The organism is Sedimenticola selenatireducens DSM 17993, assembly GCF_000428045.1.
Lineage (GTDB): Bacteria > Pseudomonadota > Gammaproteobacteria > Chromatiales > Chromatiaceae > Sedimenticola > Sedimenticola selenatireducens.
On record NZ_ATZE01000029.1, the window covers coordinates 1 to 43,941 of the forward strand.

At 57.5% G+C, this 43,941-nt stretch carries 39 protein-coding genes and 1 pseudogene; 34 read left to right on the forward strand and 6 right to left on the reverse strand.

Going from position 1 to position 43,941, the window contains the following annotated elements; genetic code table 11:
* Window positions 1–564 precede the first annotated feature (564 nt).
* Window positions 565–1,437 (forward strand): UTP--glucose-1-phosphate uridylyltransferase GalU, encoded by an 873-nt coding sequence (galU, locus tag A3GO_RS0117355; protein ID WP_037375850.1) that lies wholly within the window; start codon window positions 565–567, stop codon window positions 1,435–1,437.
* A gap of 174 nt (window positions 1,438–1,611) precedes the next feature.
* Here galU and A3GO_RS0117360 read toward each other — a convergent pair whose 3' ends face one another.
* Window positions 1,612–2,268: a hypothetical protein gene (locus A3GO_RS0117360; protein ID WP_029134482.1), complete on the reverse strand. Its 657-nt coding sequence runs from the start codon at window positions 2,266–2,268 to the stop codon at window positions 1,612–1,614.
* Window positions 2,269–2,326: 58 nt separating this feature from the next.
* Window positions 2,327–2,719 (reverse strand): hypothetical protein, encoded by a 393-nt coding sequence (locus A3GO_RS0117365; protein WP_029134483.1) that lies wholly within the window; start codon window positions 2,717–2,719, stop codon window positions 2,327–2,329.
* A gap of 574 nt (window positions 2,720–3,293) precedes the next feature.
* Between A3GO_RS0117365 and A3GO_RS0117370 the strand changes: the two genes are divergently transcribed.
* The 23 genes from A3GO_RS0117370 to A3GO_RS0117485 all read left to right on the forward strand — a co-directional run bounded on the left by A3GO_RS0117370 (window position 3,294) and on the right by A3GO_RS0117485 (window position 28,489).
* A complete protein-coding gene (locus A3GO_RS0117370; protein WP_029134484.1) occupies window positions 3,294–4,460 on the forward strand; it encodes a helix-turn-helix transcriptional regulator in 1,167 nt (388 codons plus the stop codon).
* Between the two features lie 265 nt (window positions 4,461–4,725).
* Entirely contained in the window at window positions 4,726–5,634 is a 909-nt protein-coding gene (locus tag A3GO_RS0117375; RefSeq protein ID WP_037375853.1) for a glycosyltransferase family 2 protein, read from the forward strand.
* A 39-nt stretch (window positions 5,635–5,673) separates the two neighbouring features.
* Complete coding sequence (gspE, locus tag A3GO_RS0117380) at window positions 5,674–7,404, forward strand: type II secretion system ATPase GspE (protein ID WP_037375855.1); 1,731 nt, start codon at window positions 5,674–5,676, stop codon at window positions 7,402–7,404.
* Window positions 7,405–7,408: 4 nt separating this feature from the next.
* Window positions 7,409–8,626: a type II secretion system F family protein gene (locus tag A3GO_RS0117385; protein WP_029134487.1), complete on the forward strand. Its 1,218-nt coding sequence runs from the start codon at window positions 7,409–7,411 to the stop codon at window positions 8,624–8,626.
* A 20-nt stretch (window positions 8,627–8,646) separates the two neighbouring features.
* Entirely contained in the window at window positions 8,647–9,078 is a 432-nt protein-coding gene (gene gspG / locus A3GO_RS0117390) for a type II secretion system major pseudopilin GspG (protein WP_029134488.1), read from the forward strand.
* On the forward strand, window positions 9,029–9,541 hold the full coding sequence (locus tag A3GO_RS0117395) for a GspH/FimT family pseudopilin (protein ID WP_169720419.1): 513 nt from the start codon (window positions 9,029–9,031) through the stop codon (window positions 9,539–9,541). Before gspG ends, A3GO_RS0117395 begins: the two co-directional genes overlap by 50 nt.
* Window positions 9,528–9,932, forward strand: coding sequence for a type IV pilus modification PilV family protein (locus A3GO_RS0117400; protein ID WP_029134490.1), 405 nt, complete (start codon window positions 9,528–9,530; stop codon window positions 9,930–9,932). Before A3GO_RS0117395 ends, A3GO_RS0117400 begins: the two co-directional genes overlap by 14 nt.
* Window positions 9,932–10,654 carry a prepilin-type N-terminal cleavage/methylation domain-containing protein gene (locus A3GO_RS24355; protein WP_051302547.1) on the forward strand — a complete coding sequence of 241 codons (723 nt, stop codon included), beginning with the start codon at window positions 9,932–9,934 and terminating at the stop codon, window positions 10,652–10,654. The genes A3GO_RS0117400 and A3GO_RS24355 overlap by 1 nt, the downstream gene beginning before the upstream one ends.
* 4 nt (window positions 10,655–10,658) lie before the next feature.
* Complete coding sequence (locus tag A3GO_RS24360; protein ID WP_084610201.1) at window positions 10,659–11,558, forward strand: type II secretion system minor pseudopilin; 900 nt, start codon at window positions 10,659–10,661, stop codon at window positions 11,556–11,558.
* A gap of 6 nt (window positions 11,559–11,564) precedes the next feature.
* Window positions 11,565–12,650 (forward strand): PilN domain-containing protein, encoded by a 1,086-nt coding sequence (locus A3GO_RS24365; protein WP_157606856.1) that lies wholly within the window; start codon window positions 11,565–11,567, stop codon window positions 12,648–12,650.
* Window positions 12,647–13,222, forward strand: a complete 576-nt coding sequence (gspM, locus tag A3GO_RS24370; protein ID WP_051302553.1) for a type II secretion system protein GspM — start codon at window positions 12,647–12,649, stop codon at window positions 13,220–13,222. Before A3GO_RS24365 ends, gspM begins: the two co-directional genes overlap by 4 nt.
* Window positions 13,219–13,782: a hypothetical protein gene (locus A3GO_RS0117425; RefSeq protein ID WP_029134491.1), complete on the forward strand. Its 564-nt coding sequence runs from the start codon at window positions 13,219–13,221 to the stop codon at window positions 13,780–13,782. The genes gspM and A3GO_RS0117425 overlap by 4 nt, the downstream gene beginning before the upstream one ends.
* A 100-nt stretch (window positions 13,783–13,882) precedes the next feature.
* Window positions 13,883–16,045, forward strand: coding sequence for a type II secretion system secretin GspD (gene gspD, locus A3GO_RS0117430; protein WP_029134492.1), 2,163 nt, complete (start codon window positions 13,883–13,885; stop codon window positions 16,043–16,045).
* 666 nt (window positions 16,046–16,711) lie between these two features.
* Window positions 16,712–18,229 (forward strand): hypothetical protein, encoded by a 1,518-nt coding sequence (locus tag A3GO_RS0117440; protein WP_029134493.1) that lies wholly within the window; start codon window positions 16,712–16,714, stop codon window positions 18,227–18,229.
* 264 nt (window positions 18,230–18,493) lie between these two features.
* The gene (locus A3GO_RS0117445) at window positions 18,494–18,922 is read left to right on the forward strand and encodes a hypothetical protein (protein WP_029134494.1); all 429 of its coding nucleotides are present in this window, start codon (window positions 18,494–18,496) and stop codon (window positions 18,920–18,922) included.
* A gap of 75 nt (window positions 18,923–18,997) precedes the next feature.
* Window positions 18,998–19,897, forward strand: coding sequence for a foldase protein PrsA (locus A3GO_RS0117450; RefSeq protein ID WP_029134495.1), 900 nt, complete (start codon window positions 18,998–19,000; stop codon window positions 19,895–19,897).
* A 45-nt stretch (window positions 19,898–19,942) separates the two neighbouring features.
* Window positions 19,943–20,743, forward strand: coding sequence for an ABC transporter permease (locus A3GO_RS0117455; protein ID WP_051302554.1), 801 nt, complete (start codon window positions 19,943–19,945; stop codon window positions 20,741–20,743).
* The gene (locus tag A3GO_RS0117460) at window positions 20,740–21,963 is read left to right on the forward strand and encodes an ABC transporter ATP-binding protein (protein WP_029134497.1); all 1,224 of its coding nucleotides are present in this window, start codon (window positions 20,740–20,742) and stop codon (window positions 21,961–21,963) included. Before A3GO_RS0117455 ends, A3GO_RS0117460 begins: the two co-directional genes overlap by 4 nt.
* A complete protein-coding gene (locus A3GO_RS26220; protein ID WP_051302556.1) occupies window positions 21,960–22,874 on the forward strand; it encodes a lysophospholipid acyltransferase family protein in 915 nt (304 codons plus the stop codon). The genes A3GO_RS0117460 and A3GO_RS26220 overlap by 4 nt, the downstream gene beginning before the upstream one ends.
* A 5-nt stretch (window positions 22,875–22,879) precedes the next feature.
* Window positions 22,880–24,304, forward strand: coding sequence for a class I SAM-dependent methyltransferase (locus A3GO_RS0117470; protein ID WP_169720420.1), 1,425 nt, complete (start codon window positions 22,880–22,882; stop codon window positions 24,302–24,304).
* Window positions 24,305–24,416: 112 nt separating this feature from the next.
* Entirely contained in the window at window positions 24,417–24,692 is a 276-nt protein-coding gene (locus A3GO_RS0117475) for a DUF3144 domain-containing protein (RefSeq protein ID WP_245621773.1), read from the forward strand.
* Between the two features lie 66 nt (window positions 24,693–24,758).
* Window positions 24,759–27,488: a glycosyltransferase gene (locus A3GO_RS25475; RefSeq protein ID WP_051302558.1), complete on the forward strand. Its 2,730-nt coding sequence runs from the start codon at window positions 24,759–24,761 to the stop codon at window positions 27,486–27,488.
* The gene (locus A3GO_RS0117485; protein WP_029134501.1) at window positions 27,485–28,489 is read left to right on the forward strand and encodes a sulfotransferase family 2 domain-containing protein; all 1,005 of its coding nucleotides are present in this window, start codon (window positions 27,485–27,487) and stop codon (window positions 28,487–28,489) included. Before A3GO_RS25475 ends, A3GO_RS0117485 begins: the two co-directional genes overlap by 4 nt.
* 62 nt (window positions 28,490–28,551) lie before the next feature.
* Here the strand turns inward: A3GO_RS0117485 and A3GO_RS0117490 are convergent, their stop codons facing one another.
* From A3GO_RS0117490 to A3GO_RS24380, 3 genes are all read right to left on the reverse strand, one after another.
* Entirely contained in the window at window positions 28,552–30,591 is a 2,040-nt protein-coding gene (locus A3GO_RS0117490; RefSeq protein ID WP_029134502.1) for a hypothetical protein, read from the reverse strand.
* Window positions 30,588–31,784 (reverse strand): rhamnosyltransferase WsaF family glycosyltransferase, encoded by a 1,197-nt coding sequence (locus A3GO_RS0117495; RefSeq protein WP_029134503.1) that lies wholly within the window; start codon window positions 31,782–31,784, stop codon window positions 30,588–30,590. Before A3GO_RS0117495 ends, A3GO_RS0117490 begins: the two co-directional genes overlap by 4 nt.
* 68 nt (window positions 31,785–31,852) lie before the next feature.
* Window positions 31,853–33,160, reverse strand: a complete 1,308-nt coding sequence (locus tag A3GO_RS24380) for a glycosyltransferase family 2 protein (RefSeq protein ID WP_169720421.1) — start codon at window positions 33,158–33,160, stop codon at window positions 31,853–31,855.
* 482 nt (window positions 33,161–33,642) lie between these two features.
* Between A3GO_RS24380 and A3GO_RS0117505 the strand changes: the two genes are divergently transcribed.
* The 10 genes from A3GO_RS0117505 to A3GO_RS0117540 all read left to right on the forward strand — a co-directional run bounded on the left by A3GO_RS0117505 (window position 33,643) and on the right by A3GO_RS0117540 (window position 43,472).
* Window positions 33,643–34,557: a glycosyltransferase family 2 protein gene (locus tag A3GO_RS0117505; RefSeq protein ID WP_051302563.1), complete on the forward strand. Its 915-nt coding sequence runs from the start codon at window positions 33,643–33,645 to the stop codon at window positions 34,555–34,557.
* A gap of 233 nt (window positions 34,558–34,790) precedes the next feature.
* Window positions 34,791–35,456, forward strand: a complete 666-nt coding sequence (locus tag A3GO_RS0117510) for an NAD-dependent epimerase/dehydratase family protein (RefSeq protein ID WP_245621774.1) — start codon at window positions 34,791–34,793, stop codon at window positions 35,454–35,456.
* Window positions 35,457–35,602: 146 nt separating this feature from the next.
* Window positions 35,603–37,294, forward strand: coding sequence for a glucose-6-phosphate isomerase (gene pgi / locus A3GO_RS0117515; RefSeq protein WP_245621775.1), 1,692 nt, complete (start codon window positions 35,603–35,605; stop codon window positions 37,292–37,294).
* Between the two features lie 108 nt (window positions 37,295–37,402).
* Window positions 37,403–37,981 (forward strand): sugar transferase, encoded by a 579-nt coding sequence (locus A3GO_RS0117520; RefSeq protein WP_029134507.1) that lies wholly within the window; start codon window positions 37,403–37,405, stop codon window positions 37,979–37,981.
* Between the two features lie 198 nt (window positions 37,982–38,179).
* The gene (locus tag A3GO_RS26605) at window positions 38,180–38,374 is read left to right on the forward strand and encodes a hypothetical protein (protein WP_245621776.1); all 195 of its coding nucleotides are present in this window, start codon (window positions 38,180–38,182) and stop codon (window positions 38,372–38,374) included.
* Between the two features lie 45 nt (window positions 38,375–38,419).
* A complete protein-coding gene (locus A3GO_RS26775; RefSeq protein WP_335340059.1) occupies window positions 38,420–39,259 on the forward strand; it encodes an MBL fold metallo-hydrolase in 840 nt (279 codons plus the stop codon).
* Window positions 39,256–39,630, forward strand: coding sequence for an MBL fold metallo-hydrolase RNA specificity domain-containing protein (locus A3GO_RS26780; RefSeq protein WP_335340060.1), 375 nt, complete (start codon window positions 39,256–39,258; stop codon window positions 39,628–39,630). Before A3GO_RS26775 ends, A3GO_RS26780 begins: the two co-directional genes overlap by 4 nt.
* 181 nt (window positions 39,631–39,811) lie before the next feature.
* Window positions 39,812–41,773, forward strand: a complete 1,962-nt coding sequence (locus A3GO_RS0117530) for a polysaccharide biosynthesis protein (RefSeq protein ID WP_029134508.1) — start codon at window positions 39,812–39,814, stop codon at window positions 41,771–41,773.
* A 23-nt stretch (window positions 41,774–41,796) separates the two neighbouring features.
* The gene (waaA, locus tag A3GO_RS0117535; protein ID WP_029134509.1) at window positions 41,797–43,062 is read left to right on the forward strand and encodes a lipid IV(A) 3-deoxy-D-manno-octulosonic acid transferase; all 1,266 of its coding nucleotides are present in this window, start codon (window positions 41,797–41,799) and stop codon (window positions 43,060–43,062) included.
* 137 nt (window positions 43,063–43,199) lie between these two features.
* Window positions 43,200–43,472 (forward strand): ComEA family DNA-binding protein, encoded by a 273-nt coding sequence (locus A3GO_RS0117540; RefSeq protein ID WP_029134510.1) that lies wholly within the window; start codon window positions 43,200–43,202, stop codon window positions 43,470–43,472.
* A gap of 308 nt (window positions 43,473–43,780) precedes the next feature.
* Here A3GO_RS0117540 and A3GO_RS26230 read toward each other — a convergent pair.
* A pseudogene (locus A3GO_RS26230) lies at window positions 43,781–43,941 on the reverse strand (IS5-like element ISCARN85 family transposase); the annotation flags it as partial.

Consider the following 43,941-nt stretch of genomic DNA (forward strand, 5'->3'; position numbering starts at 1 on the left):
CAACCGGAGGAGATGACAAACCTACCCAGAGTTGCGAAGGCAAGAGACCCTCGATGACAACACAGGTCAGACCGGCATACCGAAAACCTGGCGTGCCCACAGTTTACGAGAACGATAGGGTGATAAGGACGGTATGTGCGCATGCTCATCAAGGCCAGAAGCCAAGAGTCGCTTCGATAACAGGCCGGATATATGGTAGCAACTTGTCCCTGCCATCGAGATCTAATGCCTTGCAAATGGGGAGGAGACCATATATGGGCACGTTTTTTGTGCTCACACTGCACTCCATCTGACTTCGATCACACCCCTGCGGAGTCACACGGACAGATCATATTTTTCATGGCATAATCGCGCACCCGAAGTCGTTGGATAGGCGGCTGGTTGACTCCGTGGAGAATTAATAGGCGTTACAAGGCCAATTGCAGCTACAGCTAGACCTGTTGCAATACGTTAACCGTCTCTTGGCGCCAGCTTATTGCTCACCATATTCATCCTGACGACAACAGTATCCACAGTGTGCCTTGACCGTAACAAAAGTGGAGGTGCCGAATAAGGAGCGAATTTATGAAGGTGAAAAAAGCCGTATTTCCTGTGGCGGGCATGGGAACGCGTTTTTTGCCGGCCACCAAGGCCAACCCAAAAGAGATGCTGCCGATCGTCGATAAGCCGCTGATTCAATATGCGGTCGAGGAGGCAGTGGCGGCGGGGATCAACGAACTGATTTTTGTCACGAACAGCAGCAAGCGCGCTATTGAGGATCACTTCGACAAGAATTATGAGATGGAGGCCGAGCTTGACAAGCGGGGCAAGCATGACCTGCTCAGTCAACTCAGACGTATCGTCCCCGAAGGTGTCTCCTGTGTCTATGTACGTCAGCCGGAGGCACTGGGGCTGGGGCATGCCGTACTGTGCGCCAGGCGAGTGGTTGGTGATGAACCGTTTGCGGTGATTCTGGCTGATGACTTGATCAGTGGACATGGAATGTCCTGCCTGGGCCAGATGATGCAGGCTTTCGATGAGAGTCAGGTATCTGTACTTGGCGTGGAACGAGTCGATCCAAAAATGACCGAGAAGTACGGCATCGTGAAAATCGATGAAGAGGGCGCGCGTTTATCCCGGGTCAGTGCAATTGTTGAGAAGCCCCGAATGGAGGACGCGCCCTCAAATCTTGCCGTGGTTGGTCGCTATCTGTTGAGACCTGAGATTTTCAACCTGCTTGAGAATACCGGGCGGGGTTCGGGCGGGGAGATTCAACTGACCGATGCGATTGCCCAGTTACTCCGCCAACAGGCGGTGATGGCCTACGAATTTGCCGGCAAACGCTATGATTGCGGCAGCAAGCTCGGCTACCTGCAGGCGACGGTAGAATATGCGCTTGAGCACAATGAAGTGGGTGATGCGTTTCGTCGTTATCTGCAGGACTTTAGAGAAAAGTGATATCTTGCGGTCTCTTTAAATGCCTCAAGTTTCGGAGTTCAGATTCACCGTCCGTCGGCGGAATTTGCCGATGTCGATGGAAGATATTTCCTCTCGCCAGGCACACCAAGAGCGCATAGCATAACCGCGTGGGCACAAGCGGCGTGTCATCCCTATTGGATTTTGGCGCCTGATTTACTCAACAGCAACATCCAGAAAATCCTCAAAGGTGGCTGAAATACTATCCCCGTCCGTATTGGTGTAGACGAATAGTCCATAGGGTTTCGGGGCGTCATAGAGATCTACCTGGCCGAGGAGATCCACGCTTATTATGTGTCCACGCGTGTCACTGTAAAAAATCACGTCGTCCCCTTCAAGGCCAATGCCAACTCCAATCTTTTCATCAATATTCCATTCACTGCCATCTGAGTTCCCAAAAAATCCTCGGGAAATCTGTTCCGTGTATGTGCCGAGGTCAGAATCCCAGACCCGGATTCGGTATTCGGCCGCTTTGACCCCGCCGTCCCAACTGCTGATACGCACTTCTGCTCTAACATCCTTTCCGTTAATGGTGCCAATCCAGCGGTCCAGTCTGACCATGCAGTAATCAGGGCAGTTTGCAGTGTTGATAGTCACATTGGCCGTAAATGCATCCGCTGTACTGTCGGTGACGACCGTCTCGGAATCGCCAGCGCCCGATGCGGACAGAGTAATCATGCCGCCAATTGGCATGGTATCCCAGCCCGAGAAATCGCTAATCGGTGAAACAGCTATGTCGATCGCCAGGGATTGTCCGGTGAAGGCTATCAGCCCTGAGGTAATGATTCCCTTAATAGTGCTTTTTGTATTCATTGTTCATCCTCGCTAAAGACAAGATCAAATTCTGAAGGGTACGTCTGGGTGCCGCCGGCTAGTTGAGGATTCTGTAGTTAAAGCGCATACCAGATCCACGGTTTCGGATAACGCGCAACGAGTCTCGGTTGTTCGATAATTCGAATTGTTGGCAGTCCTCCGATTTTCCGGTATTAATCGTGCGGCAGAAGGCGCCGTCGACCCACTTCCAGCCCCCATGAATAACATCTCCACCCCAGTCGCCGCGCCATGTCCCGTTGGGGGAGATGGTGACAACATGGTCAGTTTTGTATTCAAGTTTTTTTCCCACAACGGTTTCATTAAAAACGGCAATGCTATCGATTCTTGTGTAGTCTGTGTCCGCAGTCTTTGTACCGCTGGATGTTTGGCATGCCGATACGAATAACGGAATCATTATGACTGCAGGTAGGATTCGCAGATTCTGATACATAGGTCTCTCCATTTTTTAACTTATGATTAAGTAATGCCGGCTGTGCGTATGGCTGGATATGAGCCAAGCGGTTTGTGTCCATCCATTGCCGTTTGCTGGATCGGTTATGACCTGAATCTGATATCAGCAGGAACCATGCCAGATGTCTCGAATGGCTGTTCGATAGTATCTTCTCAGGGTTAAAATTATTCGTATGTTAAATTGAAAGAATCCCCCGAATGGGGGATATTTGAATATAACTCATTGAATTTTTTATCTGGTTGCTTTACCAGTGTCGTGTTTTTTCTGTCTCAGGGTGTAAAATTCATTGACAAGTACATACAGAAAGCGGTGTTGCTGATTCGTCCCGCTGTGTGTGGCGGAGACCAAAATTAAGCTTGGGCCGTTGCCGGGTGACGTGTACCTGCTTGAGTGAATGATATTGCCGAATGTGGCTCCCGGTGAACAAGCAAGTATCTTGGGAGCATGTGTGGTTTCTCATATATGCAACCGGTTGGCGATCCCTGACGTTTACACTGAGTGAAGTCTTGATTCTCGTTTGGCAGGGATAGGTGGAAAATCCAGGAGGGTTGTTATGGATGATACGCAACAGTATCTGCCGCTGCTTCTGAAAGCGCTCTATCAGGCGCCTGGAAATAAAGCGGCATGGAGCGATTTCATAGCGCTGTTGACCGGAATCTTTGCTGCCGAGCAGGGACTTTTTGTCCATCATGATCAGGAACATCAGCAGACGGGATTGGCCAATACCTACAACTTTGAACAGGAGTTCATTGACTCCTATGAAGAGTACTATCAGTTCATCAACCCCTATCTGGCCTTACCCTCTTCGCCCTTGCCTGCACAGGGAAGCTTTGGCCTGCTGAATCAAACCCTGCCTGACCACGTGGTTAAAAAAACAGAATTTTTCAACGACTATGTCGTACCGCAGGGATTAACGGTGGAAAATGCTGTTCGTCTGACACCTCTTCAGGCTGATGGGGTTCACACCTCTATCGCTTTGCACTACCCCATCAATAATGACGGATCGCACGTTACACGGGCGTTGGCATTGTGCGCGCATATCATGCCGCATCTGCAAACCGCCCTTGGCCTGCACAAAAGAATTTGTGGACTGGAGGTGCAATTCTCTGCACTTAGAAAGTCCATTGATAAAGTCCCGTTCGGGATGGTCATGCTGGATCGATCTGGTAATGTGCTTGTGATGAACGATCCGGCGAGTAAGATTCTGTTACAGAACGATGGTCTCAGAGTATGTAACAATAAACTCCAGACCATGGTCGCCAGGAACACTGAAAAGTTGAATATTCTGGTTGCATCGGTACAGCAGGCGGCCAGCGGCAAGCCGGAGGGAAGGCGTGGCGTGTTCCGGGTATTTCGCAGATCGGGTAAGCGTCCGTATGAGTTACTTGTTATTCCGGTCTATGAGCAGGAGGAGGAAGGTAATGACAAGGACTGTGCGGTGGCGATTTTTATCCAGGATCCGGATTTTCAGCCGCTGTCTCTCGGCGCCATGATTCAGCATATGTATGGACTGACAAGGGCGGAAGTGAGCGTGACGCTGCTTCTGATTCAGGGCTGTGATTGCAGGACAATCGGAGAGCATCTCAATATCAGCAGGGAGACAATGAAAACCCATTTAAGCCATATTTTTCGAAAAACCCAAACCCGACGACAGGGTGAGTTGATAGCAATGATCCTGAGAGGTCCGGTCCTCATGTGTGGTAGTCGTGTCACTGTTTGATTGGGTTCAGGCGGCACTGTAGGATCGGCAATTACCCGTAGGAGCGGCTTCAGCCGCGAAGGATTCTCCAGCGGCACATCGATCGCAGCTAAAACAGCTCCTCCGACCGGGGGTTTTCGGGCGGTTGGTTATCTCGCAGAACTTCCACGCGTGCTATAGTCCTTTTCGTCGTGGAGGGCGGGGGTTGTTGCAAGAGTCAATTGCCGCGCTCTATTTTTTTCATTACTTCAATGAGTTGTGAAGCGAAACCAGTCGTGCTATCGGGATGAATACTGTCGCTGTAATTGTTACTTATGGCCCGGATCTAAAGGCACTGGATGGTCTTGTCAGGACGCTGCAGTCTGAGGTGAGCGCCGTGATTGTAGTGGACAATGGGTCCGGCGTTTCGGTCCGGCAGTGGCTGGAGCGTATTGATAATCCCGCAGTCATGGTTCATGCTCTCCCGGGCAATACGGGCGTGGCGAGTGCCCAGAATACGGGTATTCAGCGAGCCCGCAAGCTGGGCGCCGACTACGTGGCCCTGTTTGACCAGGATAGTCGTCCGCAGCCCGGCATGATCGATGCCCTGGCCTCGGCGGCTGAGCGATTGACTGCAGAGGGTTGCAAGGTGGCCGTGGTCGGGCCGCGTATTATCGATCTCCGCAATGATCAGCATCATGCATTCCTGCGTGCCCATCTCTTCCACGTTGAGAAGATCCCCTGCGCTATGTCGGGGGGGGTCGTGGTGTCGGATGTGATCATCGCTTCCGGTTCTCTGATCCCCCTGTCGACCCTGGACCAGGTGGGCGACATGATGGAAGCCCTGTTCATCGACCAAGTGGATGTGGAGTGGTGCCTGCGCGCCCGGTCCAGGGGTTACCTGTCGTACGGTCTTTGCGATGTGCAGATGGAGCACTCCCTGGGAGAGGCCCCGGTACGGGTTTTCGGGTGCGCCTTCACCCGCCATCGACCGTTCCGATACTACTATATCTTCCGCAATTCACTCTGGCTGGTTGGTAGGAGATATGTCACTTTAGCCTGGAAACTGCGTTTTCTTCGTGCTCTCTGTGTCCGCATGCTCTTCTTTCCCCTGTTTGTCACGCCGCGGGTCGAATACTTGAAGATGATGGGTTTGGGAGGCTGGCATGGTATTATTGGGCGTTTAGGTCGTCTGCACCGAACCGAGGTGCGATGACCCCCGACAACTGCCGTTGGCGGCTGGATGAACAGGATCATGCCTTACGAAACACACCACCATCTCACCCCCGGGATCGACTACGGATCGGAGGTCGCCCAATGTCTGCAGGAGAACGGAAAGCTCACGCCGTCTGATCTGCAGCGTGTGACCCGTTTGGCCGAGGAGTCCGGGGAAGCGTTTTCCTCCATTTTGAATAAGCTGGGCCTGGTTTCAGAGCGAGACATGGCCGATGCGCTGAGCAAGGTGTATGACCTGCCGTCTGTTGCCGAGGACGAGTACCCTGATGTGCTGGTTCTGGATGAGATGCTGTCGCTGCGTTTTATGCGCGAGAATCATGTTGTGCCGCTCTACCTGCAGGATGATCGGGTGATTCTGGCGGTGGCTGACCCCGGAACCGGGTATCTGCAGAGTGCGGTCACTATGGCCACCGGTCATGGCGTAGGATATAAAATCGGTACGCCGTCGGCAATTGAGTCGGCGATAGAGCGTCTCTACGGTTCAGGACGCACCGCCATGGGCGAAATTGTCGATACCCTGGGTGATGAGGGCGATGGTGATCATGGTGATGATGTTGAGCATTTGAAGGACATGGCCAGCGAGGCGCCGGTGATCCGTCTGGTGAACCTGATCATGCAGCGCTCCCTCGAGTTGCGGGCTTCCGATATTCATCTTGAACCGTTTGAAGGGCGTCTCAAGGTCCGTTGCCGTATTGATGGCGTGCTGCAAGAGGTCGAAGCGCCTCCGGCCCACTCCACCGCCGCGGTTATATCGCGGATCAAGATCATGGCCAATCTCAATATTGCGGAACGGCGTATCCCCCAGGATGGGCGCATCACCCTGCGTATCCAGGGAAAAGAGCTGGATATGCGGGTATCCACTGTGCCCACGCTGTATGGGGAGAGCGTGGTGATCCGGCTGCTGAACAAGGAGAGCGTCTTGTTGGATTTCACGGCGCTGGGGTTTGAGGGGGAAGCGCTAAGGCGGGTCAACCAGATGCTTGACTTGCCCCACGGCGTGATACTGGTCACAGGACCGACTGGAAGTGGCAAAAGTACAACGCTGTATACCGCGTTGCACCGGCTCAACAAGCCGCAGCGAAAAATCATCACGGTGGAAGATCCGGTAGAGTACCAGTTGGAAGGGGTCAATCAGATCCAGGTCAAAACCCAGGTGGGTCTCAATTTTTCCAGCGCCCTGAGAGCGATTGTGCGGCAGGACCCTGACGTGATCATGGTCGGTGAGATGCGTGATACGGAAACCGCGCGCATCGCTGTGCAGTCGGCGTTGACCGGGCACCTGGTGTTGTCCACACTGCATACCAATGATGCCGCCGGTGCTGTCGCGCGCCTGATGGACATGGGTGTGGAGGAGTTTCTTCTCACCTCCACCATCAACGGTATTGTGGCCCAGCGGCTGGTGCGTCGCCTGTGTCAGGATTGTCGCGAGACGGGCACTATCACGCCGGAGATCGAAAAGGAGTTTGCCTTCTCCCGTTTTTTGCCGAACGGTCAGCCGGGGCGTATCTACCATGCCAAGGGGTGTTCGCAGTGTGGCGGTACCGGTTACCACGGACGCCTCTCCATTGTTGAGGTGATGCTGATGACCGATCCGCTGCGCCAGTTGGTTATGCAGCATGCGGACGCCTCAAAGATCAACCAGCTGGCGCTGGCGGAAGGCATGCAGAGTATGTACCAGGATGGCATCAAAAAAGTGCTGGCCGGCCTGACCACGCTGGAAGAGGTGATGCGCGTATGCGAGGAAGATTAGGCGCATGACAGTTTATCTCTACAAGGCGGTTCGGCCGAGTGGCGAGATGCTGGAGGGGGAGATGGAGGCCGCTGATGAGATGGAGCTGGCGCGCATCCTCCAGCAACAGGGCGCGATCCCGGTCAAGGTGACACGGCCGGGCGGGTTGGCCGCTATCCTTCGCCGCGTCGGGCGTTTCCGGAGTGACAGGCTGCCGCCGAAGCAGCTGGCGTTGTTGACACGGGAGCTTGCGACCCTGCTTGAGGCAGGAATGACCCTCGACCGATCGTTGCAGATTCTCACTGATCTTACCCCCGAAGGGCCGATCCGGGAACTGCTTGGTTCACTGAAAGAGTCGGTTCGTGGCGGCTCAACCTTTGCCGCTGCCCTGGAAACAGAAGGCAGGCACTTCTCGCGTCTTTATATCAACATGGTAAAGGCCGGCGAGGCTGCCGGCGCCCTGCAGGCGGTACTCTCCCGCCTGGCTGACTATCTCGAAAGCACGGAAGAACTAAAAGAGAGTGTCCGTTCGGCGCTGGTCTATCCGACCATTCTGCTGACGGTTTCCGGTCTCTCTGTGATACTGTTGCTGATGTTTGTGGTGCCGCAGTTCAGCCAGATGTTCGAAGACATGGGGCAGACGCTGCCGTTGCCGACCCAGATCGTGATCGCCCTGGGTGACCTGTTGCGTGGTTACTGGTGGGTACTGTTTTCCTGCGTGTTGCTGTTGATCGCTTTCATCCAGTCAAGGCTGGCGCTGCCGGAAGTGCGTTATCGCTGGGACAAGCGATTGCTTGCAACACCGTTACTCGGAGACTTGATTGCCAAGATCGAAACCGCCCGCTTCTCGCGCACACTGTCAACGCTGTTGGCCAATGGGCTGACACTGCTTGCTGCCCTGAACTTGGTGAAGGATGTAATATCCAACCGGATCATTGCAGAGGGGGTAGAGGAGGCCGCGCTCAGTCTGAAACGGGGCAAGGGATTTGCCGACCCATTGGCCCAGAACAAAGTTCTGCCGCCGCTGGCGCTGCAGATGATCAAGGTGGGTGAGGAGTCAGGCAGCCTTGAATCCATGTTGACCAGGGTCGCGGATACCTATGACAAGGAGGTTCGGGTTACGGTAAAAAGGATGCTGACGCTGCTGGAACCGGCCCTGATTGTGGGGTTGGGAGTGATCGTGGCGGGCATCATTGTCTCCATACTGCTCGCCATCCTGAAGGCGAATCAATTGGTTTTTTAATAGCTCAATCTGGACAGGATATGAACAAGTGGTTTAATTCAAGGCGTGATCGGGGCTTTACCCTGATCGAGTTACTGGTGGTTCTGGCCATCCTCGGGTTGCTGGTGGGTCTGGTTGGTCCGCAGGTTATGGATCAGCTGGGTGGTTCAAAAACAAAGGCAGCCCGGGTGCAGGTGGCTGACCTGGGTGCTGCACTGGACCTGTATCGGCTGGACGTGGGTCACTACCCGAACAGTGCCGAAGGGCTGGAGGCACTGGTTAGCAAACCTTCCGGTCAAAGCAAATGGAATGGCCCTTACCTGAAAAAGAGCAAAGTCCCGACCGATCCCTGGGGCAACGAGTATAGCTATCGCTTCCCGGGTGAACACGGCGCCTATGACATTATTTCACTCGGTGCGGACAATGCCGAGGGTGGCGACGGCGAGGACCAGGACGTGGTCAGTTGGGAGTGACCCGCTGAACGGTACGCGCATCCGGGGGTTTACCCTGCTGGAAATACTGGTCGTGCTCTCCCTGGCGGCCCTATTACTGGCTATTGTCGCACCGGTGGTTAGCAATATGTTGCCGGGGGTAAAGTACCGGGGGGCTGCCCAGGAGCTGGCGGCGGCCTTGCGCTACAGCCGCAATCGGGCCATTGTCAGCGGGCAGTCAAGCCGGGTGTCCATTGACCTGGACAGCAAGCAGTATCAAGTCAGTGGCCGGGAAAAACGCTCCTCGCTGCCGCAGGCTGTGCGGGTCGATGTTGTGGTTGCCGAATCCGAGGTAGAGCAAGGTGCGGCCAGGTTGGCATCGATCCGTTTTTTCCCCGATGGGAGCTCGACCGGTGGCTTGGTCAAACTGGCCCACGAGGGGTCTATGTATACAATCGCGGTTGATTGGTTGACAGGACAGGTCAGGTCCCATGACGGGGAGTAGGTTTTCACGGCTCGCCGAGCAAGGCTTCTCCCTGCTTGAGGTTCTGGTTGCGTTTGCCATTCTCGCCATCTCGATGGGGATACTGTTTCAGAGTTATTCAACCGGTGTCAGGGGCGTCACCCTTAGCCGGGAGTATGCCAAGGCGACTGAACTGGCGCAGTCGCAGCTGGCACAGGTGGGTAGCGCCATCCCGCTGCAGGACGGCACGCTGTCTGGCGAATGGGCTGATCAATACCAGTGGATGGTCGCCATCAGGCGTGCCAGCGAACTGCAGCGGCCTGACTCGGTCTATGTCCTGTATTCGGTCGATATCCGGGTAGGCTGGCTCGAAGGTGAGCGTCAGCGCAGTGTCAATCTGTCGACCCTGAAGCTGGCCTCGGGGCCGTCCTGATGTACCGCCGGGAGCATGGTTTTACCCTGATCGAATTTTTGATCGCACTGGTTCTCATCAGCCTGATCAGCAGCCTGCTGTTTGCCGGTGTCAGGCTGGGCGGGCGAAGCTGGGAATCGGTTGAATCGACCGCCGCCGGGCTGGATGAGATGCGCCTGGCGCGGGACTTTCTCCGCCGTACGCTTAGCCGGGCTCAGGCCATCAGGCTGACCGATAAGCAGGGTTCCCGGCTGCTGTTCCAGGGCGATCAACAGATACTGGAGTGGGTCGCCCCCCTGCCCGAGCAGAGCGGCCAAGGCGGACTGGCCCTGTTCCGGCTCTCCCGAATGACTGATACCACCGGTTCACGGCTGCTCCTCGATCGCTGGCTTTATCACCCGGACATCATCCGGGAAGGCCAGCTCATGGATGGGGTGCCGCTCTGGCAGCCGCTGACCCCAGTGGCTATACGCAAGGATCAGCCGCTGCAGGCGAGCCCGCTGTACGGGCAACATCTCCTGCTGCAATCAATCGGTGACTTCTCGCTCGCCTACTACGGCCAGCGGGCCGGGGAGAACGGGGCGTCATGGGGCGATCAGTGGTTGCAGCAGGAGACGTTTCCCGACCTGCTTCGAATCAGGATGCGTAGCGCGGACGATGACTGGCCCGACATGTTGATTGCCTTGCATCAGTTGGGTGGGGAGAGTGCGGCCGGTGGTGGATTTGTCAGTGGGCCGAGGTAGTTCCATGAGCGCCGCCCCCGGTCCGACAACAGGAGCCCAGCAGGGTATGGTGCTGGTCATTGTCCTCTGGATGTTGGTGCTGATGACGGTCATTGCCGCCACCATCGCCACAACCCAGAAGGCGCAGGTGCGATTGACCAGCAGCCAGGTTTCAAGGACCGAAGGGCGGGCCCTGGCGCTGGCGGGCATTCACTACGCGGTGACGCGCCTGGCTGATTCCGATCGGGAGTTGGCCTGGTTGGCCGATGGCGTGACCCGAACCTGGCGCTACCGGGAGCAGCCAATTGACATCACCGTTACAGAAGAGAGCGGGCGGGTCGATATCAATGCAGCCGACCGGCTTCTGTTGATCCGGTTGCTGGCGGCTATTGGGCTCGATTCCAGTCGCCAGCAACAGCTGGCGGGGGCGATCATCGACTGGCGTGACCCGGACGGCAACAGTCTGCCGGGTGGTGCCGAAGATGTCGCCTATCAGCAGGCTGGGCTCGACTACGGGGCCAAGGACGACCGCTTTGATGATGTGTCTGAATTGCGCCTGGTTATGGGCATGGACCCGACAGTATATAATCGGCTGCGACCGGCGGTGACCGTTGACACCGGCCGTGCGGCCCCCGACCCGGCCTACGCCACGCCACTGGTGCGGGCCGCCCTGGCCGGCGAAGTATGGGAAACCGGGGGAACGGCGGCGCTGCAGATAGGCAACCGGGATGGCAGCGGAGCGGGGTCAGCAGCCTCGGCGGATGGGTTTTTGCTCGGTGTGGTGCGTATCCGTTGTCGGCTGACGCTACCCAATGGCGAGGAGTATTCCGCCGAGGCCGTCGTCAGCGCAGACCGGCAGGCCAAAAGCGGGATCAGCATCGGCCGTTGGAGAGAAAATGTACACAGTGAAGAGACAGGGGAGTGATCGAGATTGAGTTCGTGGCTGACTGATTTGCCTGTATGGGGTTTACGCTTCAACCGGCCTGACCAGGGGTGGTTCGGCTGGTGGCTGGAGGGGCTGCTGCGCTGCTTGCCGGGCAAGCTGAAGCCGGCCCGGGCCGGGGACAATGCCCTGCTTCTGGATATTGAAGACCAGCGCGCGGTGTTCCTGCGACGCACGGCGGGTGAGGCGCAAAGGCTTGGCGCACTGCCGCTGGATGGCGATGCCAGTCTGCTGCGCGAGCAGGCCCGGGGGCAGTCGATAAACCTGCGCTTGCCGCCCGAAGCGGTATTCACGCGAACCGTCAGGCTGCCGTTGGCAGTGGAAGGGAACCTGGGTCAGGCGCTCAAATTTGAAATGGATCGCCTGACCCCGTTTGCCGCTGACCAGGTCTATTATGATTACCGGGTGTTGTCGCGTGATCCGCAACGGCAAACCATCGCCGCTGAACTGGCGGTCATCAGGCAGGACCAGGTCGAGCCGTGGCTCGAATTCCTCAAGCTCAACCATGTTCCGGTAGCCCGGGTTACCAGCCGGGAGCTGTGGCCAAAAGCCAACCTCCTGCCGGGGCCGCTCAAGGGTAGGGTCCGAACCCGTGGTCGCCATCAGCTGTGGCTGCTGCTGTTGCTGGTGATTTTACTCACCGCCGCGGCCGCGCTGGGGCCCCTGCTGCAGAAGAGAGCGGCGGTGCTAGCGCTGGGCGAACAGATCAACCAGGTGAGACAGGAGGCTGGGGTGGTACTCGAACTGAGAGAGCGGCTGGATCAGCGCCGCCTCCTTTCTGGTCATGTGCGCAAACTGCGCGCTGATTACCTGCCCGTGGTCGACGTGTTGCGCGAACTGACCGGCAAGCTGCCCGATGACACCTGGCTGCAACAGTTCGACCTGCGTGGTGGAAAGGTTGAGATTCGCGGCCAATCCCGACGTTCCACCGAACTCATCGCCATTCTTGAAGATTCGCAGCTCTTTCAATCGGTCGCTTTTCGTTCGCCCGTGGTGCAACGACCGGCGACCGGCGACGAAGTGTTCCATATCGGGATGGATTTGGCCGTCAGGCCGCTGGGTGGTGAGCAATGAGCGGACTCTCCCCTGGCCGTCACTGTCTGCTTTCATGGTCCCTGCTACTGCTCGTTCTGCTGCTGCTGTTTCTGTTGGTCGTACTGCCCTGGCAGCGGCAAAATGCCACCTATGACGAGACCCTGCGTGACTGGCAGGTGCGGCTGCAGCAGTTTCGCGAGAAAACGGAAGATCGCGCCGCCCTGGAGGCGCAGCTCAACGATCCCGGGCATGACGCCAGTGTACGCACCGATTATCTGCGCGGGAGTACCCCCGCCCTGACCGGGGCAGAGCTCCAGCAAAAGATAAAGACCATGGTGGAAGCGACCGGTGGGCAACTGCTCAGTACCCAGCTGGTCCTGCCGTCCGGGGAGGAGGCGCGGGTCCCCAAAGTCTCGGTCAAGGTGCGCATGATAGGCGATACCGCCGATCTCCTGAAAACCCTGTATGCGATCGAGTCGAGCCGGCCGATACTGTTCGTCGAGGATGTAGCGGTGCGCAGCGCCAGAAAAAGACCCTCGGAGCTGTCGGAAATGCTCAATATCAACCTGACTGTGGTCGGCTACATGCACCAGGGGGAGGCGGCACAATGAGACACCTGTTGCTGTTGATCGCCGCCGCACTGGGCCTGCTGGTCGCCTACCAATGGTATGCGCCCGGGGTGGGCGTGGCGCCGTTGCCCCTTGTTGCTGCCAGCAAGGACCAGCCGCAGCGGCCACTGAATCGGCCGCAGGCCAGTCTGCAGACGCTGCCGGCCATGGCTTTCTACCAGCCGGTTATCGATCGTCCCCTGTTCAACCCCACTCGCACTCCCGCTCAGCCACCGCAGGAGGAGGGCGTGTCCGGTGAGGTCGAAACCGATCACGCGCTTGAACTAAAGGGTGTCGTGCTTACCTCTGAGGGACGTGTTGCCTTGGTCGAGGGGCCTGGCGGACGCGTGGAACGCCTCCGGGAGCAGGATACCTGGCGCGGCTGGCGTGTTGATCACATCGGGCCGCAGGCGCTTGTGCTGAGCCAGGGTGCAGAAAAAAGAGAGCTGCCGTTAAGGGTGTATGCCAAGGTGCCGATCACCGGGCCACCACCGAAACGGCGACCACAAACGGCCCGCCCCAAGCCTGTCCCGTCACACGGCCGGCCGGCGGGCAAGGAGTGATCCTTCCTCCACCGTTCCTCGATCTACCGCCGTGGCAATGGAGTTGTGGAGGATTTTAATGGACAATATGCCAATTACCCTATTGCGAAGAAATGACCCGATGACGCCGCGTTTAAACAAGATCAAAAAACAGCTTCTACTGCTTCCGTTTATCCTGGCCCTGGCCGGATGCGCCGGGTTTTATGAGCGGACTGCACCGCAGTCGAACGTGCCATCCCCGCTGGCCCGGGAAGGCGCGCCCTTGCAACACCAGTTGCCGCCGGTGCCCGAAACTCTGCAGGCTGGGCTGTCTGAGGTAGAGAACAGAAAGCCGGCAGAGGCAAAGATCTTTCCCGGTAACGGACGCTTTATCGATACCACCCCCCGGCCCGCCACCAGTCCGTCAGGCGAGGGGAGTATCACCCTCAATTTCGAGAACACCGATATACGGGAAGTGATCAAGGTTATCCTCAATGACCAGTTGGGGGTCGGCTACGTGATCGATCCGGCGGTACAGGGTGGGGTGACCTTTCAGACTGGCAGGCCGCTGCGGCTGGAGGATCTCCTGCCGACCCTGGAGATGCTGCTAAGAATGCGCGGTGCCGCCATGATCAATGATCACGGCCTGTACCGTATTGTCCCAATGCAGGGCGTGTTGAACGGCAATCTCTCGGCCCAGTTGGGAGACTCGACCGCGCCGTTACCGGATGGCTACTCGGTAAGAGTGGTTCCGCTGCGCTACATTGCCGCCGCCGAGATGTCCAATATCCTCATGCCGATGGTCTCGGAAGGCAGCGTGGTGCGTACCGACTCGCTGCGCAACCTGCTGATCCTGGCTGGCAGCGCCAGCGAACTCTCCAGCATGCTGGAGACTATCCGGGTCTTTGATGTGGACTGGATGAGCGGCCTCTCGGTGGGCTTCTTTCCGTTGGCTCACGCCAGCAGTGAGCAGGTTGCTGAACAGATCCAAACCATTATCGGCAGTGAAGAGGGCGGGCCGGTACAGGGCCTGATAAAGGTTATGCCCATGCAGTCGACCAATGGCCTGCTGGTGGTCACGCCGCAGAAAGAGTACCTGCACAAAATCCAGTTGTGGATAGAGCGTTTTGACCGGCTCGAAGTGCTCGGAGGTGGTGGCGCCGGACAGCAGTTCCATGTCTATAAGATCAAAAACGGCCAGGCCGCCGAATTGTCGGAGCTGCTGGGTCAGCTTTTCGGCGATCAGCCGGCGGCGGAAAAATCCACCGGCGCGGCTATTGCGCCCGGGCAGAAGGCGGTCAGCCTCTCCTCGGAGCGGGAGACGGGTACGCAATCCTCGGCGGCTGGCTCATCTGTCGGCACCCTGTCGCTTGGTTCGCCAGGCTCGGACAGTAGCGCCACACCGGTCCGGGTGGTTGCCGACGAAACTCGCAACCTGTTGCTGGTCAACGCCTCGTCGCAACAGTATGCGAAAATAGAGCGGGTGCTGCAGCAGGTCGATATCACCCCGCTGCAGGTGCTGATTGAGGCGCGGATTATCGAGGTGACCCTGCAGGGTGACCTCAAGTATGGACTGCAGTGGTTCTTCAAGGGGGCGGGCATCAACGGCACCTCCGGTAGGGGGTCGCTGGACGGTACCCTGGACTCGGCCACCAGTGCTGGCCTAGGTGGTATCTTCCCCGGCTTCAACTACTCACTGGTGAGTACCGCCGGCCAAGTGCGGGCGCTGTTCAGCGCGCTCGCCGAGGACACCTCGGTCAAGGTGCTCTCATCCCCCTCGGTCATGGTGTTGGACAATCACGAGGCCCGAATCCAGGTTGGTGATCAGGTGCCGATTGCCACCCAGCAGCAGCAGGCCACCGGAACCGACAGCACCATCATCAACTCGATCGAGTACCGCGATACCGGCATCGTCCTCGAAGTCAAGCCGCGCGTCACCCCCGGCGGTCTGGTCACCCTGGATGTGGAGCAGGAGGTGAGCGATGTCTCGGCCACCCAAACCTCCACTCTCGATTCGCCCACCATCTCGACCCGCAAGATCACCAGCTCCATCGCGGTGCAGAACGGCCATGCCATTATCATGGGCGGCCTGATCAGGGATCGTGATGAAAACGGCAGCGGTGGCGTGCCGGGGCTGCACAATCTGCCGCTGGTGGGCTGGCTGTTTGGCCAGAAGAGCCGTGTAAACAACCGCACTGAGCTGGTGGTCATGTTGGTGCCGCGGGTGATTGGCAACAGTGCCGATGCCGCCCGGCTGGTCGAGGATTATCGGCTAAAACTGAAAGGGCTTGAGGGCGAGTTTTAATTAATCTGGCCGGGGATCGGGTAGGGTGGGTTTACGCTCGGGTCGGATTCAGCCGCGAATTTTGTGCCCACGCGGTTATGCTGACCGCTGGGGATGGATGCGATCTGTAAGCGGTTCGCCCGGGACCGAGTTCGCGGCGGGGCACGTGCCTGCCGCTACGCGTTGGCCGCCAGCGGGCATTGATCTGCCATCTTTACATGCAGGGGAGTCTGAATGATGATAGCTCAGACTCTGACGAGTCCCCCGATTGTATTGGGCGCGCCCCTCCAGAGAACTATTTTTGTTGCAAAAATGAAACATTTTTTCCGGTTGTATGCGAAAAAACGAATACTCCTGGAAAAAATATAAAAAAAGTAGCCTAATCGCTTGCGGTGCTTTAAAAATATGTGCTATGTTCGCCTCTGCAAGCGATTGCGGAAGTCATGTTAAATGTTTATCGCAACGAGGCTGTCACGGGCTCTGCGTAGTAAACGAGCAACATGCAGCAACAGGGGGAGTGCCGCTGTCGAGACAGAACCACATACCTGCAGGTGCGTAGCTTCGTGTCAGCCTGTTGTTGAAACGATTCGGGGATGTGGTAGCCTATGCGCCGCAGACCCGAAAAATAAACTTTGAAGATCGGTTAAGATCTACATTTGTAGCAAACCATATGGAGTGAATAAATTGATGAACAAGAAGCTTCTCGTAGCGAGCGTGGCCGGTGTGCTGGGTGGTATGGTTCTTAATGCCGCCAACGCCGCGACCGTTGTCTCCCCGTCGGGCATTGGCCAGACCGTGCTGGTGCCTTACTTTACCGCACAGGGCGGCAACGCCACCCTGATTAATATCGTCAACACCGACAGCACCAACGCCAAGATCGTGAAGGTTCGCTTCCGTGGCGCCGAGTTCTCGGATGACGTGTTCGACTTCACCCTGTTCCTGTCGCCGAACGACGTCTTTACCGGCGCGGTGAGCCAGAACGCCGGCGGCGGCGCCACCTTCTCCACCAGTGACAAGTCGTGCACCCTGCCCGCCAGTGTCAGCCAGGACTTCGTGACCAGCCGTGTTGCCAGTGGCGCCGCCGGCACCCTGGAGGGCTATGTCGAGATCTTTATCATGGCCGACCTGGTGAACGGCGCTGCTCCGCCACCCGCGGTCGATATCTGGGACAAGGTGCTGCACAGCGCCGGTGTTGCCCCCTGTGGCATCACCAACGCCGATATCACTGCACTCGGTCTGGACCCCTCGGTCGGCTGGCCGGGTGATGCTCCTGGTCCATATGACACTGCCGTCGCTGCTGCCGCCCCGCTGGGTATCGCGGCTCCGACCCCGACCCTGATGGCCAACAGCTTCATCGTCGACGGCCCCCGTGCCGCCGGTTATGGTGTTGAAGCCACGGCACTGGTAGAAGCCTTAGGTGGTCCCTACCACGTCACCTTCAGCCCGCAGCTGGCCACCCAGGTGCCCGCCGGTCGCTGGGATGACTGGTCGTCCGATCAGGGCCTGGCTGATACCCCGGCCGCCGTCGGCGGTGATGTGGCTCGCGCCGCCTACTACGATCTGCCGGATCTCTCCACCCAGGCGAATGCTGTTGTTAACGGAGCGCCTGTCGCGGCTAACCATGGCACTACCAACACGGCCATTGCTGATGTCTCGGCCGCCATCGCCAGCCGCTACGTGGCCAACGAGTTCCTGACCGACTCCACGGTAGCCGCTGCCACCGACTGGGTCTTCTCGATGCCGACCCGCCGTTACTACATGCAGTACGTCCCGGCTGTTGCGCCGGCCACGGGCTTCGTGTTTGATGGTGCCGGTGCGGTGCCGATCGGTCCCTACTTCACCGGTGTTACCGCCGCCAACGAGCAGCCGCTGGCCAGCTTCGATGTCTATGATCGGGAAGAGCAGACCTCGGCCCCGGCCTCGTTCGTGATCTCTCCGGGCGTTCCGGGCGTTCTGAACCTGACCGGCGAAGTGGGCGTGATCGGCTTCAACGGCAGTGCCACCACCTCCGAGGTGCTCTCGGCCAAGCTGACCCTGCAGAATGTCGATACCGCAGGCTATGCCGACGGCTGGATGGCGATCGATATCACCGGTGGTGTTCCGGTTGAGCCGGTGATCGGCTTTGCCGCCATCCGTGCCAGCAACAACCCGGCCGGTGGCGACTCCTTCAACTACGGTGCGGCAATTAACCACCGTTTCTACTAAGCTGATAAAGTTAGTATCGAAGGTGCTGCTTGCGGTCTGATCTCTGGATCGCAAGCGGCAGATAAAAACAACCCGCTGCAAGGCGGGTTGTTTTTTAGCGCCAATTTTTTCTGGGTGTCGCTGATCGGTGCTTGAAAATCGACCCGTCTGGCCCTATAGTCTGTCCGGTTTTCGGCCGCCACGGGTGAATGCCGCCCGGCGACTTCGCAGCAACAGGCCGAGATAGCAATTCTCTCTTTTTTCGCAGATCTTCAGGTTGAATTTATGAGCAGGTTATATCCGTCCAACGTGTCACGGTCCGTTCTTCTGTTGCTTGCCGGCGTTCTGCTGAGCGCCTGTGCGAGTACCCCGAGCCCCCCCCTGTCACCCGAGCAGCAGGTCACGCAGCGTGCCGAGGCCTACTGGTCCGCCCTGCGCGCCAGCCAGCGCGACCAGGCCTACGCCTACCTGGCTCCGGCCTACCGCAAGCTGGTCGATCTGGACGCCTTCTGGCGCCACGCCAAGGGCCATCTGGTATGGGATTCGGTGGCACTGGCCAAGGTGGAGTGCGAGGGCGAGCCGGCCGATGCCTGCGTTGCGGTGATGCGGGTCAGCTACCCGCCCGCCCTGACCCGCCGTATCGAGGTGGATACCCACCTGCGGGAGAACTGGGTCCGGCTGAATGGCGAATGGTGGCTGCTGCCCGAGAAGTAACCAACTGCACGGCCGCGTCGTTCTGCGGCCAGGTTAGTTTGAATCGTATACCTACAACATCTCAGGAGTTTGCATATGTCGAAACTGTTGTCCCGTGCCGGGTTGCTGGCCGCTCTCTGTCTCATCGTCTGGAGCGCCCAGGCGCAGCAGGCGAATAACCCGGTGGTGATGCAGGGTGGCGGGGTGGAGATCACCCTGCAGGATCTGCAGGCGGCGCTGGCCGCGATGTCACCGGAGCGTGCCGAGCGGGCGCGTACCAAGCAGGTGCACCTGCAGTCCATCGCCGAGAATCTGCTGATCTGGCGCAGCCTGGCCGAGCGCGCCGAGGCCGAGGGCCTGACCGATGACCCGCTGATACAGAAGAGCCTGCAGTTGCAGCGTGAGCAGACCCTGGGCGAGCTGATGCTCAGCCGCGCCGAAGGCCAGGTGCAGGCAGCGGACGTGGAGGAGCTGGCAGAGCTGGAGTACCAGGCCAACAAGTCGCAGATGGCCTCGCTGCCGGTGATCCAGGCCAGCCATATCCTGATCCGTATCGGCGAGGAGGGTGAAGCTGCCGCCCGCGGCAAGGCCGAATCCATTCTGCAGCAGTTGCGCCAGGGACAGGACTTCTCGCGCCTGGCGCGCGAAAACTCGCAGGACGCCAGCGCGGCGCGCGGTGGACGGCTGGGGCGGCTCAAGATGGATCGCCTGGTGCCGGAGTTCAAGGAGGCGCTGCTGCAGTTGACTGAACCGGGGCAGATCTCCGGGGTGGTCAAGAGCGATTTCGGTTTCCACATTATTCGCCTGGAGGAGCGCAGCGATGCGAAGATACCCGACTACGCGGAGGTCAAGGACAAGCTGATCGCCGAGAAGGTGTTGCAGATGCGTAACGTGCGCCGCCAGGCCCTGGTGGATCCGATCCGTGATCCGGAGAAGGTGACCCTTCATGAAGAGGCTCTGGAGAGCCTGCTGCTGCCTGCCGATGCGGCAGAGTAAATGGTGCGGCGCCCGGTGCTGGCGTAAGACCGGGAGCGCACTGTCGTGAGCCTGTTACTGAACGATCTGTGGATCAATCTTCGCAGCCAGGGGTTGTTGCAACCCCTGGTGCGGCGCGAGATCAGTGCGCGTACCGCCGGCACCGGCCTGGGCGTTGCCTGGCTCTACCTGCAGCCGCTGGCGATGATGGCGGTGTACCTGTTTCTGTTTGATATCATATTCGCCATCCGCCTCGGTGAGGCCGGCACCAGCGAACGCATGGGGCTGTTCCTGATCGTCGGCATGACCCCCTGGCTGGCTTTCGCTGACGGCCTCAAGCGTGCCGCCAACAGCTTGGTGGCGGTGGGCAACATGTTGCAGAAAAATCCTTTACCGATACTGCTGTTTCCACTACGCACGGTGCTCGCCTCCTTTCTTATCTACCTGCCACTGTTCCTGGTGATGGTCGGCCTGGCACTCTATTACAAGGGGTTTACCTGGGCGGTGCTCTGGTTTGTGCCCCTGTGGTTGTCGTTGGGGCTGTTGATCCTGCTGGCGGGTAGCCTGCTCTCGCTGATGACCGCGGCCAGTCGCGATAGTGCCGAGGTGCTGGGTCTGTTTCTTTCGGTGGGGTTCTTTGTGGCGCCCATCATCTACCCCATGAGTCGGGTGCCGGAGGTGCTGCGACCGGTGCTCTGGTTGAACCCGGCAACCCCCTGGGTGACCGGGATGCGTTCCGTGTTGTTGACCGGGGAGACCCCGTCAGCCGGCGTGTTCATCGCTATTGCCGCGTGGCTGGCGTTGCTGTTACTGCTGCTCTCCTGGACCTACCAGCGCTGCAGTGAACAGGTGGTGGACTGGCTGTGACGGCGCTGGATAAAACGCAGCGGATACTCAGGGTCGACCACCTGGGCAAGTCCTACAAGCTGTACGATTCACCCTCGGATCGGCTCAAAGAGATCCTCGGGCGGCGCGACCGACACCGGGTCCACTGGGCGTTGCGCGATGTCAGTTTTGAGCTGAATCGCGGTGAGTGTCTCGGCGTGGTGGGTGATAACGGCGCCGGCAAGAGCACCCTGCTCAAGCTGATTACGCAAACCCTGCGCCCCACCACCGGCTCGCTGCAACGTGAGGGCCGGGTGACCGCAATCCTGGAGCTGGGGGCCGGCTTTCACCCGGCCTTCACCGGTCGGGAGAATCTCTACTTTTCCGGCGCCATTATCGGCATTCCGAAGCCGGAGATGCAGCGACTGGAGGCGTCCATTATCGAGTTTTCCGAGCTGGAGGCGGCGATAGACCGCCCGGTCAAGACCTACTCTTCCGGTATGGTGGTGCGCCTGGCTTTTGCACTGGTAACGGCGGTGATACCGGACATCCTGATTATCGATGAGGCGCTGGCCGTGGGCGATCAGCATTTCCAGAAAAAATGTGCCAAGCGAATTCAGGAGTTCAGGCAGCGCGGCTGCGCCATCCTGTTCTGTTCTCACAGCATGTACCACGTCAGAAAACTGTGTGACCAGGCGATCTGGCTGGACGAAGGGGGCGTGCGAGCGATCGGCGAAGTAGAGCCGGTTATCGCCGACTACGAACAGTACGTGCGCGGCCTGGATAGTGAGCCAGAGCAGCCACCCGCCCCGGATGCCGTCGTCCTGCATCCGCCACCTGTTGCAGCAGAGGCGCACAAGGTGCGGGCCGAGCTGATCTCGGTGGAGATCGGCGAGCTGGACCACAGTCAGCCACCCCAGTTGCTGGGCAGTGACCTGCTGGTGACGGTGACCGCGCTGGCCCGCCAGGAGGAGCCGCCGAGTATCGCGGTGATGCTGGAGCGTGCCGACGGTGTCGGCATCACGGCGGTTGGCAGTCACCATGACCGGGTCTGGCCACGCCGTCTGGACAATGATCGCTGGCAGACCTGTCTGCGCTTTCCCGATCTCCCTCTCTACTCCGGTGAGTACCGGGTGAGCGCCTACCTGTTCGATCATGAGGGTGTGCTGGTTCTCGATGAGTGGTTGCAGCATGCCGCGTTCCGGGTCGTCTATCCAACCCTGGAGGTGGGGTTGGTCCGTTTGCCCCATGAGTGGTTATGAGGGTATTGTCTCTGGTCAGACGTCTGCGCGCAGAGTTCAAGGCGCTGATCGAGCTGGTGTTGCTGCCCGGGCTGGCGCTTATTCTACCCTGGTCTCTCTGCTACCGGCTGTTCTGGCAGCTGAGCCGGGCGCCGTTTTTCTACCGCGCGCGTTGTCGGCAGAGCCTGGCGGCGGCGCAACGGGCAGGTTTTGTCGATGACCCGGTGCGTTGGATTCGGCGCTATCGCCTGATGATCATGATTGATCACGCCGATCTCTACCTGTCACGCAGCCGCGGTGACCGCTGGATGGAACGGCACCTGCGCCGGGAGGGCTCATGGCCCGACCCGGGTAACGCGTTTGTCGGTTGTACATTCCATTGGGGTGCCGGTATGTGGGGGCTGAGAGATATCGCCCGCGCCGGGTTGCGCGCCCATGCCCTGGTCGGGCGTCTGCAGAAGGCGGCTTTTCGCGGGCAGTATATTATCGGTCGCTACAGTTTTGCGCGTGTGGCCGAGGTGGGGCGCGCGCTGGGCACCCGGCCACTGGATGTAAGCCGGGACCTGAGCCAGTTATTACGGTTGATACGCCAGCAGGATGTGCTGGTGGCGGCCGTGGATGTGCCTCCGGACGAAGTGGGCGGGTCGATTCCTGTGCGCTTTCTGGGACGCCAGATCAGCGTTCCGCGAGGTATTTTCAGGCTGGCCGCCGGCAAGCGGCTGCCCGTCGTGTTCTACCTCACGGGGTTTGATTTTTCCACAGGGGAACGCTTTCTCCATATCACCGATCCGGTCGTTTCCGGGGATGCGGCGGTGCTGGCGGAGCAGGCGTTTGCCGAACTTGAATCATGGGTCACCAGGCAGCCGGAGTGTTGGCACTTCTGGTTTGCCCTGAATCGATTTACACGGGGGAAGGCCGAGCATCCGGCCTGACGGGGATGAGCAGAATTCACGCGCAGGAGGATCACACACCCGGGGCACCGTCTGAACAGGCGTCGTCTTGCTTGCTGCTGGTCTGTCCGCAGGCGTGGCCGGGCAAGGCCCGGTTGGGCGGCGATTGCCGCTTTATGGAGTATCGATTTGTCGATGCCGCCGCCCGCGATGGCCTGACCGCCTGGTGGGCGGAAGGGGAGCATGGGGCGGGTTCAGACTGTGTCGAAGTCGTCGCCTCATCACGTGCTCTGGAAGGGGGCTTTTCCCAGCAGTCGCTGAACCGGCTGTTTTCACAACAGCTTGCCGACTATCGGCCATCGGCGGTGGTGGTGGTTGGGATCCATGGCTGTACGGTCGATCTTGTCCGCATCGCCGACCTGATGGGTACCCCGGCGGCCTTCATTCTCGACCGCGCGGCGCTGGCCGCCATCGATGCGCTGCAGCCGGCTGGTGGCGATGCCCACTGGGTGGCGGATGCGCTGGCACGCGCCTGCGCCCTGGTGTGGATGGATGCGGGAGAGCCGCCCGCGAACAGGGCAATGGAGTGGGTCGGGATCGAGCAACTGGGTGAGACACTGACAATCGCCGGCCGGGAGAAAAACCGGGCGCGGGGGTTTGATTATGCCCGCTATGAGTTCTGTCTGCGGGATCACCCGCTGTTGCTGCAGATGCAGGCGGCTGATGTCAGCCATTTCAGGGGCTGTGAGCGGGTGCTGGACCTGGGCTGTGGGGCCGGGATCTTTCTCGAACTGCTGCGCCGGGCCGGCATTGAGGGCGAGGGTGTTGAGCGCAGCGAGGCGATTGCCGACTATGCGCGCGGCATGGGGCTGCAGATAGAGACGGGCAATGCGCTTGCCTGGCTGCAACAGGCCGGGCAGCGTTATGACGGCATCTACTGTTCGCACTTCATCGAGCACCTCGACTTCGACCAGGTGCAGGATCTGCTGCAACAGATCACTGAAAAACTGCGTCCGGGCGGGGTTCTGGTATTGGCGTTTCCCGATCCCGAGTCGATACGCAGCCAGTTGCTCGGGTTCTGGCGTGACCCGGAGCATGTGCGCTTCTATCATCCCGAGTTGATTGCCACGCTTGCCGTTTCCCTGGGGCTGAGCTGCGAGTGGCGCAGCTATGATGATCAGCCGCACCGGGTGGTCTCCTTTCCCCTGGCCCCACCACCGGTGGCAGAGGCCCCGGGTGGTGTAATGTCCGGGCCGGTGCCGGCCGGGGGGCGCTGGATCGGCCGTCTGCTCGCCCGTCTTGGCCTGGTTAGTGTCAGCCAGTACCAGGAACTGCTGCATGAGGTGAACCGGGTGATGGAGAGGCAGAACCGGGTGTTGCAGCAGTTGGAGGCGCGGACCGATACCCTGTGGGCGGTGAATCAGACCTGGGCGTGGAATGATAATGCGCTGCTCAGGTTCAGGAAGCGATAGTGTCGGCATCCGCTTTTTTTGCCCCACGGGCTGTTTATAGGGACACAGAGCAGGGGCGTTGCCAGCCCTCTCTGTGGTATCAATTTTGATTTAGTTTGAAAGGGTTAATGTTATGTCACAACAGAAGAAGCCGGATAATCGGGTTGAACCCCTGCTGAAACGATTCATCGATCTGGCCAACCAGATGCGTGAGGAGGGGGTTCCGGTTGAGTTGGTTAATGCCGGATTGATGTTTGCCTCCTGCACCTACGCGACCTACTTCAGTGCGGGTAATGAGGGGTATCTGGAGCAGAGCGGTGTGGAGAAGGTGATGGAGGCCTACCGGCGCAACCTGGAGAGCCTGCAGAAGGTGAAGAAGGCGCAGGTCAATCCGGATGGAAAGGGTTAAGTTGATGCCGGGCAGCGTCGGCCGGTCGGCCGTGTGAAACCCGGGGAATAGCCGGTGCAGGCGTTCATGCAAAGCCAGCGTCCACAGGTGGATGTGATCATCCCGGTGTACCGCGATCTGGCGGTGACACGCCGCTGTATCGAGTCGGTATTGAATACGTCCGCTGATCGCCGTGGCGAGGTTGTCGTGGTTGACGACGCCTCTCCCGATGACGGTCTTTCAGGCTGGTGTGAGCGGCTATCTGCAAGCGGGCGGGTGACCCTGCTGCGCAACGACAGGAACCAGGGTTTCGTGGCCTCGGTCAACCGTGCCATGCGGCACTGCGCCGGGCACGATGTGGTGCTTCTGAACAGCGATACCGAGGTCGCCAATGACTGGCTGCAGCGGCTGGCGGATACCGCCTACGCAGCACCGGACATTGCCAGCGTCACCCCCTTCTCCAATAACGCCACCATCTGCAGCTATCCCTACCCCGAATGGCCGGGCGGGCTGCCGGGCGCACTCTCCCTGCAGGCGTTGGACAACTGCTTTGCGCAGGCCAATGCGGGTGCGTTTGTCGATATACCCACCGCCGTCGGGTTCTGCATGTATATCCGCAGGGCGGCCCTGGACCAGGTCGGCTATTTCGATGAAGCGGCCTTTGGCCGCGGTTACGGGGAAGAGAACGATTTCTGTCGGCGCGCCCTGGCCAGTGGCTGGCGCAATGTGCTCTGCGCCGGCCTGTTTGTCTATCACCAGGGCTCGGTCAGCTTCGGCGCGGACAAGGATGCCTTGGGCGACAGTGCCATGGCGGTGATTGAGCAGCGCTACCCGGATTACCTACCGCAGGTCAGGCGCTTCATTGCACAGGATCCCCTGGAACCCCTGCGCAAAGCGGTGGACAGGGTGCGTGCCGCGTGCGGCGACCTGTTTCCGCTTGCCCTGCTCGCCACCGCCAACAGCAGCGAGGCGGAGGTGCTGGCCACGCTGCAGGATCTGCGGGTTCGTGGTCGTGATGAGGGGGTCACGCTGTTTTGTGAAGAAGAGGCCCTGCAGCGGGTGTTGAAGCGACGCCTGGCGGCGCGTCACGAGGTGATTTTCATGCCCGGACTGTGGGCGGCAGATGGAATCCGCCGCCTGATGCAGAGTCGTTATGGCCCGGTTGACTATGTTCTGTTGCATGCCGGGGCCAGACTGCCGCCTGGCGGACCGGCCCTGCTGCATGTGGTACATAGTTGGGGCGGCGGCGTGGAGCGCTGGGTGGAGCAGTTCTGCAAGGCGGATACGGCACATGAACACTATGTTCTGAGCGCCGCGGGCTGTGACTTTGCCCAGGGGGAGCGACTGCTGCTGCGCCGGGATGCTCCGGCAGGTGAGCTGATCGCAGAGTGGCGGCTTGCGCGACCGATCCATGCAACCGCGCTGTCACATAGCGAGTATCGACAAATACTGAGTGCGATTATCGCCCTCTTCGGTATTGATCGGGTGATGCTCTCCTCGTTGATCGGGCATGCGCTGGATGCGCTGGAAACGGGCTTGCCGACGATATGGGTCGCCCACGATCACTACCCCTGGTGTTCGTCCATCGTGCACTACTTTGAAGGCGTCTGTGAGCAGTGTGACTACGATCGTTTGCAGCGTTGCCTGCAGCACAACCGGTTCGATTTCCTGAGCCGCTATTATAGTGCCGACGAAGCGATGCTGCTGCGGCAGCGTCTGCGCCGGCTGGTAAACTCCGAGCAGTTGACACTGGTGGCGCCGACCCGAGGCGTGAGTGAGCGTATCGGCGCACTGGTGCCGGGACTGGATACGACGCGCTGGCCGGTTATTCCACACGGCCTGGAACTGAGCGAGCAACACCCCTCGTCAGCGGCTGCCGGGCCGGTGAAAAAATCAGCAAGAGCGGGTACGGCGCCTACGCGGGATACTGCAAAGACTTCGGGTGGGGTGGGCACGGCACCCATGCGGGATACTGCAAAAAAGTCAGGTAGGGTGGACACGCTTTTTGTGCCCACGCGGATACCTGGAGAGAGAAAAAGAGCGCTGGTGCTGGGACGCCTGCATCCCCACAAGGGGCAGCAGTTACTGCAGCAGGCCCTGCCCCGCCTGACACAACTGTGTGACATTGTGCTGCTGGGTGGGGGAGATGCTGCCCACCAGTTCGAGTCGGTTCCCGGCATCGAGATCATTCCCGTTTATGCGCATCATGCACTTGAACAGCATGTCCATGACATCAACCCGGATTTCGCCATTCTCGCCTCCATTGTGCCGGAGACCTTTAGTTATACCCTCAGCGAGTTGTGGGCGCTGGGTGTTCCGCCGCTGGCTACCGATATCGGGGCCTTTCATGAGCGCATAACGAATGGTGAAGACGGGTTACTGTACAGCCCGGATGCGGACGCTCTGGTGCAGGCCGTTCAGCGAATGGTGAATGATGAGCAACTGCTTGAGCATATTGCCGGAGTGGTAAGAGACAAATCACCCGTCACCATCGGCCAGATGGTCGAGGCGTACCTGGACTTGTTTACCGCACTGGAAGGCAGTGGCCGGCAACGCCAGCCGGTATCGAAAAGAGGCTATACGCTGGCGCAGTTCAGGGTGGTACTCGAGGCCCTCGTGTCACCGGCACGTGCAGAGGCACAGCATGGCATTGCGCAGGTTGAAATCCTGCGCCAGGCGTTGCGTGTCTGCGAGTCCGACAAGCGGGAATTGGATGCACGGTTGAATGCCATACAGGGCTCCAGGGCATGGCGCTGGATCAAGGGCTTGCGTGGGTTTCGGCAGCGCTTGCTGAACAGGTTTGGAGATAAAAGATGACAGATCCAAAGGTTCTGTTTGGATTGCACATTACGAAATGTGCCGGCACCTCGATTCTCAAGGCGGCACAGTCGCAGTTGCCTGCTAGCCAGATCTACCAGGCCACGGCCCTGATCGAGAACTTCTGGCAGAACAGTAACGAGTTTTACGAGATTACCAATCACCAGGGGATACGGTTTTTTTTCGGTCATCATGTCTATGACGAGATGGTCAAGCTGTTCAACGATGTCTATCTCTTCACCTTCCTGCGGGATCCGATCGACAGGCATGTCAGCAACTTCAAGTTCCTCAACCGGCTTCGTTCCGATCTCTCGCTTCCCGCCATGTCGGTCGAAGAGTATATCGGCAGGGAGAACAGCATGTACAGTGAGTACAGCATGTGTGGTTTTATCCTGTCCAGATTTTCCGGCTTTGTTGACCCTGCAGCAGAGACAGCGGCAGAGAAGGCGATATCCGCCCTCAGCAAATTTGATTATGTCGGCGACCTGGCGACCCTGTCTGGTTTTTCCGATGTCATGGCGGAATATCTTGGACTGGAGTTTTCCGGGATAACCAAAGAGAACGTCTCTCTGGCGGATGAAAATATCAATGATGAGGTTCTGGATGAGCTGGTTGAGTCACTCAATGCGGCTGATGATATTGAACTTTACCGGGCCTTCAAATCATCACCCGGCGGATTGCGGAATCCATTCCAGACCAGGCAGGCAGTGGAGTGGCGGAGTACGGTATTTGCTGCAGGCGAGTACGACTACGGGAAACTGGAGGACAGGTTGGTCAACAGTCTCTACTGGGAGTACCGTGATCATGGTGTCCTTGATCAGTTTCTCGATCTGATACCGCAGAAATTGTCGTTCCTTAACAAGTTTGTCGAAAAGGCGACACCGCAGCCTGAGGTCGTCGACGATCAGGATGGGACTGCACCGATCGAAATCGACACGCTGCTGGATACGCAGGATGGGTGGCTGAAACGGATTGCCAGGGCGGTTAAAAATTTAGGGTAGGGTGGGCACGAAAAACGTGCCCGCCCTGCCACGCTTCAGATCCAGTGCCGGCGCAGGAACGGTTATCGTCTGAGAAGGCGGTTGCGGAGCCACAGCATTTTCACCATCATACGAAGGGAAAGTTTGAATGATGTGCTGATCCCCGGATTTGCGTACAGGCCGGGAAGCCAGCCGATTTCCCGCAGATAGTCTCTGGTTCTTGCGCGGTGTTTTGTTGAATAGGGCGATCTCAGGATATCCCAGGTACTGACGCTTTGCGCCTTGTTTGAAAACCCGCCGGCGCCGAATGTTTCATTGTGGTTGAGCCTGAAGTAGGCGTGGGCCAGGAAGGCGGGGGGCGTGTTGATGATCCCGTGCCACATTTTCAAGGCGCAGGGCCTGATCTCCTGCGCGCTGTATGCCTGGATGCGGATCAGCCTGGCCCAGAAAGCAATGCTGTCGATTACACCGGCTTGGTAGTGGCGGATGCTCTCCTCGAAGACACGGTTCTCCTGCTGATCGACAAGGCGTATTGCCTGGACCCCCCGGGCTGTCCTTTGATAGCCGGTGACGCTGCCATTGGGTGAGTTACATAGCATCTCAAATGGCGCTACGGAATCCAGCAGTTCGGCGAATCGATTATTCACGTTCAGGTTTGTCGCCCAGGCGTTTTTGCTGCTGTTGCCCGGTTGGTGGTTGAGGAACCTGTTCAGCGCAAGATAGTAGCCATGCCAGGTTATTTCTGGCAGGGTGTGTGCTAGGTTGTCCTGAATGCTGCCGCGCCATCCGATATCGACAATGCCCAGGTTGCGACTGCTGTCACTGTCGATACCGTGGGTCTGCAGGTAACCGAGGAGTTGCTCCCGCTTGTTGCCAAGATGCGCATTCAGTCGCTGCTGTGTCTCAGGCTGTTGCAGGAAGTTTTGCATGCGCGGGTCTTTCCAGGGGAGCTGGATCGGGGTGTCGATATCCATACCCAGTCTATCAAGTGCCTCTTGAAACGCTTCCGGCTCAATATCCAGTGATGCAAAAAGCGCACGCGGAGATTGTATGCTGTACTGGCTCCACAGGCGCATCAGCTCGTCACTGGATGCCTGTTTTAATGAGGCTGAAAAAGTGGCGATACGACTCACTTCAAGTAGCTGGGCGGGAGGTGGCGTGATACCGATGGGATCCTCGGCGGCAAGCTTTTGGTAGAGGCGGTGAAAGAACTCCCCTTCACGGGTGAAGAAGAACAGCTGTTCCACTTTGTCGGTGATGGCATGCTGCATGATATGCAGAATGAAACCGATCCATAGAAGTGAGGTCTGGCGACCGTACTGGTATGCCGGATGGGGTGTTTCACCCTGAACAGTTTCGTTTGTCCAGTCTGCAGAGGCTTTCTCCAGGGCAGCCTGTCGTGCGTTGAATGCACGCGCGTGTTGCAGTCGCTTGTTGTGCTCCGCTTGCGGTTGGAAGTGAATGGCCTCAATGCCCAGTTTTTTTGCGGCAAAGACGTCGGCGTTTGGGTTGTCACCAATATGAATATGCTGCTGTGGCTGAATACCGAGTTCACCCTGGACCTGAGTGAACAGTCTTCCAGACCGTTTGTTGTAACCGATATCGCATGATGACCAGCCGTTGGGAACCAGTTCACTCAGTCTATGGTGATCCAGTAAGGCGCGCAATTGTGTTGCCGGCATGTAAAAATCTGACAGGAACATCCGCTGCTCAACCTCGATCTCTTCAATGGTTGTGCGGATCGTCGGGTCGGGATAAGTGACCCGTTGCTCCTGCTCCAGTTCGATGCTGGCGATCGACTCGATCAGTGCGCTGCGCTGCGGCGATCCTCGGGTAATCTGCGTGATACCGATCAGGTCCAGCCAGCGATCATAAACATCAAGCAGGCTGTACTCGTCATCCAGCCCGGCGTTTTTGGCCTCGCTCCCAATATGTTTTTCCGCCAGTTGTCGCTGGCGCATGAGTGTCCAGGCATCGCGTTTTTCTTCAGGCAGCAGATTGCCATAAAGTGTCAGCAGGTAACGGGAGACGTGCAGCTTGACGCAGTCCGGATGACACTCCCTCCTGAGCAGGGTGTCCCAGATATCAATTGTCAGCACTGTCCGGCGCTGCGCTTGATTCACAGGAGTGCCCTGCGCAGCCGATGGTAGATGAAGCGCGCGACCTTGCGTGGAAACGGGGGTAGAAATGCCAGTCGGCCGATGTCGTGCGCCTGGGATTGACTTTTGTCGGCCGGACATAATTGCAGGTCGGCTTTTACCGCCTCCTGTCGATAGAGCGGTGTCGGCTCGGTCGGCGAAACCGGGTCGCCTGCCAGCAGTTCGGTTACCGTATCCAGGAACTGGGACAGTCCCTGATTGATAGGGCGCGATTTCATAAATTCGATGCAACGTTGTCCCATAGCGGCCGCCTTGCCACTTGAAGATAACAACTCCATGAGGCCGGTTGCGATTGCTTCTGGTGTCTGTTCGCACAACAGCATGGCGTCATCGGGAAAATCATATAGCGTATTCTCACGGTGTATCTCTACCACCGGAAGACCTGCTGCCATCATTTCGAAGGGTATGCGTGACGGGTTGCTGGCGCTTATACAGAGCCCCACCTGGCATCGATTATAGAGTTCGTTGCAGGATTTCAGATCAATCAGTCCAAGGTTGGTATGCTCGAACCAGATATTCTGTTTCTCCCTGGAGCCATAGAGATATATCGTTACATCAGGCAGGTGACGCTTTACGATGCCCAGTGCCTCCAGTCCGATGCGTGCACAGCGACGCGGTTTTTCCGGTTGGTAAATAAAACAGATTGCCCTCTCTTTTTCTACAGCCGGAAGCGGCTTGTAGATATTGAGGTCGGCGCAGAAATCGAAGTAATTTGCTAGTACCCTGTGTTGCTGGTTCAGCTTGGCCGGTAGCCACCTGCCGATCGTGATTGGATGCAGACCATAACAGTAGGAGTTTTCGGCCAGCAGGAAGCCATCACCCATGGGATTGAACCAAGCCTCGTAGTCCTGCACGAAATAGCACTTGGTGCAGGGAAACGGTAGTGCGCGGACCACCTTGGCAGAGTACCAGATGGTCGCGAAGATCATGTCGGCCGGTTCGATATCAGACCAGCTTGAACGAACATCGGAAAACTCAAAACCAAAAATCCGGTTGATTTCGCTTTTCAGGCGATGGCTGCTCTCGGCGCCTTTGTTTTCCATGTAGAGTATGCATTCATGACCTGAGCGCTGCAGGTGATCAGCGTGTTGAAGTATGGTTCTGTGTCCACCGGAGCCTTCAAGTAATCCCGGTACAAGCCATGCGATTGTAGCCATGTTTTAAACCTTGTGTTCGCGCCTGGCGATCTGTTCTGATGTAGGGTGAGTCACTTTTGAGCGGCCTTTTATCGTCCTGGAATCAGGCGGCCGAGAAAACGTGCCAGACGGATTGCGCGACTTGAATTGAGCGTTGTGTAATCCTGGAACAGCTTGTCATGCCTGGTTTGCAGGGTCTGGTACTCTTCGGCTTTTGCGTCAAGTCTTTGGTCTCGCTCCTTGATCATGGCGTCCATGTTGTGGATCGCTTGCAGCCTTTCAACAAGTAACTCTTTTTGTGTTTCGATTGTCTGGTTCCGGTGTGTGATCATGTTCTCCATGTTTTGCATCGCATTCCAGCGTTCCCTGACCAGTTTTTTCAGGGTTTCAATAGTGTTCGCCTGTTCGAAAAGAGCGTTCAGCGAGCGAAAAAGTGTACCCGATATTTGGTTCTCTTTGGCCAGTTTCTCCAGCCACCATGCATGATCCGCAGACGGACTGCACTGCTGTAGAAGATCGTTGTCACTGACGCCCTGGAGGCGGGCGATCAAGAAACAGAGTAGCGAGAGTGGGTGCAGACTGTCGTTGTGGAGCAGGTGCTGGCAGGTTCTGGAACTGTTTTCCAGGTCGTCGTTATTACCCGACTCCCCGCTCTGCTGAATAGCCCGTGACTGGATATACGAATTCTCATGAATGTGGCGCCAGTGGTCGCCTTCGGCCAGGGTGTTCCCGCTATGAATCCGGTAGTAGACAAGCGGTTCCTTCAGCCACACCGGCTGGGTGTACTCCAGGGATCTTGCGGCCCAGTCCCAGTCATGAGTATAACGCAGTGCTTGAAATGGTCCGACCCTGTCAAAAAGGGTTCGGGAGAAAAAGAAATTGGATGTGCTGATAGCCGGGTTCCCGGCCAGGAACCACGCTTCCGGGGCCAGGGTATCGCAGTATGCCAGGAGTTGCCGGTGAAGGCGAATGCGCTCTTCAGCTATGCCCGGGGTGGCTTGAGAATAGATGAACTCAGTGTTGGAGAATGCAAAAAAAACGCAACTATTGTCCTGCTCTGCCACTGATACCAGTTGCTCGATGCGCGAGGTGTGATAGCGATCATCGGAGTTCAGGATGCTTATGTACTTTCCCCGTGATCTGCCGATTGCAAGATTCAGGGTTGCATGCGCGCCTAGATTGGTCTGGTTGCGTGTCGCGTTGATTCTGGGGTCTGCCAGGCTCGTGATCACGTCCCAGGTATTGTCGCTGGATGCATCATCGATAATGATGACTTCGATCTCCCGCCAGCTCTGTTGCAGCGCGCTTTCTATGGCCTCCTTGACATGCTCCTGGTGGTTATACGCAGGAATAATGATGCTAACGATTGGGTCGCCACTTTCTGTTTGCTGGTTCATTGGGCTGGCGGAGGTCATGTTTTCGGATAGTGGTGCCCTTTTGAGCGGGCTGCCGGATGGTATCATAGAGATGATAAGCGGGCTAATACCGTGTGCCAAAGGTCACAAAATCGTTAACTCCAGGGGGTGGTTAAGGTATACTCACCGGCCGTGGAAGTCCTTGTTGCAAAAAGGGAATTGCCGTCTGGGATGGCCCTGGTCGGGCGCTGCGGTGTTTGTGGAATCATTATCGGGATGGGGCACCGTTCGGCATGGCGTCGTCAGCGGTTATCGGTATCGTGACAGAACGGGGCCGTGGGAAACCGCTTGATGCGCGTTTAGGATGCGAGGTAAAGGTGCGGGGTTCCCACGGTTCTCCCTCTTCCCGGATGGGCATGTTGCCGGTCCTCCGGATAGCCGATTGTGTCGATGGTCATGATGGCGGATTCCGGGCCGGGTCCGGAGACGGAAAAAATATGTTAAATAGGGTGAAATGCGGATAGATGACAACCGCCAGTAAAGACCAGGTGGCGAGCGTAGATGGGACCGGTAGGGTATCGCTGGTTGTAGTCAACCATAATTCAGGTTCGCTATTGCAGGCGTGTATTCAGTCCGCCCGGCATCAGGTCGATGAGCTACTGATAGTGGATAATGCGTCGAGCGATTTGAGTCTGGCTGAGTGCGAGGCGCGGTTTGCGAAAGAGCGGAAAATCCGGTTTATAAAAAATGCTGCAAATCTCGGGTTTGCGGCAGCCTGCAATATCGGTCTTGCGCACTCAAAAGGGAAATTAGTTCTTTTTTTGAACCCGGATAGCCAGCTCGACGAGGGGGCTGTTGAGCATCTCTGCAAGGCGATAGCTGGCGATCCTGCGGTCGGCATGGTCGGTGGGCTGCTGGTCAACCCCGATGGCAGCGAGCAGGGTGGAGGTCGGCGCGCCATCCCGACACCCTGGCGTTCGTTTGTGCGTGCGTTTGGTCTGTACCGTTTGCAGTACCGATGGCCGCGCATTTTCTATGATTTTTACCTGCATAAACTGCCATTGCCGGAGGAAGCCGTTGAAGTGGAGTCGATATCAGGCGCCTGCATGATGGTGAAACGTGAAGCGGTTTCCGATGTCGGGGAGTGGGATGATAACTATTTTCTGCATTGCGAAGACCTGGATTGGTGTATGCGGTTTCGCGCCGGCGGCTGGAAAATCCTTTTTGTTCCCTCAGCCCGGGTGGTGCACATGCTGGGTGCCTGTAGTCGTGCCAGGCCCATTTTTGTAGAATGGCACAAACACAAGGGGATGTTGCGCTTTTATCGTAAATTTTTTCGACACCAGTACCCCTATGGCCTGATGGGTCTGGTAGCGGTCGGCGTGTGGGTGAGATTTGCCATGGTGGCTTCGTTTAAGATGGTGCATAGGAAACAGTGATAGCTTCCGCAGCTTGTCCCCGCTCTGTTGGGGTTCTAGGTGGGTCCAGTTATGTAGGGCGGTCGCTTTTACCTGAATTGCGTGTCTCTGGCTGCCGGGTGGTCGCTTTTTCGCGCACTCCGGAGGCGCGCGCGGATGCGGATGGGATTGATTGGCGCGGTTTGCCTGACAGGAACTCTTTACCACTTGCTCCCGTGCCTGCCGATGAAATACTGGCCTGGTGGGTTGCACTGATGCCAATCTGGGCGCTACCGGACCATTTTGCCCTGCTGGAGTCTTATGGCGTTCGACGTATCGTGGTGCTCTCATCAACCAGCCAGTTTACCAAGTGCAACTCCTCAAGCCGTTATGAAAAGGATCTGGCCAGGCGGCTTGCCGAGTCGGAGGTCGAGGTGCAGGCGTGGGCAGATACGCAGGGTGTGGAGTGGATCGTCTTGCGGCCAACGTTGATCTACGGTTATGGCCAAGACAGGAATATAACCGAAATTGCCCGGTTTATACGGCGCTTCGGTTTTTTTCCGCTTCTGGGCAGTGCCGGTGGATTGCGTCAGCCAGTCCATGCCGATGATGTTGCCAAGGCCTGTGTTTCCGCTCTTTTTCAAAGCGACGTGGCTGGCTGGGCCTTTAATATCTCCGGGGGTGAGGTGATCACCTATCGCGAGATGGTTGAGCGGATATTTCGGGCACTACAGCGGCAAAGCCGATTTGTTGTTGTTCCCTTGTGGGGGTTTCAGCTGGTGATGATATCCCTGCGGCTGTTTTCCAAGTACCGCCACTGGTCGATAGAGATGATTCAGCGCATGAACAGTGACCTGGTTTTCGATCATGAGGATGCCAGGCACCGGTTTGGCTTCAATCCGCGGGTTTTCACGCTCTCTTCGGATGATGTGTCGCCATGAGTTCGGGGGAACTGCTCTTTATCCCGATCTCTGTATTGCCGTTGCCCGGGGGGGCTGTCGTGGTTGACGCTGACCGACTGTGGAAAATCCAAAGGTTTCCTGATGAAACGCTTTCTAGTTTACGATAATAGTCGGGGTGTGTTCTGTTGAGCGGTACAGGTGCTACCACAGAAAACCAGCAGCAAGCCGAGTGTATTACACAGAGTCCGGCATGGAAAGCCTTGCTGAAACATCGGGAAACGATAAAAGATCGCCACCTGCGCGATTGGTTTCAGGCTGATCCGGACCGTTCTGTAAAATTGTCCTTCCAGGTTGAAGGACTGCGGGTGGATTTTTCACGGCAAAGGCTCGGTCTGGAGACTTTCCGCCTGCTGCAAAACCTTGCGCAAACGGCAGGGGTGGCAGCCTGTCGTGATCGTATGTTTGCCGGCGCCAAGGTCAATAGCAGTGAAGATCGCAGGGTGCTCCATCCCGCCTTACGCTATCTGGGGCCGGGTGCGTTTCCGTCGTCGTCGCTCGACGTGATGCCTGACATAAGGGAAGAGCGTGCCAGGATGCGCTCGTTTTCAGACCAAGTGCGTAATGGAAAATGGCGTGGATTTTCCGGTGATACAATTCGCGATGTTGTGAATATTGGTATCGGTGGTTCAGTGCTTGGGCCAAAGCTGGTGGTGCATGCGTTGGCGGCTTCGCGGCATCCGCGGCTGAGATTTCATTTTGTCTCGAACCCCGATAGCGCAAGTCTGGCCCCTCTGCTGGATTCGCTTGATCCGCGCACAACCCTTTTTGTGCTGGCGAGTAAATCATTTACCACCCGCGAGACGATGCTCAATACCGCATCCGCATGCGACTGGCTGTGTGCCGCATTCAAGGGGCAGAGAGAGACCGTGCTTTCCAGGCACTGCGTTGCTGTGACGGCCTGTCCGGACTATGCCCGGGAGTTGGGATTGGGTGATGCGAATATATTCCGCATATGGGACTGGGTGGGTGGTCGCTACTCCCTCTGGTCTGCCGTTGGCATCACTATTGCGCTTGCAGCTGGCATGGAGCGTTTCGAGCAGTTGCTATCAGGCGCGCAGGAGATGGATCAGCATTTCATGCAGGCTCCACTGGCAGGAAATCTGCCCGTGCTCATGGCTCTGGTGGATATATGGAATACAAATTTTCTCGGCGCACAAACCCGTACGATTTTACCTTATTGTGAATTATTACGTTTTCTGCCGGCATTTCTCCAGCAACTTGAAATGGAGTCAAATGGTAAAAGTGTCGGTACTCTTGGCCAGTGCCTGGATTATCGAACCAGTCCGGTTATCTGGGGTCAAATCGGCCCTGAGGGGCAGCATGCCTTTTTTCAGTTGCTACATCAGGGAAGTTGGCTTGTACCTTGTGAAATTATTGTTAGCGCCCGGAGCAATTTCCCTTTGTCTGGTCACCAGGAGTCGCTGTTGGCAAACTGTTTTGCACAGGCTACGGCGCTTGCATTCGGTAGGACTGCGTCAGAAGTGCGCATGGATCTTGAGTCCGCCGGCTACGCTGATGATGAAATAGCCAGGCTGCTGCCGCACAAGGTGTTGCCGGGTAACCAGCCCTCCACAATGCTACTGCTGCCCCAATTGGACCCTTATCATCTCGGGTTATTGTTGGCGTTTTATGAGCATAAAACCTTCACTCAGGGAGTTATCTGGGGGGTTAACCCGTTCGACCAGTGGGGTGTTGAGTTTGGCAAGCAGATTGCCGAATGCCTACAGCCTGCCTTACGTGGAGAAGTTGAATTGGATGGTTTTGACCAATCCACGGCGGAGTATATCCGGTGGTACCGCAGGTATGGTACCTCCTGAGTCAGCTCGGGGAGGCTGTAAAGGAACTTTTGATATCCATATGGAGCCGGGCGGGGGTCTGGATTGCGGTCGGGCAGAAAGCCGGCGGTGCCTGGGAGGTGTTGAGTAATGTCCTGCTATGACATGGCCAAACGAATGCTTGATCTGTTGCTGCTGGGAGTGGTAACCGGCCTGGCCAGCCTTCCGCTTGTTTTACTGGCAGTTCTGATCAAAGTGACCTCACCCGGACCGGTTCTGTACTGGTCTGACCGCGTTGGGCGCGAGAATAGAATTTTTCGTATGCCCAAGTTCCGGACGATGCATGTGGATACACCCGCAGTAGCCACCCATCTGCTCAAGGATCCGCAACACTGCATGACCCCGCTGGGCCCTGTTTTACGCAGGACCAGCCTGGATGAGTTGCCCCAGTTGTGGAGTATTCTGACGGGTGATATGAGCTTTGTCGGGCCGCGTCCGGCACTGTACAACCAGGATGATCTGATAGCCCTGAGGAGTGCCTCCGGGGTTCATAGGTTGATCCCTGGCCTGACTGGCTGGGCGCAGGTAAATGGTCGTGATGAGTTGCCGATCCCCGAGAAGGTCAAGCTGGATGAGGAGTATATACGCAGGCGGTCGCTTGCTTTTGATCTCAGGATTCTGTGGTTGACTCTACTAAGTGTGCTACGGCGTGCAGGTGTTTCACACTGACTCGGCACGGATCTTCCCGTAGGCGCGGCTTCAGCCGCGATGGCTCATTCTGGTGGCGTGATGGTATCGCAGCTAAAGCAACTCCTACAAAAAACACCCTCCTTATGCAACAGATAACTCGGACAGGGTGAAAAACATGGTAAACTCGTCGTCAGGATAGGATAAGTTTCAAACACGGAAGTGGATCAAAAAACAGTTATGGATTTGCAAGGTGAATGCGGCTCTTCAACCGCGAATGGCACATTTTCCGTCCATCATCACGGTGCTGTCACTGGTGTGACCGGCTCCTGCCATGAGTTACGGCTGGCTGATGGCCGCTCCCTGCTTGTCGATTGCGGGCTGTTCCAGGGGGCGGATCAATCGGTGCGAGGTGTCTCCGGAGAGGGGCTGTAGATCGAGTTTCCTGTGGATGATTTGCTGGGGTAGGTGGTGACCTATGTGCATATTGACCATGTGGGGCGTATTCCCTATCTCCTTGTGGCCGGATTTCGCGGGCCAATCTACTGCAGCGAGGCGTCGGCGCTGCTTCCGCCGCTGGTGCCGGAGGATGCGTTGAAGGTTGGGGTGAACCGCAATGCTTCCCTGATTAAGCGTTTTCTTGGGCAGATCTGGCGCCAAGTGGTTGCGCTGCCGTATAAAAAGTGGCGCTCGGTGACGCAGGGGGTCTCTGTCAAGCTGCATCCCGCGGGCCATATCCTGGGTTCGGCCTATGTGGAGTTCAAGGTTGAGAGTTCAAGTATGGAGAATGCGCTTGCCAAAAGGAACCACCGGGTGGTCTTTTTCGGCGACTTGGGCGCCTCCCATACGCCACTGTTGCCTGCGCCGAGGCCTCCCTGGCGGGCTGATCTGCTGGTTCTTGAGAGCACCTACGGTGACCGCTTGCATGAAAATCGGACTCAGCGCCAGATGCGTCTCGGGCACGCCATTGAACACGCCCTGGTCAATCGTGGAACGATACTGGTTCCCGCCTTCTCGATTGGCCGGACCCAGGAGCTGCTCTATGACTTGGAGAGCCTGATTCATCGCATGGGTGGTCGGCGGTTGACGGGCAGTATGTGCTGGAGTGATCTGGAGGTCATTGTCGATTCTCCCCTGGCAGCGAAAATGACTGACTGCTATCTCCGGCTACGCCATCTGTGGGACAATGAGGCGCGCAGACGCGTCAATAGCGGGCGTTATCCGCTGAATTTCGAACAACTCTACACGGTGGAGAGCCATGATGAGCATCGGCAGACGGTCGCCTACCTGGCAAGCAGCGGACGACACCAGCGGTGGTGATTGCAGCCAGTGGCATGTGCAGCGGCGGCAGGGTGGTCAACTACCTGAAATCGATGCTTGGTGACCCGCGTCACAGCGTGTTGTTGGTCGGCTACCAGGCTACCGCTACTCCAGGGCGGATTATCCAGAAGTATGGTCCTGCGGGTGGTTACGTCGATCTGGATGGAGAGCGTTTTTCGATACGCACCAGGGTGCATACTGTGGATGGATATTCCGCCCATGCTGATCAGGACGATCTGATTCGTTTTGTGAAGGGTATTCGTCAGCGCCCACGAGAGATTCGCCTGGTACATGGGGAAGAGGCGGCAAAGCGGGAACTGCGGCGCCGGTTGCAACGCTTGCTGCCCGGGACCGCTGTCGGAATTGCTTAGCAAGCCATTGATTTTTTATATTGGTTAGTCCATTTTTCATTCTTTGGTTACCCATGAAGGGGATAGCCGGGGCCGGTTTGGCGATTCGACAGATTGCCACTCAACCCAGGCCACCTGAAGCGCCTGCATGGATAAGCGCTATATGCCGTCAACGGCACTATAATGGACAGATGAGATATTAATGCTGGAATCATTTCATAATCGTACCGCACTACCGGTGCTTGCCTTGCCGCGCTATGTGAAGCGGATTATCGCGCTGACAGTGGATGCCAGTCTCTGCCTGTTGACAGTCTGGCTGGCATACTATTTGCGGCTAGGTGAATGGGTATCACTGGCCGGCCAACCGACCTGGGTGGTGGTTGCCTCATTGGGGCTGGCGCTACCGATTTTTATCGTGTCGGGACTGTACCGGGCCATATTTCGTTATTCTGGGTGGCCCGCCTTGCTAACGGTTACCAGGGCAGTGGCGATTTATGGGTTGCTGTTCTCATCTGTTTTTACGCTCATCGGTGTTGACGGTATTCCCCGGACGATCGGTTTGATTCAGCCCCTGTTGCTGCTGTTTACCGTGGCTGGATCGCGCATTCTGGCGCGCTACTGGCTTGGCGGGATGTACCAGAGCCAACTGCGAATGGCGGACCTGCCGAAGGCCCTGATCTATGGCGCTGGAATAACCGGACGGCAGCTTGCCAATGCGATGGCGAATAGTACCGATCTGCGGGTGACCGGTTTTCTGGATGATGATGATCGGCTGCATGGCCATATCCTCAATGGATTGCCTGTGTACTCGCCGGAGGATCTGCCCGGGCTGATAGAATCCAATGGCATGACCGATGTGCTTTTGGCATTGCCGTCGGTTCAGCGTAATAGACGAAACGAGATATTGGAGCAGATGCTGAATTACCACGTGGCCGTGCGTACCCTACCAAGCCTGGATGACTTGGCGCAGGGCAAGGTCACTATTTCGGATATCAGGGAGCTGGATATTGATGATCTGCTAGGGCGTGAGCCGGTTGTTCCAAATCATATCCTGCTGGGTAAGTGCGTGACTGATAAGATCGTTCTGGTGACGGGTGCAGGCGGCTCTATCGGTGGTGAGCTTTGTCGACAGATCATCAAGCTTTCTCCCGCAACACTGTTATTGGTCGAGCAGAGTGAATTTGCCTTGTATAATCTTCACCAGGAGTTGCTGGGTCGATTGTCCGCTCAGGACGAAAAGGGGATTATCCTGATACCTCTTTTGGCCTCGGTACGTGATGAGGTGCGGATGCGGGAGATCATGGCTACCTGGAGACCGCATACCGTTTACCATGCGGCCGCCTACAAGCATGTTCCTCTGGTAGAGCACAATCCTGCCGAGGGTGTCAGAAATAATGTATTGGGTACCCTGGCCGCCGCCAGGGCGGCGATGGAGCAGGGTGTGGCAGACTTCGTTCTTGTCAGTACCGATAAGGCAGTACGGCCCACCAACATCATGGGTGCAAGTAAGCGGCTCTCGGAAATCGTGTTGCAGGCACTGGCGGCCCGCTCTTCATTCACCAGATTCTGCATGGTGCGTTTTGGCAATGTGCTCGGTTCTTCGGGCTCGGTAGTCCCCAAGTTTCGTCAGCAAGTCAGGGATGGCGGCCCCATTACCCTGACTCACCCGGATATCACCCGTTATTTCATGACAATTCCCGAGGCGGCCCAATTGGTTATTCAGGCAGGAGCCATGGCAAAAGGAGGGGACGTTTTTGTGCTGGACATGGGACAGCCGGTGAAGATCATGGATCTTGCCCGGCGTATGGTAGAGTTATCGGGCCTGACAGTGCAGGACGAGGATAATCCTGAAGGTGATATTGAGATTCAGATCACCAGTTTGCGGCCGGGCGAAAAGCTCTATGAGGAACTCCTGATTGGTGACAACCCCGGGGTCACTTCTCATCCAAGGATCATGAAAGCGCACGATGATTTTCTGCCTTGGGCACTGCTCGAAGAGAAGTTGAGTGCCCTGGTTGTTGCGTTGGATGCGAATGATGTCGATGTAATCAAGGTTATGTTGAAGCAGATGGTCCCCGGTTACCAGCCAGATCAATCTATTGTGGACTGGGTCTATCTGGAGCAGCAGTCTATAGTGGAACAGGGCGTGATCAGTGGTAGCTAGCAGCGGGTAGCCTAGCCGTCAACATGAGAGCACTATATACCTTCTTTCTCTACCTAGCGTTCCCTATCGTTCTGCTCCGTCTCTTCTGGCGGAGCTTGAAGAATCCCGACTACCGGCGACGTATACCTGAGCGCCTGGGTTGGCTGCCATTTAATGTATTGAAAGAGAGTCTGTGGCTGCACACGGTTTCGGTGGGCGAAACCCAGGCGGCTGAACCGCTGGTGCGGCGTTTGCAGGAACAATTCCCCGGTATTCCCATTGTGCTCACCACCACCACACCTACCGGCTCTGACCGGGTGAAGCGGCTGTTTGGCGATTCGGTGATCCATGCCTATTTCCCCTACGATCTGCCGTTTGCCATCAAGGGGTTTCTGAAGACCCTGCAGCCAAGGCTGCTGGTGATGATGGAAACCGAGGTCTGGCCCAATTTGCTGGCCCTGTGCGAGCAGCATTCCATACCCACTATCCTGGCCAACGCCCGTCTCTCGGAGCGCTCCGCCAGGGGCTATGCACGGCTGGGTCCGTTCACACGGGAGACCTTCGGTCGTATCGGTCTGGTGGCTGCCCAGTCGCCGGCGGATGCGGAGCGCTTTCTTGGTCTGGGACTGGGGTCGGACCGGGTCCGCGTCACCGGCAGCATCAAGTTCGATGTCCGCCTGCCGGCGAGCCTGAAGGAGCAGGGCGAGGCGCTACGCCGTACCTGGGAGGGGCGTCCCGTCTGGGTGGCAGCCAGCACCCGGGAAGGAGAGGATGAGCAGATCCTGGACGCTCATCGCAAGGTGCTGCGGGCACTGCCTGAAGCGCTGCTGGTGCTGGTGCCGCGTCATCCGGAGCGATTCGATAAGGTGGCCCTGCTCTGTCAGCGGGAAGGGTTTACATCGGCGCGGCGAACAACGGGTGAGTCCTGTGGCCCGGATATCCAGGTGTTGCTGGGTGATACCATGGGTGAGCTGACGCTGTTCCTGGCGGCGGCGGATGTCGCCTTCGTGGGCGGCAGCCTGGTGCCGACCGGGGGTCACAATGTGCTGGAGCCGGCGGCCCTTGGGCTACCGGTTGTGTTCGGTCCCCACATGTTCAATTTTTCCATGATCAGCCGCATGCTGTTGGTCGAGGGCGCCGCGCTTGAGGTGACTAACACCGAGGCGTTGGCAGAAGTGATTATTGAGTGGTTGTCTGATGCCAGCCTGCGCGCGCGCTTTGGCGAGAACGGACTGCGGGTGGTTGAGGCCAATCGTGGCGCGCTGGACAGGCTGTTCGATATCATTAGCGGATACCTGGAAGCGGGTTGATCTTTGCTGTGGCAATTGGCGGACTCTGAAATAAGAAAATTCCTACCCAGGCTTTCCTGAATGACGCTATAACTGAAGTCGTTAAACGACTAGGATGTCATCTCTTTTGATGGGATGTTCTTACAAGGAGTGTATAAATGAAGCGTTTTAAATTGTTAGTTGGTACCGCTTTGCTGTTGGCGTCCGCCGTCCTTTCGGCCGGCCAGGTGAATATCAATACTGCCACAGCAGAGCAGATTGCCACCGAATTGAAGGGGATCGGTGATTCCAAGGCCCAGGCTATCGTGGCCTATCGAACGCAAAACGGTGCCTTCAAAACGGCCGATGATCTGGCCATGGTCAAGGGTATTGGTGAGAAGACCGTCGCGGCCAACCGGGAAAATATTTTGATCGGCGAGCCGGGTAAGTAGTACGGTAGTAAGTAAAAAAAGGGCGCCCATACAGGTGGCGCCCTTTTTTTGTGTTGCGATCAACTTCGATTGTCGGGTTACGTCTTCGACTAGGGCCTGTTAACGCTAATTAGCGCATCTGTAATTAGTGCGAAATGGATGAAGAACATGAAAAACGGAGGGTGTAAATAATTCTGTGTAACCGCCGGGGTTATACATAGTCGCTGATGCGGTCCTCAAACTCGATCATAAACCGGTTCAGTGCAGCCTTCCAATTTCTGATCGGCATTGTCCATTTTTTTGATGCGTCCATGATTGCGAGGTAGACCACCTTCCGGGGCATCCCCCGCATTTCCCGGCGACAGAGAAAATGTCACCGCCGTTTGTGCGCCGGCTGCAACCATATGAATTTTGGTTGTCCATCCGGCTCGCGATTTACCGATAGATTGTTCACCGTTTTTTTTAACGCTCCAGTGCCATCGGGATGAAC

What these genes read in the sequence shown, in the direction of transcription:
- waaA (WP_029134509.1), top strand. Translation starts at nt 41,797, where the DNA reads ATGAGAGCACTATATACCTTCTTTCTCTACCTAGCGTTCCCTATCGTT.
- A3GO_RS0117475 (WP_245621773.1), top strand. Translation starts at nt 24,417, where the DNA reads ATGTCACAACAGAAGAAGCCGGATAATCGGGTTGAACCCCTGCTGAAA.
- A3GO_RS26605 (WP_245621776.1), top strand. Translation starts at nt 38,180, where the DNA reads ATGGATTTGCAAGGTGAATGCGGCTCTTCAACCGCGAATGGCACATTT.
- A3GO_RS0117450 (WP_029134495.1), top strand. Translation starts at nt 18,998, where the DNA reads ATGTCGAAACTGTTGTCCCGTGCCGGGTTGCTGGCCGCTCTCTGTCTC.
- A3GO_RS0117385 (WP_029134487.1), top strand. Translation starts at nt 7,409, where the DNA reads ATGACAGTTTATCTCTACAAGGCGGTTCGGCCGAGTGGCGAGATGCTG.
- A3GO_RS0117400 (WP_029134490.1), top strand. Translation starts at nt 9,528, where the DNA reads ATGACGGGGAGTAGGTTTTCACGGCTCGCCGAGCAAGGCTTCTCCCTG.
- A3GO_RS0117495 (WP_029134503.1), bottom strand. Translation starts at nt 31,784, where the DNA reads ATGGCTACAATCGCATGGCTTGTACCGGGATTACTTGAAGGCTCCGGT.
- A3GO_RS0117510 (WP_245621774.1), top strand. Translation starts at nt 34,791, where the DNA reads ATGCCAATCTGGGCGCTACCGGACCATTTTGCCCTGCTGGAGTCTTAT.
- A3GO_RS0117370 (WP_029134484.1), top strand. Translation starts at nt 3,294, where the DNA reads ATGGATGATACGCAACAGTATCTGCCGCTGCTTCTGAAAGCGCTCTAT.
- A3GO_RS0117440 (WP_029134493.1), top strand. Translation starts at nt 16,712, where the DNA reads ATGAACAAGAAGCTTCTCGTAGCGAGCGTGGCCGGTGTGCTGGGTGGT.
- galU (WP_037375850.1), top strand. Translation starts at nt 565, where the DNA reads ATGAAGGTGAAAAAAGCCGTATTTCCTGTGGCGGGCATGGGAACGCGT.
- A3GO_RS25475 (WP_051302558.1), top strand. Translation starts at nt 24,759, where the DNA reads ATGCAAAGCCAGCGTCCACAGGTGGATGTGATCATCCCGGTGTACCGC.
- A3GO_RS0117395 (WP_169720419.1), top strand. Translation starts at nt 9,029, where the DNA reads ATGCCGAGGGTGGCGACGGCGAGGACCAGGACGTGGTCAGTTGGGAGT.
- A3GO_RS0117540 (WP_029134510.1), top strand. Translation starts at nt 43,200, where the DNA reads ATGAAGCGTTTTAAATTGTTAGTTGGTACCGCTTTGCTGTTGGCGTCC.
- gspE (WP_037375855.1), top strand. Translation starts at nt 5,674, where the DNA reads ATGCCTTACGAAACACACCACCATCTCACCCCCGGGATCGACTACGGA.
- A3GO_RS0117485 (WP_029134501.1), top strand. Translation starts at nt 27,485, where the DNA reads ATGACAGATCCAAAGGTTCTGTTTGGATTGCACATTACGAAATGTGCC.
- A3GO_RS0117425 (WP_029134491.1), top strand. Translation starts at nt 13,219, where the DNA reads ATGAGACACCTGTTGCTGTTGATCGCCGCCGCACTGGGCCTGCTGGTC.
- A3GO_RS0117360 (WP_029134482.1), bottom strand. Translation starts at nt 2,268, where the DNA reads ATGAATACAAAAAGCACTATTAAGGGAATCATTACCTCAGGGCTGATA.
- A3GO_RS24380 (WP_169720421.1), bottom strand. Translation starts at nt 33,160, where the DNA reads ATGAACCAGCAAACAGAAAGTGGCGACCCAATCGTTAGCATCATTATT.
- A3GO_RS24355 (WP_051302547.1), top strand. Translation starts at nt 9,932, where the DNA reads ATGTACCGCCGGGAGCATGGTTTTACCCTGATCGAATTTTTGATCGCA.
- A3GO_RS0117445 (WP_029134494.1), top strand. Translation starts at nt 18,494, where the DNA reads ATGAGCAGGTTATATCCGTCCAACGTGTCACGGTCCGTTCTTCTGTTG.
- gspM (WP_051302553.1), top strand. Translation starts at nt 12,647, where the DNA reads ATGAGCGGACTCTCCCCTGGCCGTCACTGTCTGCTTTCATGGTCCCTG.
- A3GO_RS0117530 (WP_029134508.1), top strand. Translation starts at nt 39,812, where the DNA reads ATGCTGGAATCATTTCATAATCGTACCGCACTACCGGTGCTTGCCTTG.
- gspG (WP_029134488.1), top strand. Translation starts at nt 8,647, where the DNA reads ATGAACAAGTGGTTTAATTCAAGGCGTGATCGGGGCTTTACCCTGATC.
- A3GO_RS26220 (WP_051302556.1), top strand. Translation starts at nt 21,960, where the DNA reads ATGAGGGTATTGTCTCTGGTCAGACGTCTGCGCGCAGAGTTCAAGGCG.
- gspD (WP_029134492.1), top strand. Translation starts at nt 13,883, where the DNA reads ATGACGCCGCGTTTAAACAAGATCAAAAAACAGCTTCTACTGCTTCCG.
- A3GO_RS0117365 (WP_029134483.1), bottom strand. Translation starts at nt 2,719, where the DNA reads ATGTATCAGAATCTGCGAATCCTACCTGCAGTCATAATGATTCCGTTA.
- A3GO_RS0117520 (WP_029134507.1), top strand. Translation starts at nt 37,403, where the DNA reads ATGTCCTGCTATGACATGGCCAAACGAATGCTTGATCTGTTGCTGCTG.
- A3GO_RS0117505 (WP_051302563.1), top strand. Translation starts at nt 33,643, where the DNA reads ATGACAACCGCCAGTAAAGACCAGGTGGCGAGCGTAGATGGGACCGGT.
- A3GO_RS0117470 (WP_169720420.1), top strand. Translation starts at nt 22,880, where the DNA reads ATGAGCAGAATTCACGCGCAGGAGGATCACACACCCGGGGCACCGTCT.
- A3GO_RS0117375 (WP_037375853.1), top strand. Translation starts at nt 4,726, where the DNA reads ATGAATACTGTCGCTGTAATTGTTACTTATGGCCCGGATCTAAAGGCA.
- A3GO_RS24360 (WP_084610201.1), top strand. Translation starts at nt 10,659, where the DNA reads ATGAGCGCCGCCCCCGGTCCGACAACAGGAGCCCAGCAGGGTATGGTG.